Raw genomic sequence first — 57671 nt, forward strand, 5'->3', positions numbered from 1 at the left:
GGTGGGCAGTGGCGGCGGCGCAGTGGATAAGCCCGCTCTTCCTGCCGCCGCCGGGCCAGGTGCTGGTGAAACTCTTTACCATCGCCGGTCCGCAGGGGTTTATGGATGCCACCCTGTGGCAGCATCTGGCGGCCAGCCTGGGGCGCATTCTGGTGGCGCTGCTGGCGGCGACGATCGTCGGGATCCCGGTGGGCATTGCGATGGGCTTGAGCCCGACGGTGCGGGGCATTCTCGATCCGCTGATCGAACTTTATCGTCCGGTGCCGCCGCTGGCGTATCTGCCCCTGATGGTGATCTGGTTTGGCATCGGCGAGACCTCGAAGATCCTGCTGATCTACCTGGCGATTTTCGCCCCGGTGGCAATGTCTGCGCTGGCGGGGGTCAAAAGCGCCCAGCAGGTGCGGATCCGCGCGGCGCAGTCGCTGGGCGCCAGCCGTGCGCAGGTGCTGTGGTTTGTGATTTTGCCCGGCGCGCTGCCGGAGATCCTGACCGGGCTGCGCATCGGCCTCGGCGTCGGCTGGTCAACGCTGGTGGCGGCTGAGCTCATCGCCGCCACGCGCGGATTAGGCTTTATGGTCCAGTCGGCGGGGGAGTTCCTGGCGACGGACGTGGTACTGGCAGGGATCGCGGCGATCGCCGTGATCGCCTTCGGATTAGAACTGGGGCTGCGCGCGCTACAGCGCCGCCTGACGCCCTGGCATGGAGAGATACAATGAGTGAACGTCTGACCATTACCCCGCTGGGGCCGTATATCGGCGCGCAAATTTCCGGGCTGGATGTGACCCGCCCATTAAGCGATAACCAGTTTGAGCAGCTCTATCACGCGGTGTTGCGCCATCAGGTGGTATTCCTGCGCGAGCAGGCGGTGACGCCCCAGCAGCAGCGCGCCCTGGCGCTGCGGTTCGGCGATCTGCATATCCACCCGGTCTATCCCCATGCCGAGGGGGTGGAGGAGATCATCGTGCTGGATACCCATAACGATAATCCACCGGATAACGACAACTGGCATACCGATGTCACCTTTATCGAGACCCCGCCCGCCGGGGCGATCCTCGCGGCGAAACAGCTGCCGCAGAGCGGGGGAGATACGCTGTGGGCCAGTGGAATTGCCGCCTTTGAGGCGTTATCCACCCCGTTCCAGCAGCTGCTGAGCGGCCTGCGGGCGGAGCACGATTTCAAAAAATCGTTCCCGGAGTATAAGTACCGTAAAACGGAAGAGGAGCACCAGCGCTGGCGGGAGGCGGTGGCAAAGCATCCGCCGCTGCTGCACCCGGTGGTGCGCACCCATCCGGTGAGCGGCAAGCAGGCGCTGTTCGTCAACGAAGGCTTTACCACGCGAATTGTTGACCTGAGCGTGAAAGAGAGCGAGGCGCTGTTAGGTTTCCTCTTCGCCCATATCACCAAACCGGAGTTTCAGGTGCGCTGGCGCTGGCAGGAGAACGATCTGGCGATCTGGGATAACCGGGTGACGCAGCATTACGCCAATGCCGATTACCTGCCGCAGCGGCGGATAATGCAGCGGGCAACGATTTTAGGGGATAAGCCATTTTATCGTGCCCCATGACAGAGGCACCCGTAGGCCCGGTAAGGCGAAGCCGCCACCGGGCGCTACAAATGGGCTTCGATATACCGCTGATAACGGCTGGCTTTCAGATAACACAAATCCACCAGCACCAGCCCGTCCACGCAGTTGTTGAACGCCGGGTCGCTGCCAAAATCGATAAACTGCACGCCGCCGGGCTCGCACAGCTCGGAATACTGCTTGTACAGCGGCGGGATGCCGCATCCCAGATTGCCAAGCAGTGATTTCAGCCGGGTCAGATCCTCCACATAATCTTCGCCCCCAAACTGCGACAGCACGTCGGGCAATGAGGCGGGGTACGGGCGGCGCGAGGTCGCCAGCGGATGAGTGGCCGGGAACCAGAGCCGGTAAAAGGCCACCAGCAGATCCCGCGCCGCGGGCGGTAATCCCCCGGAGATGGAGACCGGTCCGAACAGGTAACGATAGTGCGGGTAACGCGCCAGATAAGCACCAATGCCGGACCACAGGTAGTCGAGCCCGCGGCGTCCCCAGTAGCGCGGCTGAATAAAGCTGCGCCCCAGTTCAATCCCGTGCTCCAGGATCTCATCCATGTCGTCGCCGTAGTGAAACAGGCTGTGGCTGTAGAGGGCATCCCGTCCCTGGAAGGCGGTCGGCATAAAGCGGTAGGCGCCTACAATCTCCAGATCGTCGTCATCCCATAAAATCAGGTGCAGATAGTCATCGTCATAGCGATCGGTATCGCGCCGTTTACCGCTGCCTTCGCCCACGGCGCGAAAAGCAATCTCCCGCAGGCGGCCCAGCTCGCGCAGGATCGGCACCTCTTCCTGGCCGTTGCGCTGCCACAGATAGATGCTTTTGCCATCGGCGGTAATGCCCAGACGCTCCGCCTGCGCCAGGGCGCGCTTCAGGGTGGCACGGTCTTCCGGGCGGGCAATGGCGGACTCGGTTTTGAACACACCCGGCAGTCCCTTGCCGAGGCGCAGCACGTGCTGGCGGCACTGCTCGGCCAGCTCCCGGGCGGAGAGCGTGGGGCTGTACCAGTGGTGCCAGCCGATCTGCTGGCCGATTTTCACCGGCAGGCGGCTGTGGCGACGGCGAAACATCTGCTGCATCAGCAGCAGCATCGACAGCTGCGGCGAGAGCAGGGTGGTGGCATAAAACAGCAGGCTGTTGCGGGCGGGGATATTAATCGGCAGCAGCGGGGCGCGGAATTTGCCCGCCAGTTTGATAAAGCCGGGGTGCCACTTTTTATCGTGGATCCCGGTGCGCGTGGGGCGGGAGACCTCCCCCGCCGGGAAGAAGATCAGCACCCCACCATTTTGCAGCTGCTGCTCCATCAGGGCGAACGACGATTTCCCTGTCCGTCCGCCCATGTTATCCACCGGAATAAACAGCGCACTCAACGGTGCCAGATGCGTCAGCATGCGGTTGGTCACCACTTTCACGTCCCGGCGCACGCGGGAGAGGGCATACAGCAGCGCCAGTCCGTCCAGCGTACCGGTGGGGTGATTCGCGATAACAATCAGCGGGCCGTGGGCGGGAATCTGTTCGAGGTCGTGAGCCGGAAGGGTACAGAGGATATCAAGATGCTCCAGAATCTGTTCCACCATATCGAGCCCTTTCAGGTGACGGTGGTCGGCGGCAAATTGCTGAAATTCCGCTTCGTATAAGAGCTTCTTTAACACGCTTTTTTGCCAGGGTGCAGGTTTTGCCTGCGGCCAAAGGTCATCGAGAACGCTGTCGAGACTAAACATGGTGGCTCCTCCTCCTGTTCTGCTGAGACAGTAGAAGCGCCAGATGTCGATTGTATTGCAGGGGGGTGAAGCTTGTGTTCCAGGTCCGTAGGCCGGGTAAGGCGAAGCCGCCACCCGGCAATAGGGATTAACGCAGAATTTTCTTCTCGGCCAGATCCAGCGCGAAGTAGCTGAAGATCAGATCCGCACCGGCGCGCTTGATCGCCCCCAGGCTTTCGAGGATCACTTTCTCTTCGTCGATCGCCCCCGCCTGGGCGGCGAATTTGATCATCGCGTACTCGCCGCTCACCTGATAGGCGCCCAGCGGCAGTTCGGTGCGCTCGCGGATGTCGCGCAGGATATCCAGATAGGCGCCCGCCGGTTTCACCATCAGGCAGTCAGCGCCCTGCGCTTCGTCGAGCAGCGACTCACGGATCGCTTCGCGGCGGTTGAGCGGGTTCATCTGGTAGGTTTTGCGATCGCCCTTCAGGGCGGTACCGGCCGCTTCACGGAACGGACCGTAGAAGGAGGAGGCGAACTTGGTGGAGTAGGACATGATCGCAGTATCAGTGAAGCCAGCGGCATCCAGCGCCTGGCGAATGGCCTGCACCTGGCCATCCATAGCAGCAGACGGAGCGATAAAGTCCGCGCCTGCGGCGGCAGCCACCACCGCCTGTTTGCCCAGGTTCTCCAGAGTGGCATCGTTATCCACGCCGTGATCGCACAGCACGCCGCAGTGGCCGTGGGAGGTATATTCGCAGAAGCAGGTGTCGGACATGACGACCATCTCTGGCACCGTCTGTTTGGCGATGCGCGACATACGCGCCACCAGACCATCCTCTTTCCAGGCATCGCTGCCGGTGGCGTCGGTATGGTGGGAGATGCCGAAGGTCATGATTGAGCGGATGCCTGCGTTGGCAATGCGTTCAATTTCGCGCGCCAGATGCTTCTCAGGAATGCGCATCACGCCCGGCATGGCGTCGATGGCTTTGTAGTCGTCGATCTCTTCTTCAACAAAAATCGGCAACACCAGATCGTTCAGGGACAGGGTTGTCTCTTCAAATAATGCGCGCAACGCCGGGGTTTTGCGCAGGCGACGGGGACGAGCAATTAAATCGGTCATGATATGCCTGAGGTAGTGAATCGAAGAGGGACAGTGTACCTGAAATGCAGCCGGACTGTTTTACTAAAGTTGTCGTTTAGGTTGAGAATGCAGGGCGGTGGGAGCGGTATTATTTATGGTTTTATATTTTACTTCCTGAAATAAGTTTACATTATAATATCGCGCGAAAATTATCTGAATCTGGATATAGCTAGCCCTGGTAATATCCTAATCCTTCTCATTGTTTTTTTAAAATTGCTATTATTATTTATATGTTATATTTCTCATTCGCTTTTATTTAATAATTTCTGATGATCTTTCGCCTTGTGTTTCTTTTGTTTCGATTGAATGCAACTCTTTGTTATTTGTGCTTTTTATTATTATTTTTTATATTTTAAAAAGTTCCTGTATTATATTGTCTGTTTTCGGACATAATTACTACATTCATTGAACTATTTTCTTTAGCGACTGCATAATTCTCCTCGCAATATATTTGCACTGTATTTACGGACAAACTTGCTTACGTCCCTGAGGAGGGATGACCCAATGCAAACATGGAAAAAGAAATTTGTTGTATCTCAACTTGCATTAGCCTGTACGCTGGCTATCGCTTCTCAGGCCAATGCAAAAGATATTTCTGGTAGCACTTATAACACTTTTGGATATGATAATACGTCTACCTCTGCCTGGTATAACGGCTACTCCGACTGGAATTACTCCAGCGCGACCCACGACAACGATATCTATCCTGTCATTAACAAGTCGACGGTAAACGGCGTTATCTCAACGTATTACCTTGATGATGGCGCGGGCGGGCATGCCAATTCGCTGTCAATCTCCAACAGCACCGTCAACGGTATGATCACCTCCGGTTGCATGACCACCGAATGTGCTGGCGGTTTGAATGCGGATGGTACAACGCATAACCAGTACGATCGTTTTAGCCTGAATGTCGACAATTCCACCATCAACGATACCTACGAGCACTACGCTTATGACGTCGTTGACGGCACCAGCACGACCACCCGTTACTGGGATACTTACGCGCTGGGCAATGCCATTACCCTCGACGTAGAATCGGACATCGTTATTCAAAACAACTCCCACGTGGCCGGTATCACTCTGACTCAGGGCTATCAGCAGCTGGATAACACGCCGTATGATGCTGTGACCGGCATTGAAGACAACAGCCATGTCTTTACCAACACCCTGCAGGTTAACGATTCGGTTGTCACCTCCGGCGCCTACAGCGATCTGGGCACCAACGGTTTTTACGGTCAGTCGGCGAAACCGAGCGATTACGGCGAGAGCAACGCCACGGCTGCGGATGATGCAGCGCTGATCGTCAGTGCCAGCAGCGCGGATAACGCCATGCAGACCACGGCTAACTTCGATCACTCCACGCTGAGCGGCGATGTACTGTTCACCAGCACCTTCGACAACAACTTCTATCCAAATGGCGATCCGGCTACCGATACCACCGCTGACGGCGTCTACAACCCGACCACCAACGGCTGGGATGGCACTGACAAACTGGATCTGACCCTTACCAACGGCAGTAAGTGGGTCGGCGCAGCCGTCTCCAGCGTCGAGGCGATTGGGCCTTCTCAGATGTATGGTCTGGGCTACAGCAGCGTCGACTGGCGTAGCCTGGAGCCAAACAGCATCTGGCCTGAATCCACCTTCAACAGCAATGGTCATCTGGTGGACAACCAGGTTTATCAGAGCGGTCTGTTCAACGTCGCGCTGGATAACGGTTCCGAATGGGATACCCGTAAGCAATCCAACATTGACAAGCTGACCGTCAATAACCGTTCGCAGGTCAACGTAGAAAGCTCTGGCTTACTGGCGGACAGCATCACTCTGACCAACGCGTCGACCATAAACATTGGCGATTCCGGTGATGTGGCAACCGACAGCCTCTATCTCGACAGCGCAAGCCGGACCACCCTGACTCAGGAAACGGCGGCGCTGTATGCCAACACCATTACCGTGGATAACCATGCTGAACTGGCGCTGGGTCTGGGCCAGGTCGATACCCACAAAATGGTGCTGACCGATGGCGGCGTGCTGAATGTTGCCAGCCGTGATTATGTGTTCAATTCCGATCTGAACAATGCTCGCTATATCACCAATGATATCCACCAGGCTGATTACGATTACGGGGTGATCGCCCTGAACTCTGACGGTCATCTGGCGGTGAACGGTGAAGTGTCCGGTAACTATAAAGTGCGTCTGGATAACGCAACCGGCGCGGGTTCTGTCGCTGACTACAAGAATAAGGAAATTATTCGCGTCTACGACAATAACGCCGATACGCAGGCCAGCTTCACCGCAGCCAATAAAGCGGATCTCGGTGCTTACACCTATCAGGCACAGCAGCAGGGCGATACCGTGGTGCTGCGTCAGGAGCGTCTGACTGATTACGCCAACATGGCGCTGAGCATTCCTTCTGCCAACACCAACATCTGGCATCTGCAGCAGGATGCGCTCGCTAATCGTCTGACCAACAGCCGTCATGGCCTGGCAGACAACGGTGGCGCATGGGTGAACATCTTCGGCGGTAATTTTGACGGCGATAATGGCACTATCCATTACGATCAGGACGTTAGCGGCATCATGGTGGGCCTCGATACCCATATTGATGGTAATAACGCTGACTGGATCGTCGGTGCGGCAGCGGGCTTTGCGAAAGGCGATATGAATGACCGCAGCGGCCAGGTGGATCAGGACAGCCAGACCGCAATGCTCTATTCCGCGGCGCGCTTTGCTAACGATCTCTTCATCGATAGCTCCCTGAGCTATTCGCGCTTCAATAACGATCTCTCAGCGAACATGAGCAATGGTGAATATGTCGATGGCAATACCACGACTGACGCCTGGGGCTTTGGGCTGAAACTGGGTTACGACTGGAAACCGAACACTGCCGGTTACCTGACCCCCTATGCAGCCATTTCCGGTCTGTTCCAGTCCGGGGACGACTACCGCCTGAGCAACGACCTGCGTGTGGGAAGCCAGTCTTACGACAGCATGCGTTATGAAGCCGGTATCGATGCAGGTTATACCTTCGGTTATGGCGACGACCAGGCGCTGACGCCGTTCTTCAAACTGGCCTACGTTTATGACGATGCCGGTGAAGATGCCAAAATTAACGGCGACAACATCGATAACGGTGTGAAAGGCTCTGCGGTGCGCGTAGGCCTGGGGACCCAGTTCAGCTTCACCAAAAACTTCAGTGCGTACACTGATGCCACCTATTTGGGTGGGGGGGATGTCGATCAAAACTGGGGCGCTAATCTGGGTGTGAAATACACCTGGTAATATGTCTGATGCGGGGAGGCCTGCCTCCCCGTTGTTATAGCGTCAGTTAAGGATGACCTGAGATCTCATGAACCGTTATGCAAAACCCATTTCTGAGTTCTCCCGACTTGAACAGTGCCTGGCGGCGCACAGCACACCATTTACGCTTCCTGCAATGCATCCTGTCTTCGGGGATTGCGATAAAGAAAATGAAAACGCAGTAGTGCTGCAGTCGGGCACGCTCAGTATCCACCGTCAGCAGGACGATCTGCTGATAGAGATTGTCACCGCACCTTATATCTTCGGGCTGAATGCCGGCATGATGGGCTGCAGCACCGAATACCTGCTGGTGACGCAATCCCCCTGTACCGGTTTCTGGCTGCCTGCATCCGGGGCCCGCCAGCTGATCCAGCAGGCCGGTTTATGGTCCGATGCCTTCTGCTGGCTCTCCTGGCACCACCGGGTAATGGAGATCCGCGACAAACAGCTGGTGGGCAACAATTCGTACAGTCAAATCCGTTCCACGTTGCTGGATATGGCCCAGTGGGATGAGACGCTGCGTATGCGGGTGGGGGTCATGAACTACATTCAGCGCCGCACACGTATTTCGCGTTCCGTGGTGGCAGAAGTGCTGGCGGCGCTACGCCAGGGGAACTACATCACTATGGACAGGGGCAAGCTGGTCAGAATCAACCACTTGCCCGGTGAATATTAGCGTCAGGATGCCGGGATAACCCGCGGTTTGTTCTCGCTCAGCTCCACCACCAGCTGGTTAACGCCGTCGCTCATGTTGACGAAACGCGTGAGCGGCGAGCGCGTTACCACCACAAATACGCCCACGTTAGATTGCGGGATCATCGCCATATAGGTGATGAATCCGCCGCCACCGCCGGTTTTCTGAATAATGCCAGGCCGTCCATTTTTAGGTGCCATATAGACCCAGCCAAGGCCCAGCGCGTCCGCACGGCCTGGTACATCCATCCCGATCACCCGGCTTAACTGGCTGCGTTGATAGATCAGAGTCTGCATTCTGTCGGCCTGGTTGCTGCGCGCGTAGAAATCAGAGGAGAGGAACTGCTGCATCCAGCGCATCATGTCGCCAGGAGTGGAGTAAACCCCGCCGCTACCGACCGCCGCCAGGGTGTTATTACACGGGCTGGCCCCTTTCTCTGCCACCATCAGGCGTTTGCACTGATCGGGTGACGGAGTAAAGGTAGTATCTTTCATCCCCAGCGGACGGGTGATCTGCTCTTCGAACAGCTGGGCGTAGGGCTTGCCCGCGGCGTTGCCCAGCGCATCGGCCAGCAGATCGAACGCCAGGTTCGAATAGGCGGCCTGGGAGCCCGGGGATGATTTCAGGGTGGCTGTCGACAGCCAGTTCCAGCGCTGATCGCGGGTTGGCCAGACGAAGACCGGACGGTGGGCCGCGCCGCCTGGCTGTTCGCGCGGCAGGGCGCTGGTGTGGGTAGCCAGGTTGACGAGCGTAATCGGCGCGCCCTGATATGTCGGCACCCGGGCGCCCGGTGGCGCATATTTACTTAACGGATCGTTGAGCTTAACCACGCCCTGATCGAGCAGTTTCACCAGCATCTCACTGGTCATTAACTTGGTCAGGGAGGCGATGCGCACTACAGAATCAAGCTGCGGATGGATATTATTGCCCGGGCGCGTTTCGCCAAAGCTGCGGAATACGCGCTGGTTGCCGTCAATCGCCACCAGAGCCATCCCCGTTGCGCCACTGCCGTAAAAAATATGATTCGCGTAGCGATCAACCACATCGGAGGCAAAAGCCGGGTCGGTAATCGGCTCGACAGCCTGCGCGCTGGTGAGGCTGGCCGCATACAGCGCGGCGGAGAGGAACAGACAACGTTTCAACGAAAGTATCCATGAAGTGAATGAAAAAGTATGCGTATTTATACTACTAAACACCATAATGCAAAGGCCTGAACAGCATAACGATAGCGTGAAAAACGTAACCGCGGGTAAATACGAACAATTTCGTTATTACCGATCTCATGTTTTGTGACATTGCGCTTATGATACCTGCCAGGTTCATTGGCTTTTCCGCTCGGGTGGCGGTTGACGGCGAACTAATACAAGCCCAACAGGTCTGATAATCCGTCGTCCACAGCAGTAGCGATAACTACAAGAAGGAAGCGTTATGTTTAAGTCGTTTTTCCCAAAACCGGGACCCTTTTTTCTCTCGGCCTTTATTTGGGCTCTGATCGCGGTCATTTTCTGGCAGGCGGGTGGCGGGGCCTGGTTTGAGCGTCTGGTTGGCGCTACGGGTGATGTGCCGATCAGCGCGGCACGTTTCTGGTCACGCAGCTATCTGATCTTCTACGCCTATTATGCGTTCTGCGTCGGGGCGTTTGCCCTGTTCTGGTTTGTCTGGTCGCCGCACCGCTGGCAGTACTGGTCGATTCTCGGCACCGCGCTGATTATTTTCGTCACCTGGTTTCTGGTGGAGGTGGGCGTGGCGGTCAACGCCTGGTATGCCCCGTTCTATGACCTGATCCAGACCGCCCTCAGCGCGCCGCACAAAGTCTCTATCAATCAGTTTTATCATGAAGTAGGCGTGTTCCTCGGCATCGCGCTCATCGCCGTTGTTATTGGCGTAATGAATAACTTCTTCGTCAGCCACTACGTCTTCCGCTGGCGTACCGCGATGAACGAACACTATATGGCCCACTGGCAGCAGCTGCGCCATATTGAAGGTGCCGCCCAGCGTGTGCAGGAAGACACCATGCGCTTTGCCTCCACGCTTGAGGATATGGGGGTCAGCTTTATCAACGCTATTATGACTCTGATCGCCTTCCTGCCGGTGCTGGTCACACTGTCGGCGCACGTGCCGGACCTGCCGATTGTCGGTCATCTGCCCTATGGCCTGGTGATCGCCGCGATTGTCTGGTCGCTGATGGGCACCGGCCTGCTGGCGGTGGTAGGGATCAAACTGCCGGGGCTGGAGTTCAAAAACCAGCGCGTTGAGGCCGCCTACCGTAAAGAGCTGGTCTACGGCGAAGACGATGCCAGCCGCGCCTCGCCGCCAACGGTGCGTGAGCTGTTTGGCGCGGTGCGCCGGAACTACTTCCGCCTCTATTTCCACTACATGTATTTCAACATTGCCCGCATTCTCTATCTGCAGGTGGATAACGTTTTCGGTTTGTTCCTGCTGTTCCCGTCGATTGTAGCCGGTACGATTACGCTGGGTCTGATGACGCAAATTACCAACGTCTTCGGTCAGGTACGCGGGTCGTTCCAGTATCTGATCAGTTCATGGACCACGCTGGTGGAGCTGATGTCCATCTATAAACGTTTGCGCAGTTTTGAACGTGAGCTGGATGGTCAGGATCTTCAGGAAGTTACCCATACGTTGAGTTGATACAGGGAGCTGTTATGTCTTTTACCGTACCGCGCGCGTTACCCTTATCCCTGCTTGCCGCCCTGGTGTTGGCCGGGTGTGCTGAGCAAGGGGCTGCGCCGCTGAAAAAGGGCGAAAAGCCCGTCGACGTGGCAAGCGTGGTGCGGCAAAAAATGCCCGCCACGGTAAAAGACCGGGACCAGTGGGCCTCGGCGCTGGCGAAAACCTTTGAGAGCCAGAAGATTGCCCCTACCGAGGAGAATATCTGCTCGGTGCTGGCGGTGGCACAGCAGGAGTCGCTGTATCAGTCCGATCCGGCGGTGCCGGGGCTGAATAAAATCGCCTGGAAGGAGATTGACCGTCGCGCCGAAAAACTCCACATCCCGGTGTTTCTGGTCCACACGGCACTGAAAATCAAATCGCCAAACGGCAAGAGCTACAGCGAGCGGCTGGATACGGTGAAAACCGAGAAGCAGCTCAGCGCCATCTTCGATGACTTTATCAATATGGTGCCGATGGGACAGACGCTGTTTGGCTCTCTCAATCCGGTACATACCGGTGGTCCAATGCAGGTCAGTATCGCCTTTGCCGAAAAGCATACCGACGGCTATCCGTGGAAAATCGAGAACACGGTTCGCCAGGAGGTCTTCTCCCTGCGCGGCGGACTCTGGTTCGGCACTTACCATCTGCTGAACTACCCCGCCAGCTATACGGTGCCGCTCTACCGCTTTGCTGACTTTAACGCGGGCTGGTATGCGAGCCGCAATGCGGCGTTCCAGAATGCCGTCAGCCGCGCCAGTGGGGTGAAGCTGGCCCTGGATGGCGATCTGATCGCCTATGGCAGCAGTAACGCAGGGAAGACGGAGCTGGCGGTGCGCAAGCTTTCAGGCAAGCTGGACATGAGCGACAGTGAGATCCGTCGGCAGCTGGAGAAGGGTGACAGCTTTGCGTTTGAGAAAACCGAGCTCTATCAGCAGGTCTTTAAACTGGCGGAGCAGAAGAGTGGCAAGGCGTTACCGAGAGCGATGCTGCCGGGGATCCAGCTTGAGAGCCCGAAAATCACCCGCAATCTGACGACAGCCTGGTTTGCCCAGCGCGTTGACGATCGCCGGGCGAAGTGCATGGCGCTCAACTAGCGATAACGGCGCCAGCGCACGTAGAGGGCAACGGCGCCCAACACCACCAGCCCGACAAGGAAGGGGATCAACCCGAAGACGGTGCTGACACCGAGCCCAATCTCAACGCGCGGACGGCCGCTCTCTTCGACCTGCATCAGGTGCTCATAGACGCCGGGAGCATGCACCAGAATATTGAGCAGCTGTGAGCCAGCCCAGAAGCAGAAAAGCACAAACAGCGCGTATGCAATATTTCCTGCCGTGGAGGTTTTTGGTTGCCTGGTGTTGTAGATGGGCTTTGACATCGTAAAATCTGCCATACATACCTCCGAGTGTTCTGACTGGCTATGTGCCTGTTGTACACGTCAAGTTTGACAGCTCATGGCTGTTGTCAATATCGGAATGTTGGTAAATTGGCCTGGAGAATTCTCCTGGTTTGTCGAATTTTGCCGCACATCACAGATTTTTTACTTAAGTGAAATCCCCGCACATTTCAGATTTTCCGCACAGGCCGCAGACCTGAAGACAAATCTGTGCGAGGATAGATTTTTTCTTCTGGAGCGACCATGAAACTGCCTGCCAAAATTCGCCGTGACTGGCATTTCTACGCCTTTGCTATTGGGCTTATCTTTATTCTGAATGGGGTGGTGGGGCTGCTGGGCTTCGAAGCGAAAGGCTGGCAGACCTATGCGGTAGGGCTGGTGACCTGGGTTGTCAGCTTCTGGCTGGCGGGGTTTATTATTCGCCGTCGCCCGGAAGAGACGACGGCGAACGACGCGGATTAACCGTTTACTGAAATCTGCAGGGCGCTGTCAGCGGCATGTCGCTCCAGCGCCAGCTCAATCAGGCGGGTGATCAGATCCGGGTAGCTGAGACCGCTGGCCTGCCACAGTTTCGGGTACATGCTGATGTTGGTGAAGCCGGGCAGGGTGTTGATCTCATTGATCACCACGCGGTTGTCCGCCGTTAAGAAGACGTCGACGCGCGCCATACCGCGACAGCCCAGCGCCTGATAGGCTTCGATGGCAATTCCACGGATCGCGTCGTTAACGTCAGCCTCCAGCGCCGCGGGTACCACCACCTGCGCGCCCTTGTCATCAATGTATTTGGTGTCGTAGGAATAGAAGTCGCTGTTCAGCACCACTTCGCCACAGGTACTGGCCTGCGGGAAATCATTGCCTAGCACCGCGCACTCAATCTCACGCCCTTTAATTCCCTGCTCAACCACCACTTTATGATCGAAGGTGAACGCCAGACGTACCGCTTCGCTGAACTGCGCTTCGCTGTTCACTTTGCTGACGCCCACGGAGGAGCCCTGGTTAGCCGGTTTGACGAACAGCGGCAGGCCGAAGCGGGCGCTGAGATCGGCAAAGATGTGCTGCTCGCGGTTGGCGCGGGTCAGGGTAACAAAGGGCGCCACGTTCAGGCCAGCGTCACGCAGCAGGCGTTTAGTGACATCTTTATCCATGCAGGCGGCAGAACCGAGGACATCGGAGCCGACGAACGGCAGGTTCGCCATGCGCAGCATCCCCTGCAGGGAGCCATCTTCACCCAGCGTGCCGTGGACAATCGGGAAAATGACGTCGAGCTGTGAAAGCGTCTGTCCGGTACCGGCATCGATAAGCTGGCCCTGCGTCACGCCCGGCACGGTAGCAACGCTGACCTCAGACGGATTCAGCGCAATATGCGCCGGATCGTCGGCGTTAAGCAGATAGCCCTGCTCGTCGTTAATGTGCCATTGACCCTGTTTATCAATGCCCAGCAGCACGACCTCAAAGCGGCTCTTATCAATCGCGTTAACGATATTTTTGGCCGATTGCAGCGACACTTCGTGCTCTGCTGATTTTCCCCCAAAGACAATACCTACCCGCAACTTCGCCATCACGTACACTCATCCACTCTGACTCAAAACCCCTACCATATCACGATGCCCGGCGGGATTCGCCGCCTTCTGCCATAATGTTTTGACACATTGCGAAGGGGGGTGAGTGAAAGGAAAAAGCCTGATTATCTGTCTAATCCTCATTGCTGCGGCTATTGCGGGCTACCGCTGGCTGCCGTCTTATTACAATCCGTTTGCACCGCTCACGCTTGACGATCCCCCCGGTACCCTGACTCAGTTTAAGCTCCGTCGCCTGACGCCTGAGCATTGTGATGTGCTGCTGGCGCAGGCTAATGCGCGTCAGCTGATCCGCACCCAGGCGGTGGCCGACAGCACGGGAGAGTGTCCGCTGAGTGATGTGGTGCGCGTGCGTAGTTTTGGCTCCGTCAGTCTTAGCAGCAGTTTTCTTGCCAGCTGCCCGCTGGCGCTCAGCTCGGCGTTGTTCGTCAACCAGCAGGCCCGGCCCATCACCGAAACCATGATGGGCAGCGGTCTGTCGCGCATTGACCATTTCGGCAGCTTTGCCTGCCGCAATATCTATCACCGCGCCAACGCCCGGCGCAGCGAGCATGCCACCGCCGAGGCGCTGGATATCAGCGGCTTTACCCTGGAAAACGGTCAGCGAATTTCGGTTCTGCGCGGCTGGAAGAGTGCCTCCACTGAACCCTGGCTGCGTGCGCTACTGAGTGCCAGCTGCGGCTATTTCGGTAACGCGCTGGGCCCTGACTATAACGCCGCCCACGCCAACCACTTTCACCTTGGGATGCGGGGGTTTGGCTACTGCCCGCAAAGCATAAATCACCAGCAAAAAGGGGAAAGTATGTGACATATTTCACAAATATGATGACTGGGAAGATAAAACCCCAAAGAGACGCGGGGCGCATCTCTGACAACGTCCGGTGAAAGGTAACTTGCTAATCTGATAACGAATTTACGTAATATGAAGACAGTGCTCGCCTATGGAATCGTGGAAGGTTAACCTTATTTCGGTCTGGTTTGGTTGTTTTTTCACCGGCCTTGCCATCAGCCAGATTTTGCCGTTTTTGCCGCTGTATGTCTCCCAGCTTGGCGTCTCGTCGCACGAAGCGTTGTCGATGTGGTCAGGGCTCACCTTCAGCGTCACGTTTCTGGTTTCGGCCATCGTCTCGCCCATGTGGGGCAGCCTTGCGGACCGTAAAGGGCGCAAGCTGATGCTGCTGCGCGCCTCGCTCGGCATGGCGATTGCGATCCTGCTCCAGGCCTTTGCCACCAACGTCTGGCAGCTTTTTCTGCTGCGCGCGCTGATGGGGCTGACCTCCGGTTATATTCCTAACGCGATGGCGCTGGTGGCGTCGCAGGTTCCCCGGGAGCGCAGCGGCTGGGCCATCAGTACTCTGTCGACGGCGCAAATCAGCGGCGTGATCGGCGGCCCGCTGATGGGCGGCTTTCTGGCAGACCATGTGGGTCTGCGCGCGGTATTTCTGATCACAGCGATCCTGCTGGTGGTAAGTTTTCTGGTAACGCTGTTTCTGATCAAAGAGGGGGTTCGCCCCACCGTCAGCAAGGCGGAGCGGCTGAGCGGCAGGGCGGTCTTTGCCTCGCTCCCTTATCCGGGCCTGATGATCAGCCTGTTCATCACCACCATGGTTATCCAGCTTTGCAACGGCTCGGTGGGGCCGATCCTCGCGCTGTTTATTCAGTCGATGGCACCCGAGAGCAATAATATCGCCTTCCTCAGCGGGATGATTGCCGCGGTGCCGGGGATCTCCGCGTTGATGTCCGCCCCACGTCTGGGCAAGCTCGGGGACCGCATAGGCACCGGGCGTATTTTGATGGCGACGCTTATTGTGGCGGTGGTGCTCTTTTTCGCCATGTCCTTTGTCACCACCCCTTTGCAGTTGGGCGTGCTGCGCTTTCTACTCGGCTTTGCGGATGGCGCCATGCTGCCCGCCGTACAGACCCTGCTGATTAAGTACTCCAGCGATCGGGTCACCGGACGGATCTTCGGTTATAACCAGTCGTTTATGTATCTGGGGAACGTTGCCGGTCCGTTGATGGGGGCCGCGGTCTCGGCGATGGCCGGTTTCCGCTGGGTATTTGCCGCCACCGCTGTGGTGGTGCTGGTAAACATTCTGCAACTGGCGTGGGCGATGCGCCAGCGCCGCCTGCAGGAAGTCCGCCGTTCTTAATGTAGCTATATAATATATTGATATCTGGCCGCCATTATCATTCCTGTGAAATGGCGGTTCTTGTATTTAATTCAGGTTGCGCAGAAAAAAAGAAAAATTTAATTTAAGTCGCATTTTTACCGGCCGTACAGAAACGCATTTATGCGCCATGTGGGATTTCCTTAAAAATAGTACTTTTACCCACTTTGCAAGTCTCAATCATAATGATAACGTCGCAAAAAAACGTGATAAGGAAATAGCGCTGTGAAAAATCTAATTGCAGAGTTGTTAGTTAAGCTGGCAGAAAAGGAAGAAGAGTCAAAAGAGCTTGTGGTTCAGGTTGAAGCGCTGGAAATAGTGGTTACCGCCCTGCTACGACAGATGGCGCAAAGCGATCAACAGGCGCTGATCGAAAGCGTGGAAGGCGCGCTGGATGAGGCCAGGCCAGATGCACAGGTTCCGGCCCAGGACAGCGAAATGCTGCAGCAATACGTAAAAAAGCTGCTACGGCACCCGCGCAGCTGACCCATTATTTGACCTGAGTTGTTGTCAAAAACCGTCACCCCGGTTGCCTGTCGTCGCTCTGTTTTATTTTTATCTTTCCTCAATGGGAAAAATAAGTGAAACAGAGCGCACGTTATATTCCATAGCTTACCTCGCGACATTATCCCCACAATTTATGCTGTAAATGTTCTCTCTATCCTGGTACCGGGTATATGACGCTGCCGCCGGCCCAACATATTATTCTGCTTATTAGCGACGGCATGAGCCACGCCGAAATAACCACTGTGCGAAATTATCCCGATGGCGCGGGTGGTTTTTTTAGCAGTACGAACCAGACTTAAGGAGATCATTCACAGAAGGAAAGTGCTATGAAAATCACACTACTGGCGACCCTGCTCCTTGGCCTGTTCTCTCTTACTCCCGCGGGGGCGCAAGATCAGCCGCTCACACCGCAACAGCAACGTATGACCACCTGCAATCAGCAGGCGACCGCCCAGGACCTGAAGGGCGACTCCCGTAAGAGCTATATGAGCGATTGCCTGAAAAACGCCTCCTCTAAACCCAACGAAAAAAGCCTGACGCCGCAACAACAAAGGATGCGTGAATGTAACTCCCAGGCGACCCAACAATCCCTTAAAGGGGACGACCGGAGTAAGTTCATGAGCGCCTGCCTGAAGAAAACTGGCTAGTTCAAAAGGGTGAGCGTTCCGTTTGGCTCACCCGAAATATCATACTTAGCGCCAGATAACCCTTTCTATAATTTGGGAAAATGCTTTTGAGTGTTCCCAATGACCATGAATGATGAAAACATTTACAGCAAAGTCTATGCCCGGGAAGGGATAAATCTGGCGCTTTCGGCGGATGAGCATCATCGCTCAGGAATTCGTCTGGCCCGTCGTTTACGGCTCCCGCGTGCGGCGGGCCTGGCTTTTCTGTTTTTCCCTGTTGCCAGCGTGCTGACCGCGCAATCGGTTAACGGCGTCTGGTGGCTTTTGCTGGTTGGATGGGCCTTTGTCTGGCCCCATCTGGCCTGGCAACTGGCGATGCGCTCTGCCAATCCCCATCACAATGAGATGTTTAACCTCAAAGTCGATGCCATTATGGCCGGGGTATGGATTGGACTGATGGGCGTTAACGCCATGCCCACCGCGGCGCTGGTCATGATGATGAGCATGAACCTGATGGGCGTGGGGGGGATTAGGCTGTGTGGTACAGGATCATTGATGACCGCGCTGGCGGCGCTGGTTACCCAGCAGCTGATGCACATTCCGGCAGGCTTTATCAGTACCCCGCTTGAGGTCTGGCTCGCCCTGCCGGGGATTGTTGGTTATCCGATGCTATTTGCCTGGGTAAGCTTCCGTACAACCAGCCGTCTGGTGGAACATAAGCGCCGTCTTGAGTTGATGAGTACTCTGGATGGGATGACAGGGGTATACAACCGTCGTCACTGGGAAGTGTTGCTGCGTACAGAATTTGAAAACTGCCGTCGCTATCACCGGAGCGCCACGATCCTGCTGATCGATATCGATCACTTCAAAGGCATTAATGATACCTGGGGCCATGACGTAGGCGATCAGGCGATTCTCGCCGTGACCCGTCAGCTACAACTGACGTTACGCGCCAGCGATATGATTGGTCGCTTTGGCGGCGATGAGTTCGCGGTAATCATGAGCGGAACGCCAGCGGAAAACGCTATTGCGGCAATGTCGCGGGTCCATGAACGGCTGGCGGAACTGCGCCTGCCGGGCGCTCCGCAGGTAAAGCTCTGCATCAGCGTCGGTGTCGCGCCGCTCACGACGTCGATGGTGCATTATCAGGAATGGTTAAAAGCGGCGGATATTGCACTTTATAAGGCGAAAAATGCCGGACGTAACCGTACCGAAGTGGCCGCCTGACGTCCGGCTGTCGGTCAGGATTTGCTTAGCAGCTCTGACTTTTCCATGCACTTGTTCATGGCTTCAATGACCGCTGCCCGGAAACCGCGCTCCTCCAGCACCCGCACCGCTTCAATGGTTGTGCCGCCCGGAGAGCAGACCATATCTTTCAGTTCGCCCGGATGTTTGCCGGTTTCCAGCACCATTTTGGCGGAGCCCATTACCGCCTGCGCCGCAAATTTATAGGCCTGCGCGCGCGGCATCCCGCCCAGCACCGCGGCATCTGCCATCGCTTCGATAAACATAAACACGTAGGCGGGCGCTGAACCGCTGACGCCTACCACCGGGTGGATCATCGCCTCGGCAATCACTTCGGCCTCTCCGAAGCAGCGGAAAATATTGACGACATCGGCAACCTCTTCGGGGGTCACCAGCGCGTTAGGGGTGATAGAGGTCATGCCCGCTTTTACCAGCGACGGCGTGTTGGGCATGGCGCGGACGATTTTACGGTCGTGGCCCAGCGCGCGCGCCAGCTGATCGAGGGTGATGCCTGCCGCGATAGAGACCACCAGCGTCTCTTTATTGAGGCTGGAGGTGATATCGCTCAGGACTTTCACCATCATGTTCGGCTTCACCGCGCCGAAGACGATATCGGCCACCTGGGCCACTTCCTGGGCGCTTTGCGCGGCGTTAATCCCGTACCGATCGTGCAGGGCGGCGACCTTGTCCGGTGATGGGGTGTAGACCCAAATCTGGCCAGGCTGCACCTGACCGCTGGCAATCAGACCGCCGAGAATGGCTTTGCCCATATTACCGCAGCCGATAAAACCGATTTTCTTCTCCATCACGTCTCCCTCTTAAACTTTGTTATGATTGTGGCACTTTAGCCTATCAGGTTTTGTTACGCAGCATTATATGCCGGAGAGAGAAGATGGCGATTTGGGTGGATGCCGATGCGTGTCCCAATGTGATTAAAGAGATCCTGTTTCGTGCTGCCGAGCGCGTACAGATGCCGCTGACGCTGGTGGCGAACCAGAACCTGCGCGTGCCGCCGTCCCGATTTATCCGTTCCTTGCGCGTACCGGCCGGCTTTGATGTGGCCGATAACGAAATTGTACGCCTGTGCAGCGCGGACGATCTGGTGATCACCGCCGATATTCCACTGGCGGCGGAGGTGCTGGAGAAAGGGGCCGCAGCGCTCAATCCGCGAGGCGAGCGTTATTCGCCAGCTACTATCCGTGAAAAGCTGACGATGCGTGATTTTATGGACACGATGCGCGCCAGCGGCGTGCAGACCGGCGGGCCGGACAGCCTCTCCCAGCGCGACAGGCAGCAGTTCGCCGCCGAGCTGGACAAATGGCTGCTGGAAGTGAAGCGCCGCCAGGGGTAATCATCGCTGCGTGAGCGGTTTTGGTCATTATTACCACAATCCGGGGTTGTCAACGGCGGGTGGGTTCAGGTAAGGTGAGCGCACCGTTTAGTGCAATTTTTTCTTTACAGGATAACCCTCGCTATCTCTTGGGTTGACTTAACTGTCAGTTTAATATCACGCCTGATGTAATAATTATTTTACGGTTAACGTGTGTACTAGCTTAATGGTATCATTGCACTCTTTTCGACTTCACGCACCGCATGCGCGCGGCATCAAAGGGAACACCTAGTCATGACCCAGCCTATTTTTTTAATTGGCCCCCGCGGCTGTGGCAAAACCACCGTCGGTCTTGAACTGGCTCGTCTGTGTCAGAGTGAATTTGTCGATACCGATCACTGGCTACAGACCCATGCCGGGCAAAGCATCGCTGAGATTGTTGAGCAGGAAGGGTGGGAGAGTTTTCGCGCCCGCGAAACGGCGACCCTCGAGGCGGTGACCGCAGGCTCCGGCATTATCGCCACCGGCGGCGGCATTATTTTGTCCGCTTACAACCGTCAGTTTATGCGTGAAAAGGGCCGGGTGATCTATCTTTGTGCCCCGGTGCCGGTGCTGGTCGGGCGTCTCGAAGCCTCGCCAGAAGAGGGACAGCGCCCAACCCTGACCGGCAAACCTATCAGCGAAGAGGTGAGCGCAGTGCTGGCGGAGCGTGATGCGCTCTATCGCGAAGCCGCTCACCACGTGGTGGACGCCTCCCTTCCTCCTGCGCAAGTGGTGCAAAATATCGTCGCTGCGCTTCATCTGGCATGCGCCAGCTAACTGATGTCTATACTGATAGTTCAGCCAACCTAATAAAATAAAGGATGAACTATGCCAACCAGACCTCCCTATCCGCGTGAAGCCCGTATTGTTGCCGTTGAGAAAGGCGCAACGGGCAAGACTGTCACCTGGTATCAGCTGCGTGCTGACCACCCGAAACCGGATTCACTGATCAGTGAACATGAAACGGAGCAGGAAGCGAAGGATGCGAAAGTGCGCTACGAAGATCCCGATAAAGCCTGAATTAAATCTGAATACGGTCAAAACCGTACCGTAATCACACTATTCAAAAAGCGTAAACATTAAACGGAGGGTAATGTTCAGGTTTAACAGACACATTCTGTCAGGCACGTGGATCTTTACATTCCAGCGGTTGAATCTGCTGCTACGCTTTTCAGCACTTTTTCCTGAACAGCGAAGTGTGCCTGTATCTGTGTCACGGTAGTGGTTGTATAGAAAGGCGAGAACGATGAAGGCAACATTGGCGATCCTCACGATTGGGGTAGTCCCGGTAAGCGAAGTACTACCGCTCTTAACGGAGCATATTTCTGCGCAACAAATTACGCATCACAGTTTGCTCGGTACGCTGAGCCGGGAAGAGGTCATGGAAGACTACGCCCCTGAACCGGGCGAGGCGCAGCTGCCTACCCTGCTCAGCGACGGCGAGCTGGGAAACGTCTCGTTGCCGAAGATCGCGTGCGCCCTGCAAGGCGTGATCGAAGTGCTCGATAACCAGGGCTATGAGGTGATCCTGCTGATGAGCACCGCGCCCATCACTGGCCTCGTCGCCCGCAATGCAATTTTGCTTGAGCCGACGCGGATCATCCCGCCGCTGGTCGGATCGATTGTCGATGGCCATCAGGTGGGGGTGATCGTGCCGATCCCTGAGCTGATGGAGAACCAGTCCCGCAAATGGCAGTGCCTGGTTAAGGCGCCGCTGCTTGCTGTAGCCAATCCTTTCTGGGACAGCGAAGAGAAACTGATCGACGCCGGGCGCGATCTGCTGGCCCGCGGCGCAGATGTCCTGATGCTCGATTGTCTTGGTTTTCATCAACATCACCGTGATTTACTGCAAAAACACCTGGACGTGCCGGTGCTGTTATCAAACGTGCTGGTGGCCCGGCTGGCCTCGGAATTGCTGGTCTGATGATTTTGCGTGACAGGTACGGAGTGTCACCCCTATATTGGGTTGACAACCAACGACAATAAGGACCAGTCCATGCTTCAGACTAATGAATACTTTTCCGGTAAAGTGAAGTCCATCGGTTTTACCAGCAGCATTACTGGCCGCGCCAGTGTTGGCGTAATGGAAGAGGGGGAGTACGCCTTCGGTACCGCGCAGCCAGAAGAGATGACCGTGGTGAGCGGCTCGCTCAAAGTGTTACTGCCGGGGGAAACGGAGTGGAAAGTCTATAACCCGGGCGATGTTTTCAACGTGCCAGGCCACAGCGAATTCCATCTGCAGGTTGCGGAACCTGCCTCTTATCTGTGTCGTTATCTGTAAAAAAAAGAGCCGGGTTAACCCGGCTCCGATCTCTGGTATGAAGCATTAACGCTGTGCTTCGCCGCCCAATCCTTCTACTACGCTCTTAATCAACGCCGCCAGTTCACCCGTCATCAGAATGAAGTCAGCATCAAAACGCTGGGCATAGTCGTCCCGGTCGATATCGTCGTTCTGATCGCGCAGCTCGTCGGAAAACTTCAGACGCTTGATCGAGCCATCGTCACACATCATGAACTGAATGCGCTGCTGCCAGTCGAGGGCCAGCTTGGTCACCAGTTTGCCAGCTTCGATATGCACGGCGATCTCATCGCTGACCAGCTCCTGCTTCTTGGCGCGGATCACGCCCCCATCTTCCAGGATCGCTTTCAGCTCGGCTTCGTCCAGCAGCTGGAAGCCCTGCGGGACATTGTTGCCCCGTACCCACTCGGTGAGGGTCAGCTCGATCGGGTTTTCCATCGTCAGCGGCACCACCGGCAGCGAACCGAGGCTTTTACGCAGTAACGCCAGAGTATCTTCTGCTTTTTTGGCGCTGGCGCAGTCGACCATAATCAGGCCGTTAACCGTGTCGATCCACATCATTGTCTGGCTGAAGCGGCTAAAGGCGCGCGGCAGCAGGGAGTGCAGCACTTCGTCTTTCAGCGAATCTTTCTCAGTTTTTTTCAGCTTACGGCCCTGTTCGGCTTCCAGCTTAAAAATTTTGGCTTCCAGCGCCTGCTTCACCACTGGCGTCGGCAGGATCTTCTCTTCCTTACGCGCGCAGATGATGATTTGACCATTGGTAGTGTGGGTCAGCGCATCGCTCTGTGATCCCATAGGCGGAACCCATCCGGTTTTGGCCATATCCTGGCTGCCACACGGGGTAAATGCGTAAAGGTCTAACTGTTTTTCCATCTCGTCTGCACGCAGTTCGATATCGCGGCTGAGACGGTAAACCATCAAATTTTTGAACCACAGCATGATAATTTCCACGGTCTTGTCGTTTAATTCAGCGGGCATGATAGCGAATTGTCGCATCGCTTGCATTGCTAATCGGGTAGCAGGCTTCTACTCTGTTGATAATCAAAATAATGAGGAACGTTCTGTGCGAATTGGTATTGATCTCGGCGGCACGAAAACAGAAGTCATTGCCCTTGGCGAGCAGGGGGAGCAGCTGTTCCGCCATCGCCTCCCTACCCCGCGTGACGACTACCGGCAGACCATTGAAACCATCGCTACTCTGGTGGAGATGGCCGAAAAGGCCACCGGCCAGACCGGCACGGTCGGTATGGGGATCCCGGGGTCGATTTCGCCCTATACCGGGGTGGTGAAAAACGCCAACTCGACCTGGCTTAACGGCCAGCCTTTTGACCGCGATTTAAGCCAGCGCCTGAACCGTGAAGTCCGGCTGGCCAACGACGCCAACTGCCTGGCGGTGTCAGAGGCCATCGACGGCGCCGCGGCGGGGGCACAGACCGTATTTGCGGTGATCATCGGTACCGGCTGCGGCGCAGGCGTGGCCTTTGGCGGGCGCGCCCATATTGGCGGCAACGGCACGGCTGGCGAGTGGGGACACAATCCGCTGCCGTGGATGGATGAAGACGAACTGAAGTACCGCGCTGAAGTGCCGTGCTACTGCGGCAAACAGGGCTGTATCGAGACCTTTATCTCCGGCACCGGCTTCGCCACCGATTACCGTCGTCTGAGCGGGCATCCGCTAAAAGGCAACGAGATCATGCGTCTGGTGGAAGAGCAGGACGCCGTCGCGGAGCTGGCGCTCAGCCGCTATGAAATGCGGCTGGCGAAGTCGCTGGCGCACGTGGTGAACATTCTCGACCCGGATGTGATCGTCCTGGGCGGCGGCATGAGCAACGTTGACCGTCTCTATAGCACCGTTCCCCAGCTGGTGAAGCAGTGGGTGTTTGGCGGCGAATGCGAAACCCCGATCCGTAAAGCGGTGCACGGCGACTCCAGCGGCGTACGCGGCGCAGCCTGGCTGTGGCCAAACTGACAGGGCAAAAGCCGGGTGACGCGTAGCGCTCCCGGCTTACAAAACAGCAAACTCCTTATCCAGCCTGCTGTACCCCAGCCCGTTAATCTTCTTCACTTTGATCTGCACCGGGATGCGCTCCTTCATCGCCTCGACGTGGCTGATCACCCCAATGGTTTTGCCGCTGGCATTCAGCGCATCCAGCGCGTCCAGGGCGGTATCCAGCGTTTCGCTGTCCAGGGTGCCGAAGCCCTCGTCGAGGAACAGCGAATCAATTTGCGTTTTGTGGCTCACCAGGTCGGAAAGCGCCAGCGCCAGCGCCAGGCTTACCAGAAAACTTTCGCCGCCGGAGAGGGTGCGGGTATCGCGCACGGCATCCGCCTGCCAGGTATCCATCACCTCCAGCTCCAGCGCGTCGCTGGCCTTGCGTTGCAGCAGGTAGCGGCCATGCAGACGCATCAGCTGCTGGTTGGCGAGCCATACCAGGTTGTCGAGAGTTAAGCCCTGGGCAAACTTACGGAAGCGATCCCCCTCTTTGGAACCGATCAGCGCATTAAGATAACCCCAGTCATCCGCCAGGCGGGCCGCCTCCTCAATTTGTTGCATCAGTGCCTGCTGGTGCTGGCGATTGTCGCTGTCCTGTTTAAGCTGCTGGCGGATCTCCCCCTGGCGGGTGGTGTTTTCCCGCAGTTTCAGGCCGAGCTGCTGAAGCTGTTCCTGCAGGGCCGGCGCGTCCGTCGTCAGGCCCGCCGGACGTTGTTCCAGATGTTCGTTCAGTCGTTGACCGGCCTGCTGAAGCAGGGCCGTGGTCTGCTGGATCTGATTCTCCAGAGTCTGTTTCAACTGCTCCAGACGCCGAACCGTATCGCCATCCAGCAGGGCCGCCAGAAATGTCTCCCGATCGCTAAAGATGCTGGCAGCCAGCGCGGCGGCAAACTGCGCCTGCGATTGTTGTAAACGTTCGCTTTCCAGCGTGTACTGCTGCTGCAGCGTGGCGAGCTGGCTTTGCAGGGAGACGCACTCGGTATGGATTTCGCGCCAGTTATCCGGGATCGCACTTTCCACCTGCGTGGAATCCGTTGCCGGAAGGGTCTCCAGCAGCGGTGCCAGGGCGGTGATGCGCTCCCGCAGGGCGCTGTGCTGAGTCTGCCGCTCCTGCCAGGCCAGCGACTCTTTTTCCCGTTCCGCAAGCCAGGCCGACTCGGTACCGTCCTCCGGTGCCGCCAGCGACAGGGCATGAAGCGTTTGCGCCATAGCCGTGCGCGTCGCCAGAAGCTGCTGCTGGTAAAGCTGAAGCTGGGCTTCCTCTTCACTCAGCTGGCTTTGCAGGGTCAGGCGTTGGCTCAGCTGGTAAAGCTGCTGTTCGTACTGCTCCTGTTTAGCCAGCCATGGGGCGATGTCGTCCTGAATGTTCAACTGCACAGAGAGGGTTTCACACACCGCATTCCACTCTTTAGTGAGCGCTTGCTCATCCTGAAAGAGCGTCTGCGCTTCGCTTGTTTCGCGCTGAAGCTGGCTGTTTAGCGCATTTACCTGCCCCAGAACCAGCAGGCCTTCCTCTTTGAGTGCGGCGACCTCCTTTTCCATCGCATCCCGGCGGCGCTGGTTTCCGGTGAGCGCCAGGGCCTGGTATTGGGCAATGGCCGGATGTTCGGTAGAGCCGCAGAGCAGGCAGGGCTTTCCGGCCTCCAGTTCCGCCCGGTAGCTCTCCAGCTTCTTAATCTTCTCTTCCTGCTCACATAAGGTTTTGAGATCGAGATAGTGCTGGTTTTTCTCTTTGTACTGCTGGCGGCGTAGCGTCAGGGTTTCGTTCAGTTTTGCCAGCTCGGCCTGGGCCTTTTGCACGCTTTCGCGAGTCTGCCGCGATCGCTGTTGCAGAGGCTGATAGCGGGCATGCAGGGTAGTCAGGCGCTGGCGTGCCGCGCGGGACTGCGTCTGGAGTGCCATCTCGCTGGCGGTCTGTTCTGCGGTAAGCGTCAGAGCGCTCTCCGGTAATCCCGCCAGCTTCTGGCGTAACGCCGTGATACGCCCGGTCAGCGTCGCGATCTGGGTTTTATCGCGATTAAGCTGGGTGAAGTGGGCGCGCCAGCCTGCAATCTCCTGGCCCCACTGGCGGAAGCGGTCGTGGTTGGTAAGCCACTGGGTGAGTGCAGCCAGCTCGGTTTGCAGCCTGTCGTGCGTGCGCAGCGCCCCGTTACGAATGCCTGAACGCAGCGCCGTACTGGACTGTAAGCGAGTATTCACATCCAGCATCTGCTGTTCCGTCTGCGAAAGCTGGGCAAGCTGCTCCTGCTGCCGCTCCCAGTGCGGGCGCAGCAGGGCCGCAGGCTGGGCGAGATGCAGTTTTTCCAGCTCCGGCGTGGCGTCCGTCAGGGCCTGCTGCGCCTGTTGCTGCGCGGCCTTCGATCGCTGTTGCTCCCGCACCAGCTCATCGTGGCGGGTAAGCCACTGATAATCTTTCTGGAGTCCCTGCTGCTGCGCCAGCAGTTGCGCTTCTTCGTCAGTAAGTACCTGCAAACCTTGCTGAAGATGCTGTAGCTGCTCTTCGCTGAGCAACACCACGCCGGCCGCCTGGGCCTGGCGCTTCTCCAGCTCGCTGCGTGCCGCCTTATGTTTTTCAAACACCATGGCGGAGATCTGGCCGTAGATTTCCGTGCCGGTCAGCTCCTCGAGCAGTTCGGCGCGCTCTTTCGGTTTGGCGTTCAGAAAGGCGGCGAATTGCCCCTGGGATAAGAGCATCGAGCGGGTAAAGCGGTCATAGTCCAGCCCGGTCAGAGAGGCAACCAGCTCCAGCTTGTCCTTCACTTTATCTGCGAGGATCTTCCCGTCCTTGCACTGGGCGAGCTCCACGCGGGGCACCTGCAGGTTGCCGTCCGGCTGGTTGCGCGCCCGGTTCTGGCTCCAGAACGCACGATAAGCTACCCCTTTGACTTCAAACTCGACCTCGGCGAGGCACTCAGCGGTGTCGCGGGTCATCAGATCGTTTTGCGATTGCGAGACCGTATTCAGGCGCGGCGTCTCGTGGTAAAGCGCCAGGCAGATGGCATCCAGCAGGGTGGTTTTCCCGGCGCCGGTTGGGCCGGTGATAGCAAACAGGCCATTGCTGAGGAAGGGTTCGGCGGTAAAGTCGATTTTCCATTCGCCCTTGAGCGAGTTAAGGTTTTTCAGGCGCAGGCTGAGAATTTTCATGCCTCATCCTCTTCATTGCTGAGGGCGTGGATCGTGTGGCTGAACAGCTCGTTTAGCCGGGCCCGCTGGGTATCATCCAGGGTTTCCTGGGCGAGTCGGCGCTCAAAAACCTCCTCAACCCGCAGCTCGCTGAGGGTTTCACGCAGGTTGCTGGCAAGGCTTCTCTCGCGCTGCTCGCGACTGCGCCGCACCAGCAGGACCTCTACCGGCAGATCGTCCGTCAGCTGCTGGATCTTACGCTGCATATCGTGCAGGTACTCCTCGGTGGTGAGTTCGATATCCAGCCAGACGGGAGGCGTCTGCTCCACGCCGCGCCACTGCTCAAGCTGGGCGGTGATCGCCGCCAGATCGCCCTTCAGCACCGCCAGCGGCTGGGTAATGGGCACCTCAAGCGATTCGACGCTGCTGAGCTTGCCCTGGTCGAAACTCACCAGATGAACGCATTTGCTTTTGCCGGTTTCATCAAAGCTGAGGGGAATAGGGGAGCCGCAGTAGCGGATATGTTCGCAACCGCCAATCATCTGCGCCCGGTGGATATGGCCCAGCGCTATATAGTCAGCGGCCGGGAAGTGCTGGGCGGGAAACGCATCCAGCGTACCGATATAGATGTCACGTACCGCGTCACTTTTACTGGCGCCGACGGTGGTGAGATGCCCGGTGGCGATAATCGGCAGTACGCTGTCGCCGCGAAGCGCGCAAGCCTGGGTATATTGCTCGGCATAATAGTGGGTAATGGCCTGCAACAGCTGCTGCTGTTTCTCAAGCCCGGAGAGGCCCGCCTGGCTTCGCACCACGTCCCGGGGGCGTAAAAACGGGATCGGGCAGAGTACCGCGCCGGGGGTGCCGTCGCGTCGGGTCAGAATTTGCGGCCCATGTCCGGCGCTGGCGACCACGGTGGTGTTGAGAAACGCCAGAATCTCACGGGATTCGTTCAGCGTGGCGACGGAATCATGGTTGCCGGCCACAATCACCAGATGGCAGCCGGTTTTTTGCAGATTGACCACGAAACGGTTATAGAGCTCGCGCGCGTAGCTGGGCGGCGAGCCGGTATCAAAAATATCCCCGGCCACGAGGATGGCATCCACGTCATGCGATTGCGCCATCTCAAGCAGCCAGTTGAGAAACGCTTCATGTTCGGTGGCGCGGCTTTTACTGTAAAAATTTTGTCCCAGGTGCCAGTCCGAGGTGTGAAGTATGCGCATAACAGATCCGTGGCAAAAAATGGTTAGCGGGATTATAAACTTTCAGGGGGAGGAAGATAACCGCTACAATCGGGGCTGCCATAAAACAACGGCTTGCCTTTATGAGCGGGCGCGTTTTTCATAAATCTGTCATAAATCTGACGCATAATGACGCCGTATTACAAACATGTAACCTTAATAAGACAGGGCTAAGTATGGCGAGACGTATTCTGGTCGTAGAAGATGAAGCACCCATTCGCGAAATGGTCTGTTTCGTGCTCGAACAAAATGGCTTTCAACCGATAGAGGCCGAAGATTACGACAGCGCGGTGAACCAGCTCAACGAACCCTGGCCCGATCTGATCCTGCTCGACTGGATGCTGCCTGGCGGCTCTGGCCTGCAATTCATCAAACATATTAAACGTGAAGCGTTAACCCGCGATATTCCGGTGATGATGTTAACGGCCCGCGGCGAAGAGGAAGATCGCGTTCGCGGTCTGGAGACCGGCGCGGATGACTACATTACCAAACCGTTTTCCCCGAAAGAGCTGGTGGCGCGCATTAAAGCCGTAATGCGCCGTATTTCACCGATGGCGGTGGAAGAGGTGATTGAGATGCAGGGGCTGAGTCTGGACCCTACCTCGCACCGCGTGATGACCGGTGAAAATCCCCTCGATATGGGACCAACGGAATTCAAACTGTTGCACTTTTTCATGACCCACCCGGAACGCGTCTATAGCCGCGAGCAGTTGCTCAACAATGTCTGGGGCACTAACGTCTATGTGGAAGATCGCACGGTTGATGTTCATATCCGCCGTTTGCGCAAGGCACTTGAAACCAGCGGTCACGATCGCATGGTGCAGACCGTCCGCGGCACGGGTTATCGTTTCTCAACCCGTTTCTGAACAATGACAGGAGTGTGACGCGTGCTGGAACGGCTGTCATGGAAAAGGCTCTGTTTTGAACTGATACTCTGCTGTATTCCGGCCCTGATCCTCGGGGCCGTAATCGGTTATTTACCCTGGTTTTTGCTGGCGGCAGTCACGGGATTGCTGATCTGGCACTTCTGGAATTTGCTCCGCCTCTCATGGTGGCTATGGGTTGACAGAAGTATGACCCCGCCGCCAGGAAGCGGCAGCTGGGAACCCCTCCTGTATGGCCTGCACCAGATGCAGATGCGTAATAAAAAACGCCGACGCGAGCTGGGCAGCCTGATCAAACGCTTTCGCAGCGGCGCCGAATCGCTGCCGGATGCGGTGGTATTGACCACCGAAGAGGGGGCGATGTTCTGGTGTAACGGACTGGCGCAGCAGTTGCTGGGCCTGCGCTGGCCGGATGATAACGGGCAGAATATCCTCAACCTCCTGCGTTATCCGGAGTTCGCCCAGTATCTGAAAAAACGCGATTTTACCCGCCCGCACAATCTGGTCATGAACAACGGTCGCCATCTGGAGATCCGCGTGATGCCCTACAGCGACCAGCAGTGGCTGATGGTGGCGCGGGATGTGACGCAAATGCACCAGCTTGAAGGGGCGCGGCGCAATTTCTTCGCCAACGTCAGCCACGAGCTGCGCACCCCGCTGACGGTATTGCAGGGCTATCTGGAGATGATGCAGGAGCAGACACTGGAAGGCGCGCCGCGGGAAAAAGCGCTGCACACCATGCGCGAGCAGACGCAGCGCATGGAAGGGCTGGTGAAGCAGCTGCTGACCCTCTCCCGCATTGAAGCGGCGCCAACCCTGGCGCTGAATGAAACCATCGATGTGCCGATGATGCTGCGGATGCTGGAGCGCGAAGCGCAGACCTTAAGCCAGCAGCAGCACCAGCTTACCTTCGAGGTGGATAACAGCCTCAAAGTACGCGGCAGTACCGACGAGCTGCGCAGCGCCATCTCTAACCTGGTCTATAACGCGGTGAATCATACCCCGCCCGGCACCCACATCACCGTGCGCTGGCAGCATGCGCCAACGGGAGCGGAGTTCAGCGTGGAAGACGATGGTCCCGGTATCGGCCCGGAGCATATTCCGCGTCTTACCGAGCGTTTTTACCGGGTGGATAAGGCGCGCTCCCGGCAGACGGGGGGCAGTGGCCTGGGGCTGGCGATTGTTAAACACGCCATTAATCACCACGACAGCCGCCTGGATATCGTCAGTACGCCGGGGAAAAGTACGCGTTTTAGCTTTGTGATCCCGGAACGTTTGATTGCCAGTAACAGCGCCTGACGGCGTCACTGTAATCAGAAATTGCCACAGGCCAGCCAATGCTGGCCTGTTTGCTTTGCAGTTCAGCGCAGCGCGAATAAATATTATACGCCTGTTGCTTTTTTGTTCGCATGATTAGCCATGAGTTTTTCTTATAAATGGTTTATTATCCCACTTCTAACTTTCGAGTTGGCATATTGTTCTGGTTTTGAGATCCCATATTGCCTTTAAACGTTATAAGCGTTTAAATTGCCACCCTGATATCGTCGGACAGACTGTATTTGCGTGGTAAATCGAAAAACTATTCTTCTCCACGCCGGTAGGGAAGCATTTCCCGCTGAGGTTGCACATTTTTTCCGCTGTTTTGTTCCGCAACGGATAGCGAAAAATTCAACGTTTTCAACACCACATCCACAGGCAGTAAGGTTTTATGACCCATCAATTGAAATCGCGCGACATCATCGCGCTGGGCTTTATGACATTTGCGCTGTTCGTTGGCGCGGGTAACATCATCTTTCCTCCCATGGTTGGCTTACAGGCGGGTGAACACGTCTGGACGGCGGCTATTGGTTTCCTGATTACTGCCGTGGGTCTACCGGTGTTGACCGTGGTTGCGCTGGCGAAAGTCGGCGGCGGTGTCGATAGCCTGAGCACCCCTATCGGGAAAGTCGCAGGTATTCTGCTGGCAACCGTCTGCTATCTGGCCGTCGGCCCGCTGTTTGCCACCCCGCGTACCGCGACCGTCTCCTTTGAAGTGGGTATCGCTCCGCTGACCGGCGACGGCGCTATGCCGCTGTTGATCTATAGCCTCATCTACTTTGCTCTGGTGATTCTGGTCTCCCTCTATCCGGGCAAGCTGCTGGATACCGTGGGTAACTTCCTCGCGCCGCTGAAAATCGTGGCCCTGATTGTGCTGGCCGTGGCTGCCGTTATCTGGCCTGCCGGCCCGATCAGCGATGCAATGGACGCCTACAAAAATGCCGCGTTCTCTAACGGCTTTGTGAACGGCTACCTGACCATGGATACCCTGGGCGCGATGGTGTTTGGTATCGTCATTGTGAACGCCGCCCGTTCCCGCGGCGTGACCGAAGCGCGTCTGCTGACCCGCTACACCATCTGGGCGGGTCTGATTGCGGGCGTAGGCCTGACATTGCTCTATCTGGCGTTGTTCCGTCTGGGTTCTGACAGCGCGGCCCTGGTAGACCAGAGCGCAAACGGCGCGGCTATCCTGCATGCCTATGTTCAGAACACCTTCGGCGGTTCGGGGAGCTTCCTGCTGGCGATCCTGATCTTCCTGGCCTGTCTGGTGACGGCGGTGGGCCTGACCTGCGCCTGCGCCGAGTTCTTTGCCCAGTATCTGCCGCTCTCTTATCGTACGCTGGTGTTCATCCTCGGTATCTTCTCCATGGCGGTCTCTAACCTCGGTCTGAGCCACCTGATCCAGGTCTCCATTCCGGTACTGACGGCCATCTACCCGCCGTGTATCGTGCTGGTGGTGCTGAGCTTCACCCGTGGTTGGTGGAATAATTCTTCCCGAATTATTGCCCCGGCCATGTTTATTAGCCTGCTTTTTGGTATCCTTGACGGCATCAAAGCATCGGCTATTGGCGATACGCTCCCTGCCTGGACACAGCGTCTGCCGCTGTCCGAACAGGGCCTGGCCTGGTTGATGCCTACCGTTGTTGCACTGGTTCTGGCCGTAATCTGGGATCGTGCTGCGGGGCGTCGGGTAACGTCGAACGCGCACTAATCAACGGATAAATGTTCAACCACGGGGCTTATGGCCCCGTGGTTTTTTGTTTTTTTTGTGTTGAATGGCAAGACGTAAATGGAAAGCTCTAACAAACTGAAGCGGGGCCTTACCGCCCGCCACATCCGCTTTATGGCGCTGGGTTCTGCGATCGGTACTGGTCTTTTTTATGGCTCGGCAGATGCCATCAAAATGGCCGGTCCCAGCGTTTTGCTGGCGTATCTTATCGGCGGTGTTGCCGCCTACATCATCATGCGCGCGCTGGGGGAGATGTCCGTTCATAACCCCTCAGCCAGCTCCTTCTCCCGCTATGCGCAAGACAACTTAGGCCCACTGGCGGGCTATATCACCGGCTGGACCTACTGTTTCGAAATCCTGATTGTCGCCATTGCCGACGTAACGGCCTTCGGCATCTATATGGGCGTCTGGTTCCCGGCGGTCCCGCACTGGATCTGGGTGCTCAGCGTGGTGCTGATCATCTGCGCCATCAACCTGATGAGCGTGAAGGTGTTTGGCGAACTGGAGTTCTGGTTCTCCTTCTTTAAAGTGGCCACCATCATCATCATGATTGCCGCCGGTATTGGCATCATTATCTGGGGTATCGGCAACGGCGGCGAACCAACCGGCATCCATAACCTGTGGAGTAACGGCGGCTTCTTCAGTAACGGCTGGATAGGCATGGTGATGTCGCTGCAGATGGTGATGTTTGCCTACGGCGGGATCGAAATTATCGGTATCACCGCCGGGGAAGCGAAAGATCCGGAGAAGTCTATTCCGCGCGCCATTAATTCGGTACCGATGCGTATCCTGGTCTTCTACGTGGGCACGCTGTTTGTGATCATGTCCATCTATCCGTGGAACCAGGTGGGCACGAACGGTAGCCCGTTTGTGCTGACCTTCCAGCATCTGGGGATCACCTTCGCCGCCAGTATTCTGAACTTCGTGGTGCTCACCGCATCGCTCTCCGCTATCAATGCCGACGTGTTCGGCGTGGGGCGTATGCTGCATGGTATGGCCGAGCAGGGCAGTGCGCCGAAGGCCTTCGCCAAAACCTCCAGCCGCGGTACGCCGTGGGTGACGGTGCTGGTGATGACCGTGGCGCTGCTGCTGTCGGTCTATCTCAACTACATCATGCCGGAGAATGTCTTCCTGGTGATCGCGTCGCTGGCGACCTTTGCCACCGTCTGGGTCTGGATGATGATTCTGATGTCGCAGATTGGCTTCCGTCGCCGTCTGTCGCCTGAAGAGGTAAAAGCGTTGAAGTTTAAAGTGCCGGGCGGCGTGGCAACTACCGTTGCTGGCCTGATCTTCCTGGTCTTTATTATCGGCCTGATTGGTTACCACCCGGAAACCCGCATCTCGTTGTATGTCGGCTTTGCGTGGATTGCGCTATTGCTGGTGGGGTGGGTCTTTAAACGCCGCCGCGAGCGCCAGTTAGCAGAAGCTCAGTAACCGAAATGCCCGGCAAACGCCGGGCATTTTTCTCCTCCCCCTTTCTCCTCCCCCAATAAATCTCTCCATGAGGAGGGAACATCAACTACCCTGTGGCAAGGTGGCCTCATTTCTGGGAAAGGGGATAAAAGATGTTGAATGCATGGCACCTGCCGGTTGCCCCATTTGTTAAACAAAACAACGACAAACTTGTCATTACCCTGTGGCTGACAGGGGAAAACCTGCCTGAGCGGGTGACGCTACGCGCTGAATTCGATAACGAAGAGACCTCGCTGCCGATGCATAAGCAGCGCAGCCAGCCGCAGCCCGGCGTGACGGCCTGGCGGGCGACCATTGACACGACGAAAGGGCAGCCGCGGCACCGCTACAGCTTCAAAATGCTCTGGCATAACCGCCAGCTGTGGTTCACCCCGCAGGGCTTCAGCCGCTTTCCTCCCGCCCGGCTGGAGCAGTTCGCCATTGATTACCCGGATGCCGGACCGCAGTGGGTAGTGGAGCAGGTCTTCTATCAGATCTTCCCGGACCGCTTTGCCCGCAGCCAGCGGCGCAACCCTGAGCTGGACAAAACGTATTATCACCATGCCGCAGGCCATGAGACGATTTTCCGCGCGTGGGACGAACCGGTCACCGCCCAGGCGGGGGGCTCCACCTTTTACGGCGGGGATCTCGACGGCATTAGCGAAAAGCTGCCCTGGCTGAAAAAACTCGGCGTCACGGCACTCTATCTCAATCCGGTGTTTGTCGCCCCCAGCGTGCATAAATACGACACCGAAGATTACCGCCACGTGGATGAGCGGTTTGGCGGCGACGAGGCGCTGTTACGCCTGCGGGAAAATACCCAACGGGAGGGGATGCGCCTGATTCTGGACGGGGTGTTTAACCACAGCGGGGACTCCCACGCCTGGTTTGATCGCCACAACCGCGGAACCGGCGGCGCCTGCCATAACCCGGACTCGCCCCACCGCGACTGGTACAGCTTTGACGACGAGGGCCGCGCCCTCGACTGGCTGGGCTATGCCAGCCTGCCGAAGCTCGATTATCAGTCGTCAGGGGTGGTGAACGAGATCTACGGCGGCGAGGAGAGTATTGTTCGTCACTGGCTGAAAGCGCCGTGGAGTATGGACGGCTGGCGGCTGGATGTGGTGCATATGCTCGGAGAAGAGGGTGGGGCGCGCCATAATCTACAGCATGTCACCGGGATCACCCGTTCGGCGAAGCTGGCCAATCCGGAGGCCTTCGTCTTTGGCGAGCATTTTGGCGACGCTCGCCAGTGGTTGCAGGCCGACGCGGAAGATTCGGCGATGAACTACCGCGGCTTCACCTTCCCGCTGTGGGGCTTCCTTGCCAACACCGACATCTCCTACGATCCGCAGCACATCGACGCTGAAACCTGCGTGAAATGGATGGATAACTACCGCGCCAGCCTGTCCCATCAGCAGCAGCTACGCATGTTTAACCAGCTCGACAGCCATGACACCGCCCGCTTTAAGTCGCTGCTCGGTAAGGATGTCGCCCGCCTGCCGCTGGCGGTCACCTGGCTGTTTACCTGGCCTGGGGTGCCCTGTATCTATTACGGCGATGAGGTGGGGCTCGACGGCAACAATGACCCCTTCTGCCGTAAGACCTTCCCATGGGAGGCTGAAAAGCAGGACCAGACGCTACTGGCGCTCTATCAGCGGCTGATTAAGCTGCGCAAGCAGAGCCAGGCCCTGCGCTACGGCGGCTGTCAGGTGGTCTACGCCCACGACAACGTGGTGGTGTTTATGCGCGTCTACAACCAGCAGCGGGTGCTGGTGGCGATTAACCGGGGCGATGCCTGCGAAGTGGTGATAGATGACTCGCCGCTGCTCAACGTCAAACAGTGGCAGCTGAAAGAGGGGAAAGGGGTGGCGCAGGAGGGCGTACTGTCGCTACCGGCGATCTCCGCCTCGGTCTGGTTCGGCAGTTAATGTCGGGCGGGACGGTTTCCACCTTTTAAGATGGCGTAAATGCAACGATTTGTGTCAATCTTAACGGATCGTTAACGGTGAAGGTGGAAACATGGACGAGCTTTACATCTTTGGCTGTATATTCCTGATTTTTGCGCTGGTGGTTGCGCCCGTGCTTGCGGTTATCGGCTTTAATCGAAGCACGGCGGCGAAACAGGAGATCGCCAGGCTTCGCCAGCGCATTGAGGCACTTGAGCAGCGCGGCGTGGCGGAGAAAGCGCCGGAGCCTGAACAGGCCGCTGCGCCGGTGGTCGTGGCTGAGCCGGTGGTTGATGACGCGCCCGCGCCTGTCGACCCCTGGCGCCCGGATATTCCCGCTGCCGCGGCAGAACCCGCAACCGCTCCGGCTCCTGCGCCCGCGGCAAAACAGCCTTCTGCCTTTGGCGGCATACTGACGTCGCTGGTGCGCTGGTTTATGCAGGGGAACCCGCTGGCGAAGCTTGGCATCCTGCTGCTCTTTCTCGGTCTTTCATTCCTCCTGCGCTATACCGTCGAGCACTCCCTGTTCCCGCTTGAGCTTCGCCTGGCCGCGACGGCGCTGTTTGCCATGGTTCTGCTGGCTCTCGGGTGGCGACTGCGGCACAGACAGCGCGTCTATTCGCTGATCCTCCAGGGAGGGGCGGCAGGCATCCTCTATCTGACCGTCTTTGGCGCCTTCCGGCTCTGGCAGATGTTACCGATGACGCTGGCCTTTGCGCTGCTGGTGGTCATTTGCGCGGCGAGCGTCGGGCTGGCGGTGCTGCAGAGGGCGCTGAGCCTCGCTATGCTGGCGAGTCTCGGTGGATATCTTGCGCCGCTGCTGTTGTCTACCGGAGGCGGCAGCTTTGTGGCGCTCTTCTCTTTCTACCTCCTGCTTTCCATCGGCATTCTCGCTATCAGCATCTGGCAGCACTGGCGCGAGCTGAATCTGCTCGGGCTGCTGTTTACATTCGGCGTGGGCGGCCTTTGGGGACTGAACGACTACCGGCCTGAAGACTATGGGGTCTGCCAGCTGTTCCTGATTGCCAATACGCTGATATTCGGCGTGCTGAGCGTGGCGCTGTCGCTGCGGGCGCAGGAGAAAGGGAAGCAAATTATTGACGGCGTGCTGCTGTTTGCTCCGCCGCTGGTTGGTTTTGGAATGCAGTACGGCATGACTCAGCACTGGACCTACGGCCCGGCGCTCAGCGCGCTGGGGTACGGTGCCTTTTACCTCTCGCTGGCGTTCCTCGCCCTGCGGCGCTATCCCTCCCTCGGACGGCCGCTGGTCATGGCGGCGCTGGCGATCGGCGGCGGGTTTGCCACGCTCGCTATTCCGCTGGCGCTGTCGGCGCGCTGGACGGCGATGGCCTGGGCGCTGGAGGGGCTGGGCATCCTCTGGCTGGGCGTGCAACAGCAGCAGCGACGTATGAGCTATAGTGGGACGGCGCTGCTGGTGCTGGCGCTGGGTAGCGCGCTGTGGGCGCAAACGAACGGTGTGACATCGCTGAGCCTGCTGCTTATCTTCGCCGTCCTCAGCCTTTGCTGGCTGGCTGCGGCCTGGCTGTGGCGGGAAATCGTTCTGCCCGTCAGTTGGGTACTGCTGGCAGGCGGGCTGCTGTTCTGGATAGTGGCGCTGCTGGGGGCGTCACAGCTGATGCTGAAGCAGGAATTATCTGTTCTGGCAGGCGTGCTGGCGCTCTCGGCCGTCTCGGTCTGGGGCTGGCGGCAGGCTGCCGCTCATCTGGCGTGGCCAGAGCTGGATGCCAGCAAATGGCTGCTGTGGCCGCTGATGCTGCTGATGGTGGGGTATCAGCTCTGGCATCAGCAGGTCTTTGCCGCCGGCTGGTCAAACCTGGCCTGGTGCGTTGCGCTTCCTGCCGCGCTGATGCTGCTGCGGCGTGACGGTGAAAGGCTCCTGCCGCGCATCGCGATGGGGCTGCATCTGTCGCTCTTCTGGATGATTTTACTGGCGCTGGCCGCCGAGCTTTACTGGTTTGCCCGGTCGCTGCCGTGGGGAATGGCGGCCTGGGGCAGTGGACTGGCGATGGCAGCAGGTGGCGGTTTGATTATGGCGCTCTCTGCGGCGGTACGGCGTCGCGGGTGGCCGTTCCGGGAATGGCCTGCGCTTTACACCTGCCTGGCGCCGATCCCTGTTGTCGTGGCGCTGCTGGTGTTGTTGGTCGTGACCAATTTCCAGGACGGCGTGGTCTATCGCCAGACCTGGCTACCGCTGGTGAACCCGCTTGAGGAAGGTGCCGCGTTCGCGTTGCTGGGGCTGGTGGTCTTTTATCGCGCGGTGGATCGCTACTACCCCGCGTTGCTTTCGCAGGCCCGCCCGTGGCCTGCCGTCGCGCTTATGGCGTTTGGCTTCTGGTGGCTTAACGGTGCGCTAATGCGCGCGCTGGCCTGGTATGGCGACGTGGCCTGGAATATGGCATCGCTGTGGGATTCCCGGCTTGTCCAGACCTGTTTTGCCCTGTTCTGGATGCTGAGCGCGCTGGTGGTCATGATCCATGCTACCCGTCGGGCTTCCCGGCAGGAGTGGCTCTGCGGCGCTGTGCTGCTGGGTGTCGTGATGGTTAAACTGATGCTGGTAGATAGCGCGGGCGGAGGCGGGCTGTCGCGCGCGGTGGCGTTTATCGGCGTGGCGATCCTGGTACTGATCGTAGGTTATTTCTCACCGCTGCCGCCCAAAACAGGAGATGAAAAATGAAATGGATGAAAGCGGTAGCGTGTAGCGCGCTGCTGGTGCTTTCCGGCCCGGCGTTTTGCGACGGGGTACAAACGGAATCGCCCCGGGACTATGCCTTTGGTCGTTCACTGGATACCTCCGTCCCTTCCCAGTGGTATCGGGTGATGCTGCCGCTTGCCGTCTATGAGCAGAGCACGTCACCCGATCTGCATGATGTCCGCGTCTTTAACCAGTCAGGCGAGCCGGTTCCCTTCAGCCTGGTCACCGCGACGCCTCCCAAGGCGTCAGTGCAATCCACACCACTTCGCTTCTTTCATCTGGACGCCTCGCCGCTTGCACCTGCGCGAGGGGATGAGGATAGCGATAAAATCCTGCTCCGCTCCCGAAACGGCGTAGAGATTGTGCTCGAGGGGCAAAAAGCCGCCGCAGCCGGGCAACATTATCTGCTGACCTTGCCGGAGCAGGCTACGGGCGAGATAAGCCTGTCCCAGTTGCAGCTGCTCTGGAATACCCCTCAGACGTCCTGGCAGGGAACGGCGTCGGTTTATTACAGCGAGGATCTTAAGCAGTGGTATACCCTGCGCGAAGATATGCCCTTGCTGGACGTGGTCAGCGGCCAGGATCGCCTTAAGCTCGACCGGATCGATACCGATATGGTTTTATCTCCCGATGCGAATCGCTATCTCATGGTGGTGCTGAATACGCAGAGCCAGGAGATAACCCTGACCGGCGTAAACGCAATTCGCGCACCTGCGCAGGCGGCCCCGGAAGAGATCGGCCTGGAGGGGGAAGGGGAGCAGTTATCGACAAGTGAAGTCCAGTGGCACTGGTCGCGACCGCAGCCGCTGAGTGCTGTCACTATCTCACTGAATGGCGACGGCGTCCTACCCGTAGAGATAGCGTGGCGGAGTACGGAGAAGGACAAATGGCACCCGCTGAAAAAAGAGATCCTTTACCGTCTGGAAGGGAAAATGTCTCCACCGGTTTCGCTTAACGGGGGCCTGGTGCAGGCGGTAAAAATCACGACGCTGAATGCGCGTTTGCCAGAATACCTGCCGAGCGTCATGGGGCATCGCGACCGCTATGACCTGGTGTTCAACGCGCAGGGGAAAGCGCCGTATGTGCTCGCCTGGGGCAACGGAGCGGCAAAGCCTGCCAGCGTGGAGCCCGACATGCTGATCCCTGTCGACCTGCGTAAAACCTATGATATGGCAAACCTGCCGCAGGCTGACATTCAGGATAATGTCGCGTTAGGCGGCGAGGAGCGTCTGACCGCCACCTCCGCGGCCGAGCGGGAGAGCAGGATGAACACGCTGCTGGTGTGGGGCGTGCTGATTGCGGGCGTGATTTTGCTGGCAGGTATGGCCTGGCGCATCTGGCGGGAGACACAGCGTAAGGCATAAAAAAAGGCCCGCATAAGCGGGCCTTTTTCGTAAACCGTGCCAATTACAGGCTGGATACGTTCTCAGACAGGTATTTAGCAACGCCGTCTGGAGACGCGTTCATACCTTCTTTACCTTTTTCCCACTGAGCCGGGCACACTTCACCGTGCTCTTCGTGGAACTGCAGCGCATCAACCATACGCAGCATTTCGTCGATGTTACGACCCAGCGGCAGATCGTTCACGACCTGGTGACGCACGATGCCGTTCGCGTCGATCAGGAAGGAGCCACGCAGGGCAACGCCCGCGTCCGGATGTTCGATACCGTAAGCCTGCTGAATCTCACGTTTGATGTCCGCAACCATCGCGTATTTCACTGGACCGATGCCGCCGTTGTCGACAGGGGTATTACGCCATGCGTTGTGTACAAACTCAGAGTCGAAGGAGACGCCAACCACTTCTACGCCACGCTTCTGGAACTCTTCGTAACGCTTATCGAACGCGATCAGCTCAGACGGGCAAACGAAGGTGAAGTCCATTGGCCAGAAGAACAGAACGGTGGCTTTACCGTTGGTATGCTGTTTGAAGTTGAAGTTCTCAACGATTTCACCGTTGCCCAGAATTGCTGCAGCTGTAAAATCCGGAGCCGGACGAGTTACCAGAACCATATGATTCTCCTGTAGATACTAAGGTTATTTAGAACGCAACGCGGGCCAGTATAGAGAGTGTTTGTCCTAAAGACAAAGAGGCGTTGACAATCGTTAACCCAGCTTTTACCTATCAATCACATTTATATTAAAGCTGCTTATGTTTCGCCTGTTCCATCATGCGGGGATAAAACTGCCAGAAGCGCTGCTCCAGGGCCTCATAATGGGCATCCAGATCCTGCCAGGAGTCGCGCAGGGCATCGAGACGCGGACGTCGGCTGGCCATGCCGTTGAGCACCCGCTGGATGAAGTCCATTTCGCTATAGCGTTCGAGCCAGCGCTCTGACCACAGGTAATCATTCAGATTAACAAAGCGCGGCGGGGCGTCCGGCAGAATGATCGTCACCTGGGCGTGGGCATAGCGCACGAACGCTGGCAGCGGCATCTCGGGTGAGAGCTGTTCCCAGTGGCGGGAGACAAAGTGATCCCACATCACATCCAGCGTAATGGGCGCCACGCGGCGGGTCTCCGGGCGGAACCACTCCTTTGCCTCTTTGACCTCGGGCAGGTTGTCAGTGAGGACATCAATCCGGCGGTGCATGAAGATGCCTTCCACCACGTCGGCGGGATACGCCTCGGCGGGGTTACCGCGGACGAAGTCGGCCAGCAAGTTGCCGGAAAGGGAGCTGTCAGCGAGATGAGCGAGGTGCAGGTGAGCGAGAAAATTCATGCGATTCGTTATCCGAAGCGAGGCTAGTTGTTGCAGCAAAGAGGTGTGAGCACTAGACTAAGCCGCCTGTTTTTAAGTCACGAGTATATGCCATGCGCGTCGCCGATTTCTCTTTTGATTTACCCGAGTCCCTGATTGCCCACTATCCTGTGCCGGAGCGCAGTAGCTGCCGCTTATTGTCGCTGGATGGGCCGACGGGTGCGCTGACGCACGGAACCTTCACCGATCTGCTCGACAAGCTCAACCCGGGCGACCTGCTGGTGTTCAACAACACCCGCGTGATCCCGGCCCGTCTGTTTGGCCGTAAAGCCAGCGGCGGCAAAATTGAAGTGCTGGTCGAAAGAATGCTCGATGATAAACGTATTCTGGCACATATTCGCGCTTCCAAGGCACCGAAGCCGGGTACGGAGCTGCTGCTGGGGGATGACGAGAGCATCAATGCCACCATGGTGGCGCGCCACGATGCGCTCTTTGAAGTGCAGTTCAACGATGAGCGTCCGGTACTGGATATCCTCAACAGCATCGGCCACATGCCGCTGCCGCCGTACATTGAGCGGCCGGACGAAGAGGCCGACCGCGAGCTCTATCAGACCGTCTATAGCCAGAAGCCTGGCGCAGTCGCGGCACCGACCGCGGGCCTGCACTTTGATGAACCGCTGCTGGAAAAACTGGGCGCAAAAGGCATTGAGATGGCGTTTGTCACGCTGCACGTCGGCGCGGGTACTTTCCAGCCGGTGCGCGTGGACAGTATCGAAGATCACATCATGCACTCCGAATATGCCGAGGTGCCGCAGGAGGTTGTGGACGCGGTGATGGCGGCCAAAGCGCGCGGTAACCGCGTCGTAGCTGTGGGCACCACCTCGGTTCGCTCGCTGGAAAGCGCAGCCCAGGCCGCGAAAGATGCGCTGATCGCCCCTTTCTTCGACGATACCCAAATCTTCATCTATCCGGGTTATCAATATCAGGTGATCGACGCGCTGGTGACCAACTTCCATCTGCCGGAGTCGACCCTGATCATGCTGGTTTCGGCCTTTGCGGGTTATCAAAACACCATGAACGCCTACAAGGCTGCGGTAGAACAAAAATATCGCTTTTTTAGTTACGGTGACGCGATGTTTATCACGTACAATCCGCAGGCTTTGAATGAACGTGTCGGGGAATAAGTCCGCGGCACTGGTTTAACGCGCCGGACTGTTTTTCTGGTGCAGGAGAAAAAATGAAATTTGAACTCGATACTACCGACGGTCGCGCTCGCCGTGGCCGCCTGGTGTTTGATCGCGGCGTAGTAGAAACGCCCGCTTTTATGCCTGTGGGCACTTACGGCACCGTAAAAGGGATGACGCCGGAAGAAGTCGAAGCCACTGGCGCGCAAATTATCCTCGGTAACACCTTCCACCTGTGGCTGCGTCCTGGTCAGGAGATCATGAAGCTGCACGGGGATCTGCATGACTTTATGCAGTGGAAAGGACCGATCCTGACCGACTCCGGCGGTTTCCAGGTCTTCAGCCTGGGTGATATCCGCAAGATCACCGAAGAGGGTGTGCATTTCCGCAACCCGATTAACGGCGACCCGATTTTCCTCGATCCTGAAAAATCAATGGAGATTCAGTACGATCTCGGCTCCGATATCGTGATGATCTTCGACGAATGTACGCCATACCCGGCGGACTGGGACTACGCCAAGCGCTCGATGGAGATGTCGCTGCGTTGGGCGAAGCGCAGCCGCGACCGTTTTGATAGCCTGGGCAATAAAAATGCGCTGTTTGGCATTATTCAGGGCAGCGTTTACGAAGATTTACGCGATATCTCTGTTAAAGGTCTGGTAGAGATAGGTTTTGATGGCTACGCTGTCGGCGGTCTGGCTGTAGGGGAGCCGAAGGAAGATATGCACCGTATTCTGGAGCATGTTTGCCCGCAAATTCCAACAGATAAACCTCGATACCTGATGGGCGTCGGTAAACCAGAAGATCTGGTTGAAGGCGTACGTCGCGGCATTGATATGTTCGACTGCGTTATGCCGACCCGCAACGCCCGTAATGGTCACCTGTTTGTGACCGATGGCGTGGTAAAAATCCGTAATGCGAAGCATAAAAGCGACACCAGCCCACTCGATGCCGAGTGCGATTGCTATACCTGTCGCAATTATTCTCGTGCCTATTTGCATCATCTTGATCGTTGTAATGAAATATTAGGCGCGCGTCTCAACACGATTCATAACCTTCGCTATTACCAGCGCTTAATGGCTGGTTTACGCAAGGCTATTGAAGAGGGTAAATTAGAGAGCTTCGTGACCGATTTTTACCAACGACAGGGTCGGGATGTTCCACCTTTGAACGTTGATTAATTTATTTAATGAGGGAAATTTAATGAGCTTTTTTATTTCTGATGCGGTAGCGGCAACAGGTGCACCGGCGCAGGGCAGCCCGATGTCTCTGATTCTGATGCTGGTGGTGTTCGGTCTGATCTTCTATTTCATGATCCTGCGTCCACAGCAGAAGCGCACCAAAGAGCACAAAAAGCTGATGGACTCCATCGCGAAAGGCGATGAAGTTCTGACTAACGGTGGTCTGGTAGGTCGCGTAAGCAAAGTCGCTGATAACGGCTATATCGTTATCGCACTGAACGATACCACTGAAGTGGTTATCAAACGTGACTTCGTTGCTGCCGTTCTGCCGAAAGGCACCATGAAGGCGCTGTAATTAACTTTTCCCAAAGGGAACTGCCGTGTTAAACCGTTATCCTTTGTGGAAGTACGTCATGCTGGTCGTCGTCATTGTCGTCGGCCTGCTGTATGCGCTTCCCAACCTGTATGGTGAGGATCCGGCTGTTCAAATCACTGGCGCGCGCGGTGTCGCCGCCAGTGAGCAAACGCTGATCCAGGTCCAGAAAACTTTACAAGAAGAAAAAATTACCGCTAAGTCTGTGGCACTGGAAGAGGGCGCAATTCTTGCTCGCTTCGACTCCACCGACACGCAGCTCCGCGCTCGTGAAGCGCTGATGGGCGTGATGGGTGATAAATATGTCGTGGCGTTGAACCTTGCTCCTGCAACTCCGCGTTGGTTAGCTGCTATCAACGCTGAGCCGATGAAACTCGGTCTCGACCTGCGTGGCGGCGTTCACTTCCTGATGGAAGTGGATATGGAAACCGCACTCGGAAAACTTCAGGAACAAAACATTGATAGCCTGCGTAGCGATCTGCGCGATAAAGGCATCCCTTACACCACCGTGCGTAAGGAAGATAAATACGGGATGAGCATCACGTTTCGTGACAGCAACGCCCGCGACCAGGCGATGGATTATCTGACCCAGCGTCACCGCGATCTGGTGCTCTCTTCTCAGGGCAGCAACCAGTTGCGTGCGGTCATGACCGATGAACGTCTGAAAGAAGCGCGTGAATACGCGGTGCAGCAGAACATCAACATCCTGCGTAACCGTGTAAACCAGCTCGGCGTGGCTGAACCGCTGGTACAGCGTCAGGGTGCTGACCGTATCGTGGTTGAACTGCCGGGTATCCAGGATACCGCCCGTGCCAAAGAGATTCTCGGCGCAACCGCGACCCTGGAATTCCGTCTGGTGAACACCAACGTCGATCAGTCTGCTGTCGCATCTGGCCGCGTTCCGGGCGACTCTGAAGTGAAACAGACCCGTGAAGGTCAGCCGGTTGTGATGTACAAGCGTGTGATCCTGACCGGTGACCACATCACTGACTCCACCTCCAGCCAGGATGAGTACAACCAGCCGCAGGTTAACATCTCGCTTGATAGCGCAGGCGGTAACATCATGTCTAACTTCACTAAGGACAATATCGGTAAACCGATGGCGACCCTGTTCGTGGAGTACAAAGACAGCGGTAAAAAAGATGCCAACGGTCGTGCGGTTCTGGTGAAAGAGGAAGAGGTGATTAACATCGCCAATATCCAGTCTCGCCTGGGTAACAGCTTCCGTATCACCGGTATCAACAACCCGAACGAAGCCCGTCAGCTGTCGCTGCTGCTGCGTGCCGGTGCGCTGATTGCGCCAATTCAGATTGTTGAAGAGCGTACCATCGGTCCAACGCTGGGTATGCAGAACATCCAGCAGGGTCTGGAAGCGTGTCTGGCGGGTCTGGCGATCTCCATCATCTTCATGGTCTTCTTCTACAAGAAGTTTGGTCTGATTGCGACCTCTGCGCTGATTGCAAACCTGGTGCTGATTGTCGGCATTATGTCCCTGCTGCCGGGGGCAACGCTGACCATGCCAGGGATTGCAGGTATCGTCTTAACCCTTGCGGTGGCGGTTGACGCCAACGTACTGATAAATGAACGTATCAAAGAAGAGCTGAGTAACGGTCGCTCCATCCAACAGGCGATCGACGAAGGCTACCGGGGCGCGTTCAGCTCCATCTTCGATGCGAACGTAACAACACTGATTAAGGTTCTTATCCTGTATGCAGTGGGTACCGGCGCGATCAAGGGCTTTGCTATCACCACCGGTATTGGTGTGGCGACGTCAATGTTTACCGCTATTGTCGGCACCCGTGCCATCGTGAACCTGCTGTACGGCGGCAAGCGCGTTAAAAAGCTGTCTATCTGAGGAGTGCGTTGTGGCACAGGAATATACTGTTGAACAATTGAACTACGGCCGTAAAGTCTGGGACTTTATGCGCTGGGACTACTGGGCCTTTGGCATTTCGGGTCTGCTGTTGGTTCTGTCTGTCGCCATCATGGGCGTAAAAGGCTTTAACTGGGGGCTCGATTTCACCGGTGGTACGGTGATTGAAATCACCCTGGAAAAACCGGTCGATATGGACCAGATGCGCGAGTCGCTGCAGAAGGCGGGCTTTGAAGAGCCGCTGCTGCAGAACTTCGGCAGCAGCCGTGACATCATGGTGCGCATGCCGCCAGTGAAGGATGCCAACGGCAGCCAGGAGCTGGGCAGCAAAGTCGTACAGGTGATTAACGAATCGACCAGCCAGAATGCGACGGTAAAACGTATTGAATTCGTTGGCCCAAGCGTAGGCGCGGATCTGGCTCAGACCGGTGCGATGGCGCTGCTGGTGGCGCTGCTCTGTATCCTGACGTATGTCGGTTTCCGCTTCGAATGGCGTCTGGCTGCCGGGGTGGTTATCGCCCTGGCGCACGACGTGGTGATCACCATGGGCGTTCTGTCGCTGTTCCATATCGAGATTGACCTGACCATTGTGGCCTCGTTGATGTCGGTTATTGGCTACTCGCTGAACGACAGTATCGTGGTATCGGACCGTATCCGTGAAAACTTCCGTAAGATCCGTCGCGGTACGCCGTACGAAATCTTTAACGTGTCGTTGACCCAGACGCTGCACCGTACCTTGATCACCTCCGGGACCACCCTGATGGTGATCCTGATGCTCTATCTCTTCGGCGGTCCGATTCTGGAAGGCTTCTCGCTGACCATGCTGATCGGTGTCTCCATTGGTACAGCATCTTCTATCTACGTGGCGTCCGCGCTGGCGCTGAAGCTGGGTATGAAGCGCGAGCACCTGCTCCAGCAGAAGGTTGAGAAAGAAGGGGCGGATCAGCCATCTATTCTGCCGTAAGGCCACGTTTATCGTGTTATCAAAATCCCGGTCTGTTGACCGGGATTTTTTTTTGCCTGTTCCTGACAAACACTCCTGACAGTATGCTGTCAGGAGACCTGTCGTAGACTCCTTCTGAACCCAAACAAGAGTCAGGAGGATGTATGAAAAGTGTGATTAACTGGTTTGAAATTCCGGTCGCAGATATGGATCGCGCCATCAAATTTTATGAGCCGGTAATGCAGGTTTCACTGAGGCGCGAGAAAATGGACTGCGCCGAGCTGGCGGTATTCCCGCATGAGGACCCGGCTACCGGTGGCGCGCTGGCAAAATTTGAGGGGATTATTCCCTCGGTGCAGGGAGCCATTATCTATCTGCATACTGACAATCTGACGGCCACGCTTGACCGCGTTGCCTCTGCCGGTGGCGAGTGCGTATTTGGCCCGCTGGCGTTGCCGCGCGGTATTGGTACTATTGCGTTATTTACCGACAGCGAAGGTAATCGCGTCGGCCTTCATCAACCTGCCTGAGAGCGTAAGAGAAAATGACCCGACGCGCTGACCGTTTGTTTCAGATTGTGCAGATCCTGCGGGGAAGACGTCTGACAACGGCAGCGCATCTGGCGGAAAGAGTGGGCGTCTCTGAACGCACGGTCTACCGTGATATCCGCGACCTGTCGCTTTCCGGCGTGCCGGTGGAAGGCGAAGCGGGGAGCGGTTACCGGCTGATGTCGGGTTTTGACCTGCCACCGCTGATGCTCACCAACAAGGAGTCGGAGGCGCTGATGGTGGCGATCCGCCTGCTCAAAACCTGGGGCGGGGAGTCGCTGTCGCGCGAACTGGAGTCGGCCCATGAGAAAGTGCTGGCGATCCTGCCGGAAGAGAGCCGTCGCAAGGCAGAGCAGACGCGGATCTACGCCCCGGATATTGCCATGCAGCACCACTCCCGCAGCGGGTTTGATCTTATTCATCAGGCGATATCCAGCCAGCGGGTGCTGGCGCTGCATTATCGTGATGAAGCCGGGCAGCTCTCTTCTCGCGAAGTGCAGCCGCTGGGGTTGTTCTTCTGGGGAGAGCACTGGTTGCTGGCGGCGTGGTGCGAGCGACGTGATGACTATCGTTGCTTCCGGCTCGACAGGTGTCTGAATATCACCATGACGGAGAGACGCTTTAGCGAAAGCGCGAACAGGTCGCTGGCCGATTTTTTACGGAAGGTGAAGCAATAAAAAAGCCAGCTTTTAAGCAGGCTTTTTTGCCGGGTGGCGGCTGCGCCTTACCCGGCCTACGGTTTGTGCCGTTAACATGTTTTGTAGGCCGGGTAAGCGAAGCGCCACCCGGCACAAATCATCTTAGAAATTGTAACCCACAACCAGGTAACCACCCCAGCCGGTAGAACGAACGCTGAAGTCACCGTCGCCGAAGTTCAGGCTTGCGTCGTCGTTCCACTGACCACCGTTGTGCCAGTAACGGGCAACAACAGAGTAGTGCCAGTGATCGTAGTTCAGCGCCAGGATGTGGCTGGAGGCGATAGAGTCGTTGGTGCGCGCCTTCTTCCCGTTCAGGTCACGGAAATCGTTGTCGCCCAGATCAGAACCCCAGTCAAAGTTGGTGAAGCCGATATAGCTCAGGTTACCGCCCCACAGCTGGGTGATTGGCACGAAGTATTTCACTTTGAAACGGTAGCCATCCCACTCGTTTTCGTTCGCTGCGCCGTAGTTCTGCCACTGATATTTGGCATAGACGTTCATGGAGAGGCTCATGGGCAGACCGGTGTCGATGTCAGTACCCAGACCCATGTACCAGGTGCTCTGACGGCCAGACTTGTTGCGACCCATGTCGTAGATGTAGTTGTTCGCGAAGTACCACTCTTTGAACGGACCAAACGCCAGGCTGGTGCCGGTCAGCTTGTCGATGGAGAAGCGCGGTTCGATCTCCATGAACAGTGGGGAACCGTGGTTCCAGATACCTTTTGCATCCGTGTTACCACCGAAGAATACCGGCGCATCCATGTAACCATAGAAATCAAACCACTCTTTCTTGGCAAACGCTTCGTATTCCAGGTAAGTATCGTTGCGGATCTGCGGTCCAAAACGGGTGTGATAGCTGCCGACGACGTTAACGCTCTGGTGCCACCAGTCGGAGACGTACTCTGGTTTATCGTTTTCCGCTGCCTGCACAGAGAACGTAGAAGAGAGCGCCAGGAGTGCACCGGCTGCGAGTAATGTTTTTTTCATAATAATGCCACTGATTTGAAATCCCTTGCGGGCGTGAAAAAGGCGCGAATTGCGTTTCTAAATATTTCGTGTTTCTGGGGGCCTATTATAGGAATCCTTGCTCACAAAAATATGTGTTGTTTCACAGATCTCTCACATACGTAATCGATTGCGTTCACGTTTGCGTATTTTTAACGGAGCGGATTGTAATAGCAAACATTTCTGTTGCCAATGTTTGTAACCAAAGAAGGGAGCGGAACGTGAACACGTTCCGCAGGGGGATTATTGCGCGACGGGCTGAATATCGTGGATGCGGATAAAGCCGAGCTGATCGGGCGTCATGCCGTTTAGCTGCAGCGGGATGTCAACATCGCTGGGTGCCAGCACACTGGCCGGAGCATTAATGAGCTGGGTCTGAACGTTCAGCTCCTGGAAGCTGTCGGTCGTGCCCTGAATCTGGCCCCACTCTACGGTGGCGCTAAATGCCGGCAGCGGATCGTTGGATTCGCCCTGGATGCGCAGCGTGGCCCGGGTGCCATCGGCATTAGGCGCAACATTCATCAGCGACATACGCAGCGTGCCGATCTGGCTGTTCAGCCGGGCAGGGGTGTTTGACCCTGGCAGCAGATAGACGCCGCTGGTCGATTTGGCGTTCAGCGCATTCTGCTGGGTGATTTTGACGGTTTCCTGGTTCAGCTTGTTCATGGTTGTGTTCAGCGAACTGATGCTCTGGTTCATCTGACGAACTTCGCTTTGCTGCGCGCAGGCGCTAAGGCTAAAGAGGCTTCCCACCAGCAGGATCCTCAGGTAACGTCTTGTCATGGCAATTATTTCCCTGAAATATCGGATTCTGCTAAGGGTAGTCAACGACGCAGGCGTTCGTATAGATCCTTTATCTCAAAAACGCTCCTTCTTTGTTGTGGAGCCAGTTCGGGGTAAAATAGAGTTCAGTTAACCCGATAGTCAGGACACCGTATGCATTGCCCATTCTGTCTCGCCGTGGATACCAAAGTAATCGACTCCCGACTCGTGGGAGAGGGCTCGTCCGTGCGCCGCCGGCGGCAGTGCCTGGTGTGTAACGAACGTTTCACGACTTTTGAAGTGGCTGAGCTGGTGATGCCGCGTGTGGTGAAAAGTAACGACATCCGCGAACCGTTCAACGAAGAAAAACTGCGCAGCGGGATGCTCAAGGCACTGGAAAAACGGCCAGTGAGCGCAGACGACGTTGAAATGGCGCTTAATCACATCAAAACCCAGCTGCGCGCCACCGGCGAACGCGAAGTGCCAAGTAAAATGATCGGTAACCTGGTGATGGAGCAGCTCAAAAAGCTCGATAAAGTTGCCTATATCCGCTTTGCTTCCGTGTATCGCAGTTTCGAAGATATCAAAGAGTTCGGCGAAGAGATCGCCCGCCTACAGGATTAAGCCCATGCTGGATGAGATTTACATGGCGCGAGCGCTCAAGCTGGCGCAACGCGGGCGTTTTACCACCCATCCCAATCCAAATGTCGGCTGCGTCATTGTGAAGGATGGCGAGATCGTCGGGGAGGGTTTTCACTACCGTGCCGGGGAGCCCCATGCCGAAGTGCATGCCCTGCGCATGGCCGGCGAGAAGGCGCGGGGCGCAACCGCCTACGTCACGCTGGAGCCTTGTAGCCATCATGGCCGAACCCCGCCCTGCTGCGATGCCCTGATTGCCGCTGGCGTTTCACGGGTTGTGGCGGCGATGCAGGACCCTAATCCGCAGGTAGCCGGGCGCGGTCTGTACCGCCTTCAGGAGGCTGGGATTGAGGTCAGTCACGGCCTGATGATGAGTGAAGCCGAACGCCTGAATAAAGGTTTTCTCAAGCGGATGCGGACCGGTTTCCCTTACGTGCAGTTGAAACTTGGCGCGTCGCTGGATGGCCGCACGGCAATGGGCAGCGGTGAAAGCCAGTGGATCACCTCCCCACAGGCAAGGCGCGATGTGCAACGTCTGCGCGCGCAAAGCCATGCTATTTTCACCACGCATGCCACCGTGCTGGCCGACGATCCTGCGCTGACCGTGCGCTGGGATGAGCTAAACGCGGATACTCAGGCACTCTACCCGCAAGAGAATTTACGCCAGCCGCTGCGGATTGTGGTCGACCGGCAGAATCTTGTTACCCCTGAGCACCGCATTGTGCAGCAGCCAGGCGAGACCTGGTTTGCCCGCACCCAGGAAGATGACCGCAGCTGGCCGGAAGGCGTGCGCACCATTCTGGTGCCGGAGCATAAAGGACATCTCGATTTAGTGGTGCTGATGATGCTGTTGGGCAAACAGCAGATCAACAGCATCTGGGTCGAAGCTGGCCCGACGCTCGCCGGGGCGCTGTTGCAGGCGGGGCTGGTGGATGAGCTGATCGTCTATCTTGCGCCTAAACTGTTAGGCAACGACGCGCGCGGCCTGTGCGCCTTGCCAGGGCTGGAAAAACTGGCGGATGCACCGGCATTTAGCTTCAGCGAAATACGTCCGGTTGGGCCGGATGTCTGTCTTCACCTGACCATCGCGTAAGGCTTGCCTAAATAGGGAAGCAGTGCGCAAAATATTATGATAAAATCCGCCCCCCTGCGGGGCCACCAAATGAACCCGTTAAGGAAGAGTATGAACATTATTGAAGCAGCCGTTGCTACCCCGGACGCTCGCGTCGCCATCACCATTGCGCGTTTCAACAACTTCATCAATGACAGCCTGCTGGATGGCGCGATTGACGCCCTGAAACGTATCGGCCAGGTGAAAGACGAAAACATTACCGTTGTCTGGGTTCCGGGTGCTTACGAACTGCCACTGGCAGCGGGCGCACTGGCGAAAACCGGCAAATACGATGCGGTAATCGCACTGGGTACGGTGATTCGTGGCGGTACCGCGCACTTTGAATATGTTGCGGGTGGCGCAAGCAACGGTCTGGCGCACGTGGCGCAGGATGCAGAAATTCCTGTCGCGTTCGGCGTACTCACCACTGAAAGTATTGAACAAGCCATCGAACGTGCTGGCACCAAAGCCGGTAACAAAGGTGCAGAAGCTGCACTGACCGCGCTTGAAATGATCAATGTATTGAAAGCCATCAAGGCCTGATTTTTTTGTAAGGGGAATTCCGTGAAACCTGCTGCTCGTCGCCGCGCCCGTGAATGTGCCGTTCAGGCACTTTACTCCTGGCAGTTGTCCCAGAACGACATCGCTGATGTTGAATACCAGTTCCTGGCGGAACAAGACGTCAAAGACGTTGACGTCGTGTACTTCCGTGAACTGCTGTCGGGAGTGGCGACTAATAGCGCGTATCTCGACGGTCTGATGAAGCCGTACCTCTCCCGTCTGCTCGAAGAGCTGGGTCAGGTTGAAAAAGCGGTGCTGCGTATCGCACTGTTTGAGTTGTCTAAACGTGACGATGTGCCTTACAAAGTGGCCATCAACGAAGCGATCGAACTGGCGAAAACCTTCGGTGCTGAAGACAGCCACAAATTTGTGAATGGCGTGCTGGACAAAGCTGCACCTGCGATCCGTCCCCGTAAAAAGTGATCCGCAAGCCGGAGTGTCGTACTGCCTTTGGGTGGTGCGGGCTCCGGTTTTTTTATTTTCTTTGCTGAGGCATAACGTATGGCATGCGGCGAATTTTCCCTGATTGCCCGTTATTTTGACCGAGTCAGAAGCTCGCGTCGCGATGTGGAAACCGGCATCGGCGACGACTGTGCACTTCTCAATATTCCCGAAAAACAGACGCTGGCGATCAGCACCGACACCCTGGTGTGCGGTAACCATTTCCTGCCGGATATTGATCCTGCCGATCTGGCGTACAAAGCGCTGGCGGTAAACGTGAGCGATCTGGCGGCAATGGGGGCCGATCCCGCGTGGTTAACCCTGGCGCTGACCCTGCCAGAGGTCGATGAAAGCTGGCTCGAGGCCTTCAGCGATGCGCTGTTTGAGCAGCTTAACTACTACGATATGCAGCTGATCGGCGGCGACACGACTGCCGGGCCGCTGTCGATGACTCTGGCGATCCACGGTTACGTACCAGCAGGCCGCGCGCTGAAACGCGCTGGCGCGAAGCCGGGCGACTGGATTTATGTCACCGGTACGCCGGGTGACAGCGCGGCCGGGCTGGCGATTTTGCAGAAGCGCCTGATGGTGGAAAACGCCGATGACGCGGCCTATTTCGTGCAGCGCCATCTGCGCCCGACGCCGCGTATTCTGCACGGTCAGGCGCTGCGCGATCGCGCCAGTTCAGCTATCGATCTCTCCGATGGCCTGATCTCCGATCTCGGCCACATTCTGAAAGCCAGCGGCGTGGGCGCGCGGATCGACCTCGATCACTTCCCGCTCTCTGAGGCGATGCGCAGGCATGTGGAGCCAGAGCAGGCGCTGCGTTGGGCGCTCTCCGGCGGGGAAGATTACGAGCTGTGCTTTACCGTACCCGAGCTGAACCGCGGCACGCTGGATGTGGCGTTAGCCAATCTGGGGGCAGGGTTTACCTGTATCGGCCAGATTATGCCGGAGAGCGAAGGGCTGCAATTTGTGCAGAACGGCGAGCCGGTGACGCTCGACTGGAAAGGTTACGACCACTTCGCATAGTTCTGTGCGGCTTGTATTGCCGGGTGGCGCTGCGCTTACCCGGCCTACAAATGCGTTCACATCTATTTAAACCCCACCACCGGATGCTCCTTGTACGGCGTCTCCAGCTCGGCAATCTGCTCCGGCGTCAGAGTGATGTCCACGGCGTTGATCAGCTCATCCAGCTGCTCTTCCCGCGAGGCACCGATAATCGGTGCGGCTACGCCCCGTTTGCTCAGCACCCATGCCAGCGCCACCTGAGCGCGCGTCACGCCAAGATCCTCGGCAACGCCCGTTAAGCGCTCGGCGATTTGCGCGTTGTTGGCCTCGGTTTCGTCATACAGCGTTTTGCCAAACTCGTCGGACACCGAGCGGGCAGTGGTTTCGCCCCACGGACGGGTTAAACGCCCGCGCGCCAGCGGACTCCACGGGATCACCGCCACGCCATGCTGGTAGCAGAGGGGCAGCATCTCCCGCTCCTCTTCGCGGTAGATAAGATTGTAGTGATCCTGCATGGTGACGAACGGTGCCCAGCCGTGCTGTTCCTGTAATGCCAGCGCCTCGGCAAACTGCGCGGCATGCATCGACGACGCGCCGATATAGCGCGCCTTACCTGCTCTGACCACGTCATTCAGCGCTTCCAGCGTCTCTTCAATCGGGGTGTTGTAATCCCAGCGGTGGATCTGCAGGAGATCGACATACTCCATATTCAGGCGGCGCAGGCTGTCATCAATGGAGCGCAGGATCTGCGCCCGGGAGAGGCCTTCCGGCAGATCGCCTACCTGATGGTAAACCTTGGTGGCGACCACTACCTCCTCGCGGCGGGCAAAATCGCGCAGCGCCCGGCCAACAATCTCTTCGCTGCTGCCGTCGGAGTAGCTGTTGGCGGTATCAAAGAAGTTAATGCCGCCTTCGAGGGCGTGTTTGATGATCGGACGGCTGCTCTCTTCCGGCAGCGTCCAGGCGTGTTTACCCCGGTCCGGTTCGCCAAAGGTCATGCAGCCCAGGCAAAGACGGGAAACCTTAAGATCCGTTTTTCCTAATGTATTGTATTGCATGGTTCCACTCCTGCTGTTTGCTTAAAACGTACCGTTAAGCATAGCAGGAGCGGAAAGGGGAGGGATTACGCCAGCCAGGCGGCGATGCGCGCTTCGATACCTGCGGCATCCAGGCCGATGTCGGCGCGCGCTTCGTCCTGGGTACCCTGCGGAATAAAGTGATCCGGCAGGCCGAGGTTCAGAACAGGCACAACTTTACGCTTCGCCATCAGCACTTCGTTCACGCCGCTGCCCGCGCCGCCCATAATCGCATTCTCTTCGAGCGTGATCAGCGCTTCGTGCTCAGATGCCATCTCCAGGATCAGCGCCTCATCGAGCGGCTTCACAAAGCGCATATCCACCAGCGTCGCGTTAAGAGATTCCGCCACTTTTGCCGCTTCCGGCATCAGCGTACCGAAATTGAGGATCGCCAGCTTTTCACCGCGACGCTTAACCACGCCTTTACCAATCGGCAGTTTTGCCAGCGGCTCAAGGGTAACGCCAACCGCGTTACCGCGCGGATAACGCACGGCCGTTGGGCCATCCTGATAGTGATAGCCGGTGAACAGCATCTGACGACATTCGTTCTCGTCGCTCGGGGTCATCACTACCATATCCGGGATACAGCGCAAGAAGGAGAGATCGAACGCCCCCTGGTGCGTCTGGCCGTCGGCACCGACAATACCCGCGCGGTCAATGGCAAACAGCACCGGGAGTTTCTGGATCGCGACGTCGTGGATCACCTGATCGTAGGCGCGCTGCAGGAAGGTAGAGTAGATCGCCACCACCGGTTTGTAGCCGCCAATCGCCAGGCCCGCGGCAAAGGTCACCGCATGCTGCTCAGCGATGGCGACATCAAAATACTGGGTCGGGTATTTGCGGGAGAACTCGACCATCCCGGAGCCTTCGCGCATCGCCGGGGTCACGGCCATCAGCTTGCCGTCTTTGGCGGCGGTTTCACACAGCCAGTCACCGAAGATTTTTGAGTAGCTCGGCATGCCGCCGCTGCTTTTTGGCAGGCAGCCGCTGGTCGGATCGAATTTAGGTACCGCGTGGAAGGTGATGGGATCTTTTTCCGCCGGTTCATAGCCACGACCTTTTTTGGTCATGATATGCAGGAATTGCGGGCCTTTCAGGTCACGCATATTTTTCAGGGTGCTGACCAGGCCCAGAACGTCGTGACCATCCACCGGGCCGATGTAGTTAAAGCCCAGCTCTTCAAACAGCGTGCCGGGAACCACCATCCCTTTGATGTGCTCTTCGGTGCGACGCAGCAGCTCTTTAATGGGCGGCACGCCGGAGAGCACTTTTTTGCCGCCTTCACGCAGGGTGGAGTAGAGCTTGCCGGAGAGTAGATTCGCCAGGTGGTTGTTCAGCGCCCCGACGTTTTCAGAAATCGACATCTCGTTGTCGTTGAGGACAACCAGCATGTCTGGCTTGATATCACCCGCGTGATTCATCGCTTCAAAGGCCATCCCGGCGGTGATCGCGCCATCGCCAATGACGCAGACGGTGCGGCGCTGTTTGTTCTCTTTAGCCGCCGCGACCGCTACCCCGATCCCGGCAGAAATAGAGGTGGAAGAGTGACCGACGCTCAACACGTCGTACTCGCTTTCGCCCCGCCACGGGAACGGATGCAGGCCGCCTTTCTGGCGAATGGTGTCAATTTTATCGCGACGGCCGGTGAGAATTTTGTGCGGATAAGCCTGATGACCCACGTCCCAGATCAGCTGATCGAAGGGCGTGTTATAGACATAATGCAGCGCCACGGTGAGCTCCACCGTGCCAAGCCCGGAGGCGAAATGGCCGCTGGAGCGGCTTACGCTGTCGAGCAGATAGCGACGCAGCTCGTCGCACAGCTTCGGCAGGCTCTCTTTCGGCAACAGACGTAACTCCTGGGTGGAGTCAACCAACGCCAGTGTCGGGTATTTGGCAATATCAAAACTCATCAGAGACTCATCGTGGTGTTTTCGTTATTTATCACGCTGGATTATATAGTCCGCTAGCGCTTCCAGTGCCGAGGTGTCCAGTGACTGCGCAGCCAGTTGATTCAGCGACTGGCGGGCGTCATCAATCAGGTCCCGGGCTTTTTGTCGGGCTTGCTCAAGGCCCAGAAGGGCGGGATAGGTACTTTTGCCAAGCTGCTGATCGGCACCCTGACGTTTACCCAATGTTGCAGTATCGCCCACGACATCCAGAATGTCATCCTGAACCTGGAACGCTAAACCGATACTTTCTGCGTAGCGATCCAGAATCGGTAAGGCTTCGCGTCCTCGCTCACCCGCGCTCAGCGCCCCCAGACGAACGGCGGCGCGAATCAGTGCCCCGGTCTTGTGACGATGAATGCGCTCCAGCTGTTCCAGATTAACCTGACGGCCTTCCGCCTCCAGATCCAGCGCCTGGCCGCCGCACATGCCGGCAACCCCGCTGGCCCTCGCCAGCTCCGAAACCATCGCCAGACGGTCGCGATCCGCCACTTCCACCATCGGTGCATCGCTCAGGATCGAAAACGCCAGCGTTTGCAGGGCATCGCCTGCCAGAATGGCATTCGCTTCGCCAAACTTAATATGGCAGGTCGGTTGGCCGCGGCGCAGATCGTCGTCGTCCATTGCAGGGAGATCGTCATGGATCAGCGAATAGGCATGAACACATTCGACCGCAGCGGCCGGGGCATCCAGCGTATCCAGGCTGATACCGAACATTCTGCCAGTGGCATAGACCAGAAAAGGACGCAGGCGCTTACCGCCTAACAGTGCGCCATAATGCATGGCCTCAACCAGTGGAGTGTTCTGAAAAGGCTGTGGTTCTATAAAGCGGCGCAGTGCGTCGTTAGCACGCTCGACACACGCCTGAAGCTGGTTCGAAAAATCCATCTACTCGGCATCCGGGGTGAAGGGGGTGGTGGCTGCGTCTTCGTTATCGGAGAGCAGGATC

At 57.1% G+C, this 57671-nt stretch carries 54 protein-coding genes (2 of these 54 only partly in view); 37 read left to right on the forward strand and 17 right to left on the reverse strand.

The window, feature by feature from the left end; genetic code table 11:
• Both tauC and tauD read left to right on the forward strand, forming a co-directional pair.
• On the forward strand, window positions 1–716 hold the 3' portion of the coding sequence (gene tauC, locus C2U54_RS09625; RefSeq protein WP_103178422.1) for a taurine ABC transporter permease TauC. 112 nt of this gene lie to the left of the window's left edge; only the last 716 of its 828 coding nucleotides appear in the window; its start codon lies beyond the left edge, outside the window; it ends in the stop codon at window positions 714–716.
• Window positions 713–1564: a taurine dioxygenase gene (tauD, locus tag C2U54_RS09630; protein WP_103178423.1), complete on the forward strand. Its 852-nt coding sequence runs from the start codon at window positions 713–715 to the stop codon at window positions 1562–1564. Before tauC ends, tauD begins: the two co-directional genes overlap by 4 nt.
• 44 nt (window positions 1565–1608) lie before the next feature.
• On the opposite strand, the gene C2U54_RS09635 is transcribed toward tauD, so the two are convergent.
• Complete coding sequence (locus C2U54_RS09635; protein WP_103178424.1) at window positions 1609–3297, reverse strand: lysophospholipid acyltransferase family protein; 1689 nt, start codon at window positions 3295–3297, stop codon at window positions 1609–1611.
• Window positions 3298–3424: 127 nt separating this feature from the next.
• Window positions 3425–4399 carry a porphobilinogen synthase gene (gene hemB / locus C2U54_RS09640; protein WP_103178425.1) on the reverse strand — a complete coding sequence of 325 codons (975 nt, stop codon included), beginning with the start codon at window positions 4397–4399 and terminating at the stop codon, window positions 3425–3427.
• A gap of 525 nt (window positions 4400–4924) precedes the next feature.
• Between hemB and C2U54_RS09645 the strand changes: the two genes are divergently transcribed.
• Window positions 4925–7699 (forward strand): autotransporter outer membrane beta-barrel domain-containing protein, encoded by a 2775-nt coding sequence (locus C2U54_RS09645; RefSeq protein ID WP_103178426.1) that lies wholly within the window; start codon window positions 4925–4927, stop codon window positions 7697–7699.
• Window positions 7700–7766: 67 nt separating this feature from the next.
• Window positions 7767–8393: a helix-turn-helix domain-containing protein gene (locus C2U54_RS09650; RefSeq protein WP_103178427.1), complete on the forward strand. Its 627-nt coding sequence runs from the start codon at window positions 7767–7769 to the stop codon at window positions 8391–8393.
• Between the two features lie 2 nt (window positions 8394–8395).
• Here the strand turns inward: C2U54_RS09650 and ampH are convergent, their stop codons facing one another.
• The gene (gene ampH / locus C2U54_RS09655; RefSeq protein ID WP_103178428.1) at window positions 8396–9553 is read right to left on the reverse strand and encodes a D-alanyl-D-alanine-carboxypeptidase/endopeptidase AmpH; all 1158 of its coding nucleotides are present in this window, start codon (window positions 9551–9553) and stop codon (window positions 8396–8398) included.
• A gap of 286 nt (window positions 9554–9839) precedes the next feature.
• Here ampH and sbmA point away from each other — a divergent pair, with 286 nt between their 5' ends.
• Both sbmA and C2U54_RS09665 read left to right on the forward strand, forming a co-directional pair.
• Window positions 9840–11060 carry a peptide antibiotic transporter SbmA gene (sbmA, locus tag C2U54_RS09660; RefSeq protein WP_103178429.1) on the forward strand — a complete coding sequence of 407 codons (1221 nt, stop codon included), beginning with the start codon at window positions 9840–9842 and terminating at the stop codon, window positions 11058–11060.
• A gap of 14 nt (window positions 11061–11074) precedes the next feature.
• Complete coding sequence (locus tag C2U54_RS09665; RefSeq protein WP_103178430.1) at window positions 11075–12175, forward strand: DUF1615 domain-containing protein; 1101 nt, start codon at window positions 11075–11077, stop codon at window positions 12173–12175.
• Here C2U54_RS09665 and C2U54_RS09670 read toward each other — a convergent pair.
• Window positions 12172–12474 (reverse strand): DUF2755 family protein, encoded by a 303-nt coding sequence (locus tag C2U54_RS09670; RefSeq protein WP_103178431.1) that lies wholly within the window; start codon window positions 12472–12474, stop codon window positions 12172–12174. The two genes, C2U54_RS09665 and C2U54_RS09670, sit on opposite strands and share 4 nt — an antisense overlap.
• Before the next feature lie 246 nt (window positions 12475–12720).
• On the opposite strand from C2U54_RS09670, the gene C2U54_RS09675 reads away from it, so the two are divergent.
• Window positions 12721–12939 (forward strand): DUF2754 domain-containing protein, encoded by a 219-nt coding sequence (locus C2U54_RS09675; protein WP_039031465.1) that lies wholly within the window; start codon window positions 12721–12723, stop codon window positions 12937–12939.
• Here C2U54_RS09675 and ddlA read toward each other — a convergent pair.
• On the reverse strand, window positions 12936–14036 hold the full coding sequence (gene ddlA / locus C2U54_RS09680) for a D-alanine--D-alanine ligase (RefSeq protein WP_103178432.1): 1101 nt from the start codon (window positions 14034–14036) through the stop codon (window positions 12936–12938). The genes C2U54_RS09675 and ddlA overlap by 4 nt on opposite strands.
• 106 nt (window positions 14037–14142) lie before the next feature.
• On the opposite strand from ddlA, the gene C2U54_RS09685 reads away from it, so the two are divergent.
• The 5 genes from C2U54_RS09685 to adrA all read left to right on the forward strand — a co-directional run bounded on the left by C2U54_RS09685 (window position 14143) and on the right by adrA (window position 18582).
• Window positions 14143–14862 (forward strand): extensin-like domain-containing protein, encoded by a 720-nt coding sequence (locus C2U54_RS09685; RefSeq protein WP_103178433.1) that lies wholly within the window; start codon window positions 14143–14145, stop codon window positions 14860–14862.
• 133 nt (window positions 14863–14995) lie between these two features.
• Window positions 14996–16204 carry a multidrug efflux MFS transporter gene (locus tag C2U54_RS09690; RefSeq protein ID WP_103178434.1) on the forward strand — a complete coding sequence of 403 codons (1209 nt, stop codon included), beginning with the start codon at window positions 14996–14998 and terminating at the stop codon, window positions 16202–16204.
• 243 nt (window positions 16205–16447) lie between these two features.
• Window positions 16448–16708 carry an anti-adapter protein IraP gene (gene iraP, locus C2U54_RS09695; RefSeq protein WP_103178435.1) on the forward strand — a complete coding sequence of 87 codons (261 nt, stop codon included), beginning with the start codon at window positions 16448–16450 and terminating at the stop codon, window positions 16706–16708.
• 347 nt (window positions 16709–17055) lie between these two features.
• Entirely contained in the window at window positions 17056–17376 is a 321-nt protein-coding gene (psiF, locus tag C2U54_RS09700; protein ID WP_103178436.1) for a phosphate starvation-inducible protein PsiF, read from the forward strand.
• A 105-nt stretch (window positions 17377–17481) separates the two neighbouring features.
• On the forward strand, window positions 17482–18582 hold the full coding sequence (gene adrA, locus C2U54_RS09705; protein ID WP_103181034.1) for a diguanylate cyclase AdrA: 1101 nt from the start codon (window positions 17482–17484) through the stop codon (window positions 18580–18582).
• A 14-nt stretch (window positions 18583–18596) separates the two neighbouring features.
• On the opposite strand, the gene proC is transcribed toward adrA, so the two are convergent.
• Window positions 18597–19406: a pyrroline-5-carboxylate reductase gene (gene proC, locus C2U54_RS09710; RefSeq protein WP_103178437.1), complete on the reverse strand. Its 810-nt coding sequence runs from the start codon at window positions 19404–19406 to the stop codon at window positions 18597–18599.
• A gap of 86 nt (window positions 19407–19492) precedes the next feature.
• Here proC and C2U54_RS09715 point away from each other — a divergent pair, with 86 nt between their 5' ends.
• The 5 genes from C2U54_RS09715 to ppnP all read left to right on the forward strand — a co-directional run bounded on the left by C2U54_RS09715 (window position 19493) and on the right by ppnP (window position 22253).
• Entirely contained in the window at window positions 19493–19951 is a 459-nt protein-coding gene (locus C2U54_RS09715; protein ID WP_103178438.1) for a YaiI/YqxD family protein, read from the forward strand.
• Between the two features lie 273 nt (window positions 19952–20224).
• Window positions 20225–20749, forward strand: coding sequence for a shikimate kinase AroL (aroL, locus tag C2U54_RS09720; protein WP_103178439.1), 525 nt, complete (start codon window positions 20225–20227; stop codon window positions 20747–20749).
• Between the two features lie 51 nt (window positions 20750–20800).
• Entirely contained in the window at window positions 20801–20992 is a 192-nt protein-coding gene (gene yaiA, locus C2U54_RS09725; protein WP_103178440.1) for a protein YaiA, read from the forward strand.
• A gap of 226 nt (window positions 20993–21218) precedes the next feature.
• Window positions 21219–21896: an AroM family protein gene (locus C2U54_RS09730; RefSeq protein WP_103178441.1), complete on the forward strand. Its 678-nt coding sequence runs from the start codon at window positions 21219–21221 to the stop codon at window positions 21894–21896.
• A gap of 72 nt (window positions 21897–21968) precedes the next feature.
• Window positions 21969–22253, forward strand: coding sequence for a pyrimidine/purine nucleoside phosphorylase (ppnP, locus tag C2U54_RS09735; protein ID WP_103178442.1), 285 nt, complete (start codon window positions 21969–21971; stop codon window positions 22251–22253).
• Between the two features lie 45 nt (window positions 22254–22298).
• Here ppnP and rdgC read toward each other — a convergent pair whose 3' ends face one another.
• The gene (rdgC, locus tag C2U54_RS09740; RefSeq protein ID WP_039031486.1) at window positions 22299–23210 is read right to left on the reverse strand and encodes a recombination-associated protein RdgC; all 912 of its coding nucleotides are present in this window, start codon (window positions 23208–23210) and stop codon (window positions 22299–22301) included.
• Between the two features lie 124 nt (window positions 23211–23334).
• Here rdgC and mak point away from each other — a divergent pair, with 124 nt between their 5' ends.
• Complete coding sequence (gene mak, locus C2U54_RS09745; RefSeq protein ID WP_168192002.1) at window positions 23335–24240, forward strand: fructokinase; 906 nt, start codon at window positions 23335–23337, stop codon at window positions 24238–24240.
• Between the two features lie 36 nt (window positions 24241–24276).
• On the opposite strand, the gene sbcC is transcribed toward mak, so the two are convergent.
• Entirely contained in the window at window positions 24277–27408 is a 3132-nt protein-coding gene (gene sbcC / locus C2U54_RS09750) for an exonuclease subunit SbcC (RefSeq protein ID WP_103178444.1), read from the reverse strand.
• Window positions 27405–28610: an exonuclease subunit SbcD gene (gene sbcD, locus C2U54_RS09755; RefSeq protein WP_103178445.1), complete on the reverse strand. Its 1206-nt coding sequence runs from the start codon at window positions 28608–28610 to the stop codon at window positions 27405–27407. Before sbcD ends, sbcC begins: the two co-directional genes overlap by 4 nt.
• A gap of 194 nt (window positions 28611–28804) precedes the next feature.
• Between sbcD and phoB the strand changes: the two genes are divergently transcribed.
• The 7 genes from phoB to C2U54_RS09790 all read left to right on the forward strand — a co-directional run bounded on the left by phoB (window position 28805) and on the right by C2U54_RS09790 (window position 40036).
• Window positions 28805–29494: a phosphate response regulator transcription factor PhoB gene (gene phoB, locus C2U54_RS09760; RefSeq protein WP_039031479.1), complete on the forward strand. Its 690-nt coding sequence runs from the start codon at window positions 28805–28807 to the stop codon at window positions 29492–29494.
• Between the two features lie 21 nt (window positions 29495–29515).
• A complete protein-coding gene (gene phoR, locus C2U54_RS09765) occupies window positions 29516–30811 on the forward strand; it encodes a phosphate regulon sensor histidine kinase PhoR (RefSeq protein ID WP_103178446.1) in 1296 nt (431 codons plus the stop codon).
• Between the two features lie 409 nt (window positions 30812–31220).
• A complete protein-coding gene (brnQ, locus tag C2U54_RS09770; RefSeq protein ID WP_103178447.1) occupies window positions 31221–32540 on the forward strand; it encodes a branched-chain amino acid transporter carrier protein BrnQ in 1320 nt (439 codons plus the stop codon).
• Between the two features lie 78 nt (window positions 32541–32618).
• Entirely contained in the window at window positions 32619–33992 is a 1374-nt protein-coding gene (gene proY / locus C2U54_RS09775) for a proline-specific permease ProY (protein ID WP_103178448.1), read from the forward strand.
• A 131-nt stretch (window positions 33993–34123) separates the two neighbouring features.
• Window positions 34124–35941: a maltodextrin glucosidase gene (gene malZ / locus C2U54_RS09780; RefSeq protein WP_103178449.1), complete on the forward strand. Its 1818-nt coding sequence runs from the start codon at window positions 34124–34126 to the stop codon at window positions 35939–35941.
• A gap of 91 nt (window positions 35942–36032) precedes the next feature.
• Entirely contained in the window at window positions 36033–38654 is a 2622-nt protein-coding gene (locus C2U54_RS09785; RefSeq protein ID WP_103178450.1) for a DUF2339 domain-containing protein, read from the forward strand.
• The gene (locus C2U54_RS09790; protein ID WP_103178451.1) at window positions 38651–40036 is read left to right on the forward strand and encodes a DUF3999 family protein; all 1386 of its coding nucleotides are present in this window, start codon (window positions 38651–38653) and stop codon (window positions 40034–40036) included. Before C2U54_RS09785 ends, C2U54_RS09790 begins: the two co-directional genes overlap by 4 nt.
• 43 nt (window positions 40037–40079) lie before the next feature.
• On the opposite strand, the gene C2U54_RS09795 is transcribed toward C2U54_RS09790, so the two are convergent.
• Window positions 40080–40682 (reverse strand): peroxiredoxin, encoded by a 603-nt coding sequence (locus C2U54_RS09795; RefSeq protein WP_103178452.1) that lies wholly within the window; start codon window positions 40680–40682, stop codon window positions 40080–40082.
• Window positions 40683–40809: 127 nt separating this feature from the next.
• Window positions 40810–41391 carry an ACP phosphodiesterase gene (acpH, locus tag C2U54_RS09800; RefSeq protein WP_103178453.1) on the reverse strand — a complete coding sequence of 194 codons (582 nt, stop codon included), beginning with the start codon at window positions 41389–41391 and terminating at the stop codon, window positions 40810–40812.
• Between the two features lie 92 nt (window positions 41392–41483).
• Here acpH and queA point away from each other — a divergent pair, with 92 nt between their 5' ends.
• The 7 genes from queA (at window position 41484) to C2U54_RS09835 (ending at window position 48149) form a co-directional block, all read left to right on the forward strand.
• A complete protein-coding gene (gene queA / locus C2U54_RS09805) occupies window positions 41484–42554 on the forward strand; it encodes a tRNA preQ1(34) S-adenosylmethionine ribosyltransferase-isomerase QueA (RefSeq protein WP_103178454.1) in 1071 nt (356 codons plus the stop codon).
• A 53-nt stretch (window positions 42555–42607) separates the two neighbouring features.
• Entirely contained in the window at window positions 42608–43735 is a 1128-nt protein-coding gene (gene tgt, locus C2U54_RS09810; RefSeq protein WP_103178455.1) for a tRNA guanosine(34) transglycosylase Tgt, read from the forward strand.
• A gap of 22 nt (window positions 43736–43757) precedes the next feature.
• Window positions 43758–44090 (forward strand): preprotein translocase subunit YajC, encoded by a 333-nt coding sequence (gene yajC, locus C2U54_RS09815; RefSeq protein ID WP_032616800.1) that lies wholly within the window; start codon window positions 43758–43760, stop codon window positions 44088–44090.
• A 25-nt stretch (window positions 44091–44115) separates the two neighbouring features.
• On the forward strand, window positions 44116–45963 hold the full coding sequence (secD, locus tag C2U54_RS09820; protein ID WP_103178456.1) for a protein translocase subunit SecD: 1848 nt from the start codon (window positions 44116–44118) through the stop codon (window positions 45961–45963).
• Window positions 45964–45973: 10 nt separating this feature from the next.
• Window positions 45974–46945, forward strand: a complete 972-nt coding sequence (gene secF, locus C2U54_RS09825) for a protein translocase subunit SecF (protein ID WP_103178457.1) — start codon at window positions 45974–45976, stop codon at window positions 46943–46945.
• A gap of 143 nt (window positions 46946–47088) precedes the next feature.
• Window positions 47089–47454 carry a VOC family protein gene (locus C2U54_RS09830; protein WP_103178458.1) on the forward strand — a complete coding sequence of 122 codons (366 nt, stop codon included), beginning with the start codon at window positions 47089–47091 and terminating at the stop codon, window positions 47452–47454.
• Window positions 47455–47468: 14 nt separating this feature from the next.
• Window positions 47469–48149, forward strand: coding sequence for a helix-turn-helix transcriptional regulator (locus C2U54_RS09835; RefSeq protein ID WP_103178459.1), 681 nt, complete (start codon window positions 47469–47471; stop codon window positions 48147–48149).
• Window positions 48150–48272: 123 nt separating this feature from the next.
• Here C2U54_RS09835 and C2U54_RS09840 read toward each other — a convergent pair whose 3' ends face one another.
• Both C2U54_RS09840 and C2U54_RS09845 read right to left on the reverse strand, forming a co-directional pair.
• Window positions 48273–49157 (reverse strand): nucleoside-specific channel-forming protein Tsx, encoded by an 885-nt coding sequence (locus C2U54_RS09840; protein WP_103178460.1) that lies wholly within the window; start codon window positions 49155–49157, stop codon window positions 48273–48275.
• Between the two features lie 261 nt (window positions 49158–49418).
• Window positions 49419–49958 (reverse strand): DUF3251 domain-containing protein, encoded by a 540-nt coding sequence (locus C2U54_RS09845; protein WP_103178461.1) that lies wholly within the window; start codon window positions 49956–49958, stop codon window positions 49419–49421.
• 153 nt (window positions 49959–50111) lie between these two features.
• Here C2U54_RS09845 and nrdR point away from each other — a divergent pair, with 153 nt between their 5' ends.
• The 5 genes from nrdR to thiL all read left to right on the forward strand — a co-directional run bounded on the left by nrdR (window position 50112) and on the right by thiL (window position 53721).
• Complete coding sequence (gene nrdR, locus C2U54_RS09850) at window positions 50112–50561, forward strand: transcriptional regulator NrdR (RefSeq protein ID WP_103178462.1); 450 nt, start codon at window positions 50112–50114, stop codon at window positions 50559–50561.
• A 4-nt stretch (window positions 50562–50565) separates the two neighbouring features.
• A complete protein-coding gene (gene ribD, locus C2U54_RS09855) occupies window positions 50566–51669 on the forward strand; it encodes a bifunctional diaminohydroxyphosphoribosylaminopyrimidine deaminase/5-amino-6-(5-phosphoribosylamino)uracil reductase RibD (RefSeq protein ID WP_103178463.1) in 1104 nt (367 codons plus the stop codon).
• A 90-nt stretch (window positions 51670–51759) separates the two neighbouring features.
• The gene (ribH, locus tag C2U54_RS09860; RefSeq protein ID WP_039032362.1) at window positions 51760–52230 is read left to right on the forward strand and encodes a 6,7-dimethyl-8-ribityllumazine synthase; all 471 of its coding nucleotides are present in this window, start codon (window positions 51760–51762) and stop codon (window positions 52228–52230) included.
• Between the two features lie 21 nt (window positions 52231–52251).
• On the forward strand, window positions 52252–52671 hold the full coding sequence (gene nusB, locus C2U54_RS09865; RefSeq protein ID WP_032616814.1) for a transcription antitermination factor NusB: 420 nt from the start codon (window positions 52252–52254) through the stop codon (window positions 52669–52671).
• Window positions 52672–52749: 78 nt separating this feature from the next.
• On the forward strand, window positions 52750–53721 hold the full coding sequence (thiL, locus tag C2U54_RS09870) for a thiamine-phosphate kinase (protein WP_103178464.1): 972 nt from the start codon (window positions 52750–52752) through the stop codon (window positions 53719–53721).
• 62 nt (window positions 53722–53783) lie between these two features.
• Here the strand turns inward: thiL and C2U54_RS09875 are convergent, their stop codons facing one another.
• From C2U54_RS09875 to xseB, 4 genes are all read right to left on the reverse strand, one after another.
• The gene (locus C2U54_RS09875; RefSeq protein WP_103178465.1) at window positions 53784–54758 is read right to left on the reverse strand and encodes an aldo/keto reductase; all 975 of its coding nucleotides are present in this window, start codon (window positions 54756–54758) and stop codon (window positions 53784–53786) included.
• 65 nt (window positions 54759–54823) lie between these two features.
• The gene (gene dxs / locus C2U54_RS09880) at window positions 54824–56686 is read right to left on the reverse strand and encodes a 1-deoxy-D-xylulose-5-phosphate synthase (protein WP_103178466.1); all 1863 of its coding nucleotides are present in this window, start codon (window positions 56684–56686) and stop codon (window positions 54824–54826) included.
• Between the two features lie 24 nt (window positions 56687–56710).
• Entirely contained in the window at window positions 56711–57610 is a 900-nt protein-coding gene (gene ispA, locus C2U54_RS09885) for a (2E,6E)-farnesyl diphosphate synthase (protein ID WP_103178467.1), read from the reverse strand.
• Window positions 57611–57671: the end of an exodeoxyribonuclease VII small subunit gene (xseB, locus tag C2U54_RS09890; protein WP_032616819.1), read on the reverse strand. It continues 182 nt past the right edge of the window; only the last 61 of its 243 coding nucleotides appear in the window; its start codon lies off the right edge, out of view; it ends in the stop codon at window positions 57611–57613.

It is taken from the genome of Leclercia sp. LSNIH1, from assembly GCF_002902985.1.
Taxonomy (GTDB): domain Bacteria; phylum Pseudomonadota; class Gammaproteobacteria; order Enterobacterales; family Enterobacteriaceae; genus Enterobacter.

Excerpts from the sequence above, each read along its gene's own strand:
- ppnP (WP_103178442.1), top strand. The coding sequence starts at position 21,969 with ATGCTTCAGACTAATGAATACTTTTCCGGTAAAGTGAAGTCCATCGGT.
- C2U54_RS09790 (WP_103178451.1), top strand. The coding sequence starts at position 38,651 with ATGAAATGGATGAAAGCGGTAGCGTGTAGCGCGCTGCTGGTGCTTTCC.
- sbcC (WP_103178444.1), bottom strand. The coding sequence starts at position 27,408 with ATGAAAATTCTCAGCCTGCGCCTGAAAAACCTTAACTCGCTCAAGGGC.
- rdgC (WP_039031486.1), bottom strand. The coding sequence starts at position 23,210 with ATGCTGTGGTTCAAAAATTTGATGGTTTACCGTCTCAGCCGCGATATC.
- C2U54_RS09830 (WP_103178458.1), top strand. The coding sequence starts at position 47,089 with ATGAAAAGTGTGATTAACTGGTTTGAAATTCCGGTCGCAGATATGGAT.
- dxs (WP_103178466.1), bottom strand. The coding sequence starts at position 56,686 with ATGAGTTTTGATATTGCCAAATACCCGACACTGGCGTTGGTTGACTCC.
- sbmA (WP_103178429.1), top strand. The coding sequence starts at position 9,840 with ATGTTTAAGTCGTTTTTCCCAAAACCGGGACCCTTTTTTCTCTCGGCC.
- adrA (WP_103181034.1), top strand. The coding sequence starts at position 17,482 with ATGAATGATGAAAACATTTACAGCAAAGTCTATGCCCGGGAAGGGATA.
- sbcD (WP_103178445.1), bottom strand. The coding sequence starts at position 28,610 with ATGCGCATACTTCACACCTCGGACTGGCACCTGGGACAAAATTTTTAC.
- C2U54_RS09795 (WP_103178452.1), bottom strand. The coding sequence starts at position 40,682 with ATGGTTCTGGTAACTCGTCCGGCTCCGGATTTTACAGCTGCAGCAATT.
- ribH (WP_039032362.1), top strand. The coding sequence starts at position 51,760 with ATGAACATTATTGAAGCAGCCGTTGCTACCCCGGACGCTCGCGTCGCC.
- C2U54_RS09835 (WP_103178459.1), top strand. The coding sequence starts at position 47,469 with ATGACCCGACGCGCTGACCGTTTGTTTCAGATTGTGCAGATCCTGCGG.
- C2U54_RS09715 (WP_103178438.1), top strand. The coding sequence starts at position 19,493 with ATGGCGATTTGGGTGGATGCCGATGCGTGTCCCAATGTGATTAAAGAG.
- psiF (WP_103178436.1), top strand. The coding sequence starts at position 17,056 with ATGAAAATCACACTACTGGCGACCCTGCTCCTTGGCCTGTTCTCTCTT.
- C2U54_RS09665 (WP_103178430.1), top strand. The coding sequence starts at position 11,075 with ATGTCTTTTACCGTACCGCGCGCGTTACCCTTATCCCTGCTTGCCGCC.
- C2U54_RS09845 (WP_103178461.1), bottom strand. The coding sequence starts at position 49,958 with ATGACAAGACGTTACCTGAGGATCCTGCTGGTGGGAAGCCTCTTTAGC.
- tgt (WP_103178455.1), top strand. The coding sequence starts at position 42,608 with ATGAAATTTGAACTCGATACTACCGACGGTCGCGCTCGCCGTGGCCGC.
- tauD (WP_103178423.1), top strand. The coding sequence starts at position 713 with ATGAGTGAACGTCTGACCATTACCCCGCTGGGGCCGTATATCGGCGCG.
- brnQ (WP_103178447.1), top strand. The coding sequence starts at position 31,221 with ATGACCCATCAATTGAAATCGCGCGACATCATCGCGCTGGGCTTTATG.
- C2U54_RS09785 (WP_103178450.1), top strand. The coding sequence starts at position 36,033 with ATGGACGAGCTTTACATCTTTGGCTGTATATTCCTGATTTTTGCGCTG.
- ribD (WP_103178463.1), top strand. The coding sequence starts at position 50,566 with ATGCTGGATGAGATTTACATGGCGCGAGCGCTCAAGCTGGCGCAACGC.
- yaiA (WP_103178440.1), top strand. The coding sequence starts at position 20,801 with ATGCCAACCAGACCTCCCTATCCGCGTGAAGCCCGTATTGTTGCCGTT.
- acpH (WP_103178453.1), bottom strand. The coding sequence starts at position 41,391 with ATGAATTTTCTCGCTCACCTGCACCTCGCTCATCTCGCTGACAGCTCC.
- ddlA (WP_103178432.1), bottom strand. The coding sequence starts at position 14,036 with ATGGCGAAGTTGCGGGTAGGTATTGTCTTTGGGGGAAAATCAGCAGAG.
- queA (WP_103178454.1), top strand. The coding sequence starts at position 41,484 with ATGCGCGTCGCCGATTTCTCTTTTGATTTACCCGAGTCCCTGATTGCC.
- C2U54_RS09690 (WP_103178434.1), top strand. The coding sequence starts at position 14,996 with ATGGAATCGTGGAAGGTTAACCTTATTTCGGTCTGGTTTGGTTGTTTT.
- C2U54_RS09635 (WP_103178424.1), bottom strand. The coding sequence starts at position 3,297 with ATGTTTAGTCTCGACAGCGTTCTCGATGACCTTTGGCCGCAGGCAAAA.
- C2U54_RS09645 (WP_103178426.1), top strand. The coding sequence starts at position 4,925 with ATGCAAACATGGAAAAAGAAATTTGTTGTATCTCAACTTGCATTAGCC.
- thiL (WP_103178464.1), top strand. The coding sequence starts at position 52,750 with ATGGCATGCGGCGAATTTTCCCTGATTGCCCGTTATTTTGACCGAGTC.
- proY (WP_103178448.1), top strand. The coding sequence starts at position 32,619 with ATGGAAAGCTCTAACAAACTGAAGCGGGGCCTTACCGCCCGCCACATC.
- aroL (WP_103178439.1), top strand. The coding sequence starts at position 20,225 with ATGACCCAGCCTATTTTTTTAATTGGCCCCCGCGGCTGTGGCAAAACC.
- proC (WP_103178437.1), bottom strand. The coding sequence starts at position 19,406 with ATGGAGAAGAAAATCGGTTTTATCGGCTGCGGTAATATGGGCAAAGCC.
- phoB (WP_039031479.1), top strand. The coding sequence starts at position 28,805 with ATGGCGAGACGTATTCTGGTCGTAGAAGATGAAGCACCCATTCGCGAA.
- C2U54_RS09670 (WP_103178431.1), bottom strand. The coding sequence starts at position 12,474 with ATGGCAGATTTTACGATGTCAAAGCCCATCTACAACACCAGGCAACCA.
- C2U54_RS09650 (WP_103178427.1), top strand. The coding sequence starts at position 7,767 with ATGAACCGTTATGCAAAACCCATTTCTGAGTTCTCCCGACTTGAACAG.
- C2U54_RS09840 (WP_103178460.1), bottom strand. The coding sequence starts at position 49,157 with ATGAAAAAAACATTACTCGCAGCCGGTGCACTCCTGGCGCTCTCTTCT.
- C2U54_RS09875 (WP_103178465.1), bottom strand. The coding sequence starts at position 54,758 with ATGCAATACAATACATTAGGAAAAACGGATCTTAAGGTTTCCCGTCTT.
- yajC (WP_032616800.1), top strand. The coding sequence starts at position 43,758 with ATGAGCTTTTTTATTTCTGATGCGGTAGCGGCAACAGGTGCACCGGCG.
- C2U54_RS09675 (WP_039031465.1), top strand. The coding sequence starts at position 12,721 with ATGAAACTGCCTGCCAAAATTCGCCGTGACTGGCATTTCTACGCCTTT.
- C2U54_RS09730 (WP_103178441.1), top strand. The coding sequence starts at position 21,219 with ATGAAGGCAACATTGGCGATCCTCACGATTGGGGTAGTCCCGGTAAGC.
- hemB (WP_103178425.1), bottom strand. The coding sequence starts at position 4,399 with ATGACCGATTTAATTGCTCGTCCCCGTCGCCTGCGCAAAACCCCGGCG.
- ispA (WP_103178467.1), bottom strand. The coding sequence starts at position 57,610 with ATGGATTTTTCGAACCAGCTTCAGGCGTGTGTCGAGCGTGCTAACGAC.
- malZ (WP_103178449.1), top strand. The coding sequence starts at position 34,124 with ATGTTGAATGCATGGCACCTGCCGGTTGCCCCATTTGTTAAACAAAAC.
- nrdR (WP_103178462.1), top strand. The coding sequence starts at position 50,112 with ATGCATTGCCCATTCTGTCTCGCCGTGGATACCAAAGTAATCGACTCC.